Origin of the sequence: Sporosarcina sp. FSL K6-5500 (assembly GCF_038005665.1) — a bacterium.
GTDB lineage: Bacteria > Bacillota > Bacilli > Bacillales_A > Planococcaceae > Sporosarcina > Sporosarcina psychrophila.
In genome coordinates this window covers 1,038,084-1,095,754 of record NZ_JBBOTP010000001.1, presented here as the reverse complement: position 1 = coordinate 1,095,754, position 57,671 = coordinate 1,038,084, and the positions used below count along the sequence as shown (strand labels likewise).

Sequence of the window (57,671 nt, the reverse complement as noted above, 5' to 3'; positions counted from 1 at the left end):
GGAAGAAATGTACGGTCAGGACGACGCGCAAGCAGCTGCAGTTGTTGAAAAAGCACGTACACTTTCTAAAAATACACCGGTTCTTGGGATTACTGGAACAGGTGGGGCGGGGAAAAGTTCGCTCACTGACGAATTAATTCGTAGATTCCTCCACGAACTACCGGAAAAAAGAGTCGCAATCCTATCAATTGACCCAACGAAACAGAAAACAGGTGGGGCTCTACTTGGTGACCGTATTCGTATGAATGCCATCTTCAATAAGCGCGTATTCATGCGAAGTCTCGCAACACGTGGTTCCCGTACAGAGCTTTCTGGAGCGATTCGGGATGTGTTAGACATTGTAAAAACAGTCGGTTTCGACCTAATCGTTGTTGAAACAAGTGGAATCGGGCAAGGGGATGCTGAAATTACGGAAGTTTCCGATGCTTCGATGTATGTCATGACAAGCGAATTCGGTGCGCCGACACAACTTGAGAAGATTGACATGATTGATTTCGCAGACCTGATTGTCATCAATAAATTCGAACGTAAAGGCTCTGAAGATGCATTGCGCCAAGTGCAAAAACAGTATCAACGCAGTCATCTTCTGTGGGATAAAGATCTCGATACAATGCCAGTGTACGGCACAATCGCAAGCCAATTCAACGACAAAGGGACGAATTCACTCTTTGCAGCACTTGTTTCCGTATTGAACGACAAATGCGGCCTCGACTGGGAAACGTCTTACGGACAATTCGTCAAAACACAAAAACAAAACGTCATCATCCCGAACGACCGTCAGCAATATTTACGTGAAATCTCTGATACGGTCCGTGGGTACCATAAAAAATCTGAAGTGCAGGAAACGCTTGCACGCAAATTATTCCAGCTCGAAGGAGCCATTCAAACGGTCAACGAACAAGCGCCAGACGATGCGCTCGTGACTTCACTGCAATCACTTGCGGAAGGCATTAAAGAAGAATTGACGTCAGAGTCAAAACGTATCCTCGCAAACTGGGATAAATTGAAAGAAGCCTACGCGGGCGATGAATTCATCACAAAAGTTCGCGGTAAAGAACTGCGCACTGCTTTGACAACCACAAGTCTTTCAGGATTAAAAATCCCGAAAGTCGCGTTGCCGAAATTCAAAGATTACGGTGAAATTCTTCGCTGGGTTTATAAAGAAAACGTCCCGGGGTCCTATCCATATACAGCTGGCGTATTCCCATTCAAACGTGAAGGCGAAGATCCAAAACGTCAATTTGCCGGAGAAGGAACGCCGGAACGGACGAATCGTCGTTTCCACTATTTATCGAAAGATGACGATGCGAAACGACTGTCAACGGCGTTCGACTCTGTGACATTATACGGAGAAGACCCGGATGAACGTCCAGATATTTACGGAAAAGTTGGGGAGTCTGGCGTCAGTATCTGTACGTTAGAAGATATGAAGAAACTGTACGAAGGTTTCGATCTGTGTGCACCGGCAACGTCTGTTTCCATGACTATTAACGGTCCAGCACCGATTATTCTTGCCATGTTTATGAATACAGCAATCGATCAACAAGTGCGCATCAACGAGGAAAAACTTGGGCGGGCACTAACGGTTGAAGAATTCATTGAAGTCAAAGAAGGAACGCTTCAAGCAGTTCGTGGAACAGTGCAAGCAGATATTCTGAAAGAAGACCAAGGACAGAATACATGTATCTTCTCGACGGAATTCGCGCTGCGCATGATGGGGGATATCCAGCAGTACTTCATCGATGAAAAAGTACGTAATTATTACTCTGTATCGATTTCTGGCTACCATATCGCAGAAGCAGGCGCAAACCCGATTTCACAATTGGCATTCACACTGTCAAATGGCTTCACATATGTAGAGTATTACTTGAGCCGCGGCATGAATATCGATGATTTCGCTCCGAATTTATCGTTCTTCTTCTCGAATGGCCTTGATCCGGAATATACGGTTATCGGACGCGTTGCTCGCCGCATTTGGGCAGTCGCGATGCGTCAGAAATACGGCGCCAACGAACGTAGCCAAAAATTGAAGTACCATGTCCAAACATCAGGCCGCAGCTTGCACGCGCAGGAAATTGATTTTAACGATATCCGCACAACGCTGCAGGCGCTTATGGCATTGCAGGATAACTGTAACTCGCTCCATACGAATGCGTATGACGAAGCCATTACAACGCCAACGGAAGAATCAGTTCGTCGTGCGATGGCAATCCAAATGATTATTACAAATGAGCACGGCCTGTCGAAAAATGAAAATCCGCTTCAAGGCGCATTTATTGTCGATGAATTAACGGATCTCGTTGAAGAAATGGTCTTGCGCGAATTTGAAAGCTTAAATGACCGCGGCGGCGTGCTCGGTTCGATGGAAACACAATACCAACGCGGTAAAATCCAAGAAGAATCGATGCATTATGAAATGAAAAAGCATTCAGGTGAGTTGCCAATTATTGGCGTTAACACATACTTGAACCCGAATCCACCGTCATCTGATGACGTCGATAACATGGAAATCGCGCGTGCCACACAAGACGAGAAAGAAACACAAATCCTCAACTTACGTGCATTCAAAAGCTTGCATGCCGATCAAACCGAAGAAGCCTTGAAGAAGCTGAAAGAAGTAGCTGTTTCAGGCGGTAACATCTTCCAAGAACTAATGGAAACGGTGAGAGTGGCAAGTTTGGGGCAAATTACCAACGCGTTATATGAAGTAGGCGGGCAGTATAGACGGAATATGTAATTAAGGAACGCAGCCTAAAAGCGCGACGTCCTGTCGCAATTGCTGGATGACCCACATCCAGCGGACGCGAGCGTCTGGGCGCTGGAGCCGGACAATTAGGGATGGCAGTCTAAAAGTGCAACTGCATGACCTACTTCCTGTAGGCCACGAATCCGTGCAAACTTCGGTTTAGCACGGATTTTCCTTTTTTAGTGTGTAGTACCGACCGCTGTCATAATGCGTTTTACTCCATGCTGCCGGGGATTGCCCCATCTATGTAAATCGGGCGAGAGGCATCCCCAAGCGCCATAGCGGTATTGAATGAAATCACTATGTCCATTATTCCCCTGGAAAGTGTTTGGTATGTACTTTTCTTTTATATGGATATTGCTTGTAATTTTCACGTATAATAGAGAGAATGACTGGAAGGGGTGCGGGCGTGAAACTATATATACATATATTGATCATAGCCACCCTTGCCACCCTCTTTTTTCTGCTATATGATAAAGGATTAGGTGCTATCCCTTTTTTACTTTCTGGGGCTTATTTGGGGTTTATTTGTGTGACAGAACTTCGACACTCCAAAAAGAATAAAAGAATGTAGCATATTTTGGACTGTATTGTTTATAATGATAAGTATGTTTGTGTTTATAGAAAGGACGTGCGTTAATTGAACATCCGTGAAATGACGAAAGAACAACTGATAGAAGAATCGATGATTGATATCGCATATGCGGTTTTGGCGGAAAGAAAAGAACCGCTAACATTGCTTCAGCTGATGGACGCAATCCGTAAACTGAATGGCATAACTGAACGAGTTATGAGAACAAAATTACAACAATTCTATACAGACATGAACATTGACGGGAGATTCCTTGCTATCAACGACAACCGTTGGGGATTGCGCGAATGGTATCCGGTTGATCAAATCGAAGTAGAAACAGCTCCAGTCGTAAAAGTACGCAAGAAGAAAAAGAAAAAAGCGTTGCTTGAAGACGACGACATCATTGAAGACGAGGATGACGAGGATGAGTTGTTCGATGAAGAATTCGATGAACTAATCGATGACGATGAAGACGACGACGATGACGACGACGAGGAAGAAGAAGACGTAGTCGAGATCGAAGTAGATCTTATTGATCCAGACGACGAGCTTGAAATCATCCCTGATGATGCAGAGCTTGAGCTTGATGAAGAAGACGAAGAAGAGGAAGATGAAGACGAGGATGAAATCAAGGAATAATTACTTGACTTCACACGTCCGACACTATAACATTTTGACTGGGCTCCTTAAATGGACATGAATCAGTGTATATGCGCTCCTCCTGTAGATACTGTCTACAGACGGGGCGCTTTTTATTGTTTTAACATTATTCCGCAGAACTCCAAACCCCTGCTGAATAATGTTAAAGCCTCCGGCGGATGTCACAGATTTTGATGGGAATGAATTGAGTAGACTCACGGCCTGCATGATGCAGGTTGGTTAGCTGTTGTCGCAAGGAAACGACGCATTTACGCTAACTTCCATACTTGATCCGTACGCAAATACGTCAAGGCGAATTTGATTTAACTAGAACGAACCAGACGAATGGAGGAGTAAAACATGACAAAGTATATTTTCGTAACCGGTGGCGTTGTCTCATCACTAGGTAAAGGTATCAACGCAGCATCACTTGGACGACTATTAAAATCTCGAGGACTTCAGGTGACAATCCAAAAATTCGATCCATACATTAATCTTGACCCAAGAATGATGAGTCCTTTACAGCATGGTGAGGTCTTCGTTACAGAAGATGGGGCAGAAACGGATCTAGACCTAGGTCATTATGAACGTTTTATTGACATCAAATTGAACAAGTATTCGAATGTTACGATGGGGAAAGTATATTCATCTGTCCTACAAAAAGAACGTCGCGGTGAATACAATGGAGCAACTGTCCAAGTCATCCCTCATATTACAAATGAAATCAAAAGCCTGATCAAACGTGCTGGAAAAGAAACGAACGCAGACGTCGTCATTACAGAAATTGGTGGCAGTGTCGGCGATATCGAATCCCTCCCGTACCTAGAAGCACTTCGTCAGATGAAAACGGATCTTGGTAAAAGTGACGTTATGTATATTCACAACACCCTTATTCCTTACTTACATGCAGCTGGTGAAATGAAGACAAAACCTACACAGCATAGTGTTAAGGAACTTCGGAGTCTCGGAATTCAGCCAAATATGATTGTTGTACGAAGCGAATATCCAGTACCGCAAGAAATGAAAGATAAGATTGCGTTGTTCTGTAATATCAAACCAGAAGAAGTCATCGAAGCACTTGACGCGGAAACGCTATACGAAGTACCGCTTAGATTGCATGAACAGAATATGGATCAAATCGTCGTAGATTTCCTTGAGCTGGAGACGAAACAACCTGATATGACAGAAATAAAAGAACTGGTAACACTTGTGAAATCCCTTTCGAAAAAAGTTCGCATCGGACTTGTCGGGAAGTATGTTGAAATGCAGGATGCATATATTTCTGCGGTTGAAGCACTTCGCCACGCAGGTTACGGTTTCGACACAGAAATTGAAATAAAATGGATCAATTCGGAAGATGTAACAGCACAGAGTGCAGCTGAATTATTATCGGATGTCGACGGAATCCTCGTTCCAGCTGGTTTTGGAAAACGTGGTATCGATGGTAAAATTGAAGCAATTACTTATGCCCGTATAAATGGCATCCCGTTTTTCGGAATCGGCTTAGGCATGCAATTAGCTGCAGTCGAATACGCACGCAATGTTATGGGAATTGAAAACGCTCATTCAGTTGAATTTGATAAAGATACGGAAAATCAAATTATTGAGAGTCCTCCTGAAAGTAATGGTAATCCAGAAAGTTACTTCAGACTTGGCGCTTACCCATGTAAATTAAAAGAAGGAACGAAAGCGCGTGCTGCTTACGGCGAAGAGTTGATTTACGAACGTCACCGTAATCGCTATGAATTTAATAATGAATACCGCGAGCAATTCGAAGCTGCAGGTATGAGGATTTCTGGTATAAGCCCGAATGAACAACTCGTGGAAGTCATAGAATTAGAAGGTCACCCATTCTTTGTCGGTGTCTCGTTCCACCCAGAATTCGCATCACGCCCAACACGCCCACAACCGCTATTCCGCGAGTTCCTAGGAGCGATAATCGCTGGAAAAGAATAACGTTTCGGTTGCAACCTGTTGGACTTGCCATATATAGCGCGCGACCGATTATATATGCCGCTCAACCGAGCATAACCGCCGTCTACCCGATCATATATATCAGGTACCCGAGCATAACCGGCATCTACCCGATCATATGTATCGGTCAACCGAGCAAATCTGGCATCTACCCGATCATATATGTCAGGAACCAAGCATATCCACCGGCTAACCGATCATATATATCAGGACCCGAGCATAACGGTCACGCAACCAATCATATCCACCAATCACCAACTAAAAAAGCTGCACATAAACGGGGAATTCCCGCTTATGTGCAGCTTTTACTTGTTTTTAATCCTTGTCTAAAATCATTTCATCATAGGCAATCTTCACAGCTTCATAAACAAACAACGCACTGAGCGCATGCGGCTGAACAATCCGTTCGCCGTCGTCACCTGGTAATAAACCGCGCGTAAGCCCGGTCGATATATATGTATAGGATAATTCTGCAAGTTCATTGCTGCTGCCCGGTTTTTCAGCGGCGAGCGCGGCAAAAGGAATGAATCGTCCAGCAAGTTGCTGTGCAAGTTCCAATGCAGGCCTATCCGTCGCAGCCCGAGTTAATAGCCAAATCCGGTCGGCTGCTGTAATGTCCATCCCGAACTCATAACGAACGGCACCGCTAAGTGGTTCGATACTGTGAAAGGCGGTTGCAGTAACTGCCTCCATTTCACCGAATCCCGCAATAATAGCACGACCTTCCCCAATTGTTGCCTGTGCGAGAAGACGGGCTGTTTCTTCAATAGACTCTTCACCATTTCCGGCGATACGCTGAAGAAGTCCGCTGATTTGTGTCGTCAACATTTTCAAAATTACCACCTCCACCTAATTATAGGAAAAGGAGCATGGAAAGCAAAGGACAAAGTTTTGTCAAAAAAAGAAGGGTATCTGTGACATTTGTCAAATAAGTAGGTATAACAACATGGGATTGCAGAAAGAGGGAATGGAGATTGAAAAGTCTTTTAATTGTGGATGATCAAAAGGGGATACGACTTTTGTTGGATGAAGTATTCCGCCGGGAAGGGTTTAAAACAACCCTCGCAGCAAATGGATTAGAAGCGCTCCAAGCGGTGGAACAAGAAGTACCAGGCTGTGTCCTGCTTGATATGAAAATGCCAGGCATAGATGGATTAGAGGTTTTAAAAAGATTAAAAATTGGCTGGCCAGAGATACCAGTCATCATGATGACTGCGTACGGTGAAATTGAATTAACAGAAGATGCATTGAAAACTGGGGCTATGAAATATTTTACTAAGCCGTTTGATATTTATGAAGTCCGTGATGCGGTGAACGCAATGTTTGAAAACTGACAAAGCAGGCAGTGGTAAACACTGGCTGTTTTTGTTATGATATTGGTGGTATACAATAATCACACTATTCTTTTCAAGATCCTAAGGAGGAATTCGCATGGCACTTGTCTCCATGAAAGAAATGATGATCAAAGGGAAAAAAGAAGGGTACGCAATAGGTCAGTTTAATATAAACAACCTTGAATATACGCAAGCGATTTTACTAGCGGCACAAGAAGAACAATCTCCTGTTATCCTTGGGGTATCCGAAGGTGCAGCACGTTATATGGGCGGTTTCACAACGGTAGTCCACATGGTGAAAGGTCTTATGCACGATTATAAAATTACAGTTCCTGTTGCAATTCATTTGGATCACGGTTCAAGCTTCGAAAAATGTAAAGAAGCGATTGAAGCAGGTTTCACTTCCGTTATGATCGACGCTTCATCAAAACCACTTGCAGAAAATATTGAAATTACGAAAAGTGTAGTTGATTATGCGCATGAACGGGGAGTTTCTGTAGAAGCAGAACTTGGGGTCGTTGGAGGCCAGGAAGACGATATTATTGCTGAAGGCGTCATTTATGCGAACCCTGCAGAATGTAAAGAGCTTGTGGACAAAACAGGAATCGACTGTCTTGCACCTGCATTAGGATCAGTCCACGGACCATATAAAGGCGAGCCAAACCTTGGTTTCAAGGAAATGGAAGAAATTTCAAGTCAATCTGACCTACCGCTTGTCCTTCATGGCGGAACAGGTATTCCGATAAAAGATATCCAAAAATCTATTTCATTCGGAACGGCTAAAATTAACGTCAATACAGAAAACCAAATACAAGGAACAAAAGCTGTACGTGAAACACTTGCGGCAGACGCTGAAGCCTATGATCCACGTAAATTCTTGACGCCAATGCGCGATGCCATCAAAGTAACGGTTATCGGTAAAATGCGCGAATTCGGTAGTTCACAAAAAGCTTAATTATATTTAGTTAACAGAAAGAGGAGAAACATCAATGGTGATGTATTCTCCTTCTTTTAAGAGTTTTTCGGAGCTCTTCATAAAGTTTTTACTATAGAGTATTCATTCATTATAAGGGGGATTTTATTCATGAAGTTTTTCATCGATACAGCTAATTTTGAAGAAATCAAAGAAGCGCATACTTGGGGCATACTATCAGGAGTTACAACAAATCCTTCACTTGTTGCGAAAGAAGATGTACCTTTTCATGATAGGTTGCGAGAAATTGCAGCACTTGTCCCTGGTTCAGTCAGTGCAGAAGTCATCGCACTTGATGCTGAAGGCATGATCAAAGAAGGACGAGTATTGGCGGAAATTGCTCCAAATATTACGGTGAAATTGCCAATGACACCTGAAGGATTGAAAGCTTGTGCGGTCTTTTCACAGGAAGGCATCAAAACAAACGTAACACTTATCTTCAGTGCAAATCAGGCACTTCTTGCAGCACGTGCAGGAGCGACATATGTTTCCCCATTCCTCGGCAGACTCGATGACATTGGACAAGATGGCATGGCATTGGTCTCTACAATTGCAGATATCTTCTCAATCCACAATATCAAAACAGAAATTATTGCTGCATCCATCCGCAGCCCACAGCATATTACAGACGCAGCGCTTAGTGGTGCAGATATTGCAACGACACCTTTCAACGTGTTGACACAGCTATTCAAGCACCCACTTACGGATAAAGGAATCGAAGCATTTCTTGCGGACTGGGAAACTAGAAAGAACAAGTAAGGCATCAAAGGAGAGTCATATGGACGTTTATAAAATAACAGGCGGCAAACCATTACGAGGTTCAATTAAAGTGAGTGGCGCTAAAAACAGTGCAGTTGCACTTATCCCTGCTTCTATTCTGGCTGATTCCCTAGTAACAATCGAAGGACTGCCAGAAATTTCGGATGTCGTTACTCTTCAGGCGCTACTGGAAGATATCGGTGGGAAAGTTGAATTTAATAAAGGAACGATGACGATTGATCCAACAGAAATGATGTCGATGCCACTTCCGAACGGTAACGTGAAGAAGCTTCGTGCATCCTACTATATGATGGGCGCAATGCTTGGAAGATTCAAGCACGCGGTCATCGGCTTGCCAGGTGGTTGTCATCTGGGGCCACGACCAATAGATCAACATATCAAAGGTTTCGAAGCGCTCGGCGCAAAAGTGACCAACGAACATGGTGCGATTTATTTGCGCGCGGAAGAATTACGCGGTGCAAAAATCTATTTGGACGTCATCAGTGTTGGTGCAACAATTAATATCATGCTCGCAGCAGTTCTCGCAAAGGGTCGTACGACAATTGAGAATGCAGCGAAGGAACCTGAAATCATTGACGTCGCTACACTGTTGTCCAATATGGGTGCGAAAATTAAGGGCGCAGGAACGAATGTCATTCGTATAGATGGCGTGGAAAAACTTCACGGCACAAAACATACAATTATACCTGATCGAATTGAAGCAGGTACTTTTATGATTATGGCCGCAGCAGCGGGCGATGGCGTTACAATTGACAATGTCATACCGTTCCATGTTGAGGCGCTAACGGCGAAGCTTCGTGAAATGGGTGTGGATATTGTTGAAGGAGAAGAACAAATCTTCATTCCAAAGTCGAGAAATCTGCAAGCCGTCGATGTGAAAACACTTGTATATCCAGGTTTTCCAACGGATCTCCAACAGCCATTTTCGGTGTTACTATCGCAAGCAGCTGGACCTTCCGTCATTACGGATACGGTTTACTCGGCTAGATTTAAACATATCGACGAGCTCACTAGAATGAATGCTGATGCACGCGTTGAAGGGCGGTCGGCGATTCTAGCTGGACCGACGCCACTTCAGGCGGCAACAGTACGCGCATCCGACCTTCGCGCAGGGGCCGCGCTCGTTATTGCGGGACTCATTGCCGACGGAGTGACTGAAGTACAAGAAATTCAGCACATCGAGCGCGGGTATAGTTCCCTTATCGAAAAACTTCAGGGAATTGGAGCGGATATCCGCAAAGTGTCGATTTCGAAAGAAGCAATCGTGGGCGAATGAACGACCCAGCACTAGAAAAAAATATGCTATAATTAGTCAGAGTGGCAAAACTTACGGGATTTAACCGTATACCAGGAGGAACACAAATGGAACGCAGTTTATCGATGGAATTAGTTCGTGTTACAGAAGCAGCAGCAGTATCAGCTTCACGCTGGATGGGACGCGGCTTGAAAAATGAGGCGGATGACGCTGCAACAACAGCAATGCGTACAGTATTCGATACTATTCCGATGCAAGGGATTGTCGTAATTGGTGAAGGGGAAATGGACGAAGCACCGATGCTTTATATTGGTGAAAAGCTAGGGACTGGAATTGGTCCTGAAGTGGACGTCGCTGTTGACCCGCTTGAAGGAACAAATATTGTCGCAGCAGGCGGCTGGAACGCACTTGCAGTTCTAGCTATTGCGGATAAAGGCAATCTTTTGAATGCACCAGATATGTATATGAACAAAATCGCTGTTGGCCCTGAAGCGGTTGGTAAAATCGATATCGATGCATCCGTAACTGAAAACCTTATGGCTGTTGCTAAGGCTAAAAATAAAAACATTGGTGACATTGTTGCAACTGTTCTTAACAGGGAACGTCACGCTGCTATCATCGAAGAAATTCGGGCTTCAGGCGCACGCATTAAGCTTATCAATGATGGTGACGTTGCAGCAGCCATCAATACTGCTTTTGATGAAACCGGAGTAGACATTTTATTCGGACTTGGCGGAGCACCAGAAGGTGTTATTGCTGCAGTTGGATTGAAATGCCTTGGCGGCGAAATACAGGGTAGACTGGTTCCTTCAAATGATGCAGAACGTGAACGTTGTATCAAGATGGGAATCGACGTCGACAAAGTGCTTTACATGGACGACCTTGTCAAAGGGGACGACGCCATATTCGCTGCAACTGGCGTAACAGATGGAGAACTTCTTCGTGGCGTGCAATTTAAAGGCGGTTACTGTGAAACACATTCATTAGTCATGCGTTCGAAGTCCGGCACAATTCGTTTTGTTGAAGGCCGTCACAGCATGGAGAAAAAACCTCTGCTTGTCATGCAAGACTGATATAGCTCATCGCCCGGTCATAAACCGGGCATCTTCGCTTGTATAGGAAGTACCTGTATATATCCAGGAGGTCCTCGTCTGAAGTGGACCTTCAGGATATATTCATTATGATATACCTTCCTAGATTAACCTCAAAAATTCAACCCATTAACCTAAAGAGTGGTGCCAAAAGATGACAGTGCTAACAATATCAGCGTTGGAGAATATGATTTTAAAAGAGTTATATGCCCATGCAAAAGAATATAAAATTGCTTATTACAGCAAGTTGACGAAAAGGGAACTTATTTTTGCTATATTGAAATCGAGGGCGGAACAGGAAGGCTTCTTCTTCATGGAAGGTGTTCTTGAAATTATTCAATCCGAGGGCTACGGCTTCCTTCGTCCAATCAACTACTCACCAAGTTCGGAAGATATTTATATATCCGCTTCACAAATCCGACGTTTCGATCTTCGAAACGGTGATAAAGTAAGTGGGAAAGTTCGGCCGCCAAAAGAATCGGAACGCTATTACGGTCTTCTACAAGTGGAAGCTGTCAATGGAGAAGATCCAGAAGTAGCACGTGAACGCGTGCATTTCCCAGCACTAACACCTCTTTATCCAGACCGTCATATCAAACTTGAAACGGATCCATTAAAGCTATCGACACGTATTATGGATCTTATCTCGCCGGTTGGTTTCGGTCAGCGTGGACTCATTGCCGCTCCGCCAAAAGCAGGAAAAACACTGTTGTTGAAGGAAATTGCGAATTCAATTACAATGAATCATCCTGACGCGGAACTGATTGTCCTTCTGATTGATGAAAGACCAGAAGAAGTGACTGATATCGAACGCTCCGTTAAGGCTGATGTCGTCAGCTCAACATTCGATGAGTTACCAGAAAACCACGTCAAAGTGGCGGAACTTGTATTAGAACGGGCGATGCGACTTGTAGAGCATAAGCGGGATGTTATCATTCTTATGGATTCCATCACACGGCTTGCGCGCGCGTATAACCTTGTTATTCCATCAAGTGGACGCACACTGTCAGGTGGTATCGATCCAGCTGCATTCCATCGTCCAAAACGATTTTTCGGGGCAGCACGTAATCTTGAAGAAGGCGGTAGCTTGACCATTCTTGCGACGGCTTTGATCGACACAGGTTCACGCATGGATGAAGTCATCTATGAAGAATTCAAAGGGACAGGCAATATGGAATTGCATCTTGACCGCAATCTTGCGGAACGACGGATCTTCCCAGCGCTCGACATACGCCGCTCAGGTACACGGAAAGAAGAATTGCTTATTCCAGCTGACCAGCTTGAAAAGCTATGGGCGATTCGTAAAACATTTTCCGATTCGCATGACTTTACAGAACGTTTCATGAAGAAATTGCGTCTCACAAAAACAAATGAAGAGTTCTTCGATAAATTAAATGACGAAATGAAAGCCCACCGTAATGGTAAAGGGTTGCTATAATCAAAAGCCCATGGTGACTGCTTTGCCTAAGTAAACTAAGCGAAGGCGCCTTACAAGGGGGAGCCGAAGCCCTAAGATTGGCGGCGAAGCTGCTTGACTTAGGGCGGGAGGCATCCCCGAGCGCCGTAGCGAATTTAGTGGAATTCTTTAGTACAGCATATGTCGTAGCAAATAAAATAGTTGCATCTACAAAAAAAACTTGTTATAATATTTTAGGTAACTTAAATAATATCTGCGTGCATATACGGTTGACGAATACGGACCGTGTAAGGCATCAGTCTTATAATACAACTCTGTTCCAGATGGTTCAGGGCGAAAGGAGAGAGATTGATGAAAGCAGCAATTCACCCAGCTTATAAAGTAGCAACTGTTACTTGTTCATGTGGTAACACATTTGAAACAGGTTCTGTAAGAGAGGACATCCGAATTGAAGTTTGTTCGGAATGCCACCCATTCTACACTGGACGCCAGAAATTTGCTCAAGCGGACGGACGTGTCGACCGCTTCAACAAAAAATATGGTCTCAAAGAAGAAGGCCGCGAAGAAGAAGGCCAAGAGTAAGATTTTCACAATACCCGTCAGGTGCACATGCGCCGGGCGGGTATTTCTTTTTGGAGAAAAATGTGACTAACACATTTAGGTCTGAAATAAAAGACGTTAAATGCAACTGATTTTAGGGTATGATAGATAATCTAATGATATGAAAATAAATAATTATATAGAGGCAACTGGAAGGAGATTCACCATGTACGTAACAATGCAAGGCGGTTGGATTGAGGTCATTTGCGGTAGTATGTTTTCAGGGAAATCCGAGGAATTGATTCGACGAATAAGAAGATCGCAGTTCGCTAAACAAAAAATTGCGGTATTCAAACCGGAAATCGATGATCGTTTTAGCGAAGAAGCCGTCGTCAGCCATAATGGGACAACTGTTATCGCGAATCCGATTGCTAGCTCAAACCATATTGAGCAGTTTGTCACCGAAGATTATGACGTAATCGCAATCGATGAAGCTCAATTCTTCGACGAAGGTATCGTCGACGTCGTGATGGAATTGGCCAATCGTGGATTCCGAGTAATCGTTGCTGGACTTGACCAGGATTTCCGAGGCGAACCATTCGGGCCGATGCCACGTCTAATGGCTGTGGCTGAACACGTTACCAAATTACAGGCTGTCTGCACAGTGTGTGGCTCGCCCTCTAGCCGAACGCAGCGCCTCATTAACGGCACGCCTGCGGGCTATGATGATCCCATTATTCTAGTCGGCGCTTCAGAAGCGTACGAACCAAGATGTCGCAAGCACCACGAAGTACCAAAAGGCGTAACAGCTACAGCAACTGTAAAAGGATAACAGCAATCAAGCCCGTCCGGCAGAAGAGGGCGGGTTTTTTAGTGTGAAAGGGTTCGGGTGTTGGTGTTTCTTTGGAGTGTTGTCTAGTTTTTCTGTAACGTTACGAATTTCGAACGAAGCATTGCTTACTTTCACCGAAACGTTGCGAACCTATCGAAACGTTGTTAAGTTCCGTAAGAACGTTGCCAACTTCGTGCGAAACGTTTCTTACTTCCGCTACGACGTTGTCTACATTCACCAAAACGTTGCGAACTTCACGCACAACGTCAGCATCAGTGAAATAATTGTATTTACCAAGAGATTTCCCGTACAATAAACGTACAAAACAGTCCTGAAAATGAGGTGTCCACAATGTTTGAAAGGTTACAAGCAGTAGAAGACCGATATGATCATTTGAATGAAATGCTCAGTGATCCCGCGGTAGTAAGTGACATGACGAAACTCCGGGAGTACTCGATAGAACAATCCGGCTTACAGGAAAAAGTTGAAGTCTATCGTGACTATAAACATGCAAAAGCTGAACTTAAAAGCGCTAAAGAAATGTTGAACGAATCTCTCGACGATGAAATGAAAGAACTTGTCAAAATGGAAGTTTCCGAACTGGAAGACCAAATCGAATCATTCGAAGGGAAGTTAAAGTTATTGCTCGTGCCAAAAGATCCGAATGATAACAAGAACGTTATTATGGAAATCCGGGGCGCAGCAGGTGGCGATGAAGCAGCATTATTTGCCGGTAGCTTATTCCGCATGTACAGCCGTTTCGCGGAAATGAACCACTGGAAAGTCGAAGTGTTGGATTCGTCTCCGACAGAACTCGGTGGCTTTAAAGAAATTATTTTCTTGATTAATGGAACGGGTGCTTATTCAAAATTGAAATATGAAAACGGAGCGCACCGTGTACAGCGGGTTCCGGAAACTGAATCCGGTGGGCGTACACATACATCGACAGCAACTGTCGCATGCCTTCCTGAAGCAGAAGAAGTTGAAATTGTTATTCATGAAAAAGATATTCGGACGGATACATTTGCATCATCCGGTCCTGGAGGTCAGTCGGTCAACACAACGATGTCCGCCGTTCGATTGACGCATCTTCCAACTGGCATCACGGTGTCGATTCAAGATGAGAAATCGCAAATCAAAAATAAAGAAAAAGCGATGAAAGTATTACGGGCACGCGTTTCTGATAAATTCACACGTGAAATCCAAGATGAGTACGATGAAAAAAGGAAATCAGCAGTCGGTACAGGCGACCGTTCTGAGCGGATTCGCACATACAACTTCCCACAAAATCGGGTAACTGATCACCGTATCGGCCTGACGATCCAGAAACTTGATCAGATTATTGAAGGTAAACTCGATGAAGTTATCGACGCACTTATTATGGAAGAACAGGCATATCGTCTAGAAAGTTTGGATCGCAATGACTGAAAAAATCTATGAAGCTCTTCAGCGGGCTTCTTCTTTATTGGAACAACAAGGCATTGAACCACATTCTGCACAGCTCCTTATGGAATTTGTCACACAAAAGTCTAGGGCTTCTTTATTTGCAGATGTACAGGAACAACTTACAGGCGAACAACACAAGGACTTTTGGGATAAAACCGACGAACTGCTCGAAGGAAGACCCGTACAATATGTAATTGGTGAAGAAGGTTTCTACGGCTACACCTTCAAAGTGGATGAAAATGTTCTTATCCCGCGTCCAGAAACAGAAGAGCTCGTTTACGGCGCGCTTGAACGAAGCCAGAAACTCTTCGCCACTAAAAAAATTACCGTTGCAGATATCGGAACAGGTAGCGGTGCAATCGCAGTTTCATTCAAAAAAGAATGGTCCGAAGCTCTCGTTACTGCAACGGACATCAGTGAAGGTGCGCTTGCAATCGCGAAGCATAACGCAAAAGCAAATGACGCCGACGTGACTTTCCTGCAAGGCGATCTTACTGAACCGATTGCGAAGGACAAATGGGATGTCGTGTTATCCAACCCGCCCTATATCGCACATGATGAAGCGACTTTAATGTCAGGTACAGTACTCGATCACGAACCGCATAATGCATTATTTGCGGATGAAGATGGACTTTACTTTTATCGAAAACTTGCTGAAACATTGCCGCCACTTATGAACAAGCCCTCCCTCGTCGCAGTCGAAATCGGTTACCTTCAGGGACCAGATGTGCATAAGTTATTCACAGAGGCATTTCCGGAGGCTTTAGTTGAAATAGTAAAAGATATTAACGGCAAAGATCGAATGATATTTTGCGAGACTCGTGAATAAATCCCCCTTACTCTGGCAACAATGCAGAGTAGGAGGGGATAAAGATGTTAACAGACTACGAGATTATCAGAAAGAAAACTATAGTTCAAAAATTGGTGCCTTATATTGAATTTATTATCCTGCTTATCATTATTCAGGCCTTCATAGCGGTATTCTTAACGGCGACGGAAGAGGATGATGCTATCCGTTTCAGATTGCTTGCCCATTCAGATACGCCCGCAGATCAGCAGATTAAAATAGGGATTCAACGTGAAATTCAGCCGCTAATCGAAAACGCAGTTAATAAGTCATATTCGAAACGAGAGCTTGGGGATAACTTGGCGGCGCTCGAAAGCGAAATCCTTGAAATTGCTAACGCCATGTCAAACGGTGCTACTATTTCACTTGAACGAAAAGAAGCATTATTTCCACCGAAGCGGTCGGGTCTATTTATTAGCCCACAAGCAACATATGATGCCTATATTTTGACAATTGGTAGTGGACGTGGGGATAACTGGTGGTGTGCAATGTTCCCGAAAATCTGTTTCCCGGATAAGAAAGAGGAAGAAGAGGAAAAAGTCACTTTTTTCGTCTGGGAGTGGATAAAAGGGCTATTCGCATAAAGTTACCAACAAATTTTGTGGATAAAGTGATTAAAATGTGTATAAGTGGGGGATTAGCTCATGGAAACAAAAGTTTTTTCAGTGGATAACTTTATGGATAACGAAAGAAACTATAAACAGGCTGTGGATATTTTAAAAAGTGGGGGTGTCGTCGCGTTTCCTACGGAGACAGTATACGGTTTAGGCGCACTTGCAACTGATGAGTTAGCGGTACAAAAAATATTCGAAGCAAAAGGCAGACCTTCCGACAACCCACTCATCGTACATATTGGTAATAAAGGACAAGTCTTCAATTATGCGACGGATATTTCCGCAGATGCAGAAAAGCTGATGGATACGTTTTGGCCTGGTCCATTGACGCTTGTCTTTCACAAAATACCAGGCGTCATCGCCCCGAACGTAACACCCGGCGTTGAGACCGTGGGCGTACGAATGCCGGATCATCCGGTTGCATTAGGACTTCTACGCGCACTCGGTGAACCGCTTGCAGCACCGAGTGCTAATCAAAGCGGTAAACCGAGCCCAACTGAAGCGGCTCATGTACATAAAGATCTTGATGGGCTCATTCCACTCATTCTTGACGGGGGACAAACTGGTGTTGGCGTGGAGTCAACCGTATTGGATATGACGACCATTCCGCCCACTATTTTACGGCCAGGGGGGACAACGCAAGAAATGATTGAGAGCATCGTTGGTCCTGTAAATTCTGAAACAAAGTCGCCTGGTGAACAAGCACCACGTTCCCCAGGTATGAAGTATTTGCACTATGCACCGGAAGCTCCTCTTTATGTCATTAATTACGACGTGGATAAAATTTATGCAGCTATTGATAAGCTTCATGCTGAAGGCAAGAAGGTCGCGCTGATTGGGCCAGATGAATTGGGCGTTTCAGGCGCTGATTGGTACTTTGCAATTGGTGTGGCAGGTAATAATGAAGCAATGGCGACAAATTTATACGGAGCGCTCCGTAAGTGTGATTTGACGGAAGCGGATCTTATTCTAGCTGTTGAAACGGACTTGGCTGGAGTTGGCGCCGCTGTCATGAACAGATTAATGAAAGCGGCCGAAGGAAAACACTTTATGAACTGAAGCTAATACGAATGACCTCCTCAAATGCCGCATAAGATGAACCGATGCGGTATTCGGGGAGGTTTTATTTTGGCGGAATTATTTGCGGCTGGCATTACGACCTTAGATGTTTTAGTCATTTATTCATTCCTGCAAGTAAATAAAGGGAAACTTACGTTAGCGCTTTGGACGTCATTTCTTAATATGGCTTTCCCGTTCCTTGGATTCGTTACTGGGGAGTTATCCGCACATATATTTACAGTGTGGAGCAGTATATTATCAGGCGTAATGCTTGGGTTGATAGGTATACATATGTTGTTACAAAGTGATACACCGAGCTCTTCATCGAAACAAGTTTCTCCTTTTATCATTGCATTCGCCGTAAGTATCGACGCTTTTTCAGTGAGTGTTTCATTTGGTATGCTCCAAATGGATAAAGTTCTATTTATCGTGGCATCGGGAGCGTTTACTTTTATTTTTTCCTGTGCAGCGCTCTTATTAAAAGGACGTCTTGGCCTTAAAAATGGGAAAGCACTAAGACTAATTGCAGGATTCGCGTTAATAATAATAGGAGTATTGTCATGTTTTCGTTGAAATTTGATGTTTCTTTATTCGCAAAACTCGGCTATTCTAAAGAGAGAGGGTGAAAATAATGAATATATATTTGATTTGCACCGGAAACACGTGTAGAAGCCCGATGGCAGAGGCAATTCTTCGTTCCAGAGGGATTGAGAATGTGTCAGTTCGTTCAGCGGGTGTTCACGCACAAGATGGCTGGCCGATTTCTCTGAACGCGAAAACGCTTATCGAAGAAGCGGACATGCTTTACACGCCCGTTTCAAGAGCTGTTTCAAGTGAGGATTTGAAGTGGGCTGATGTTGTTTTAACAATGACAGAAGGGCACAAAGCAAATCTCATTTACTCTCACCCAGAAGTAAAATACAAAACATTTACACTAAAAGGATTTGTGAAACCGGATTCAACTGGCGATGTGTATGACCCGTACGGAGGCGATATCGATACATATCGGCATGTGTTCAATGAGTTGTCGGGAATTATCGATGTGCTTGAACAGAAATTGATGGAGGAATCGTGATGAGAGAAAAAAGGGGAAAAAAGTTTGGATTAAAGAGAAAGCTTATTCTATTTATAACAATACTTGCGATTGTCACTTACACAACGAGTGCCTTATTTATTAATGTCGTACAACCACAATTTTTTCCGAAATTTGAACCGTTCTGGTTTGCAGTGATGACATATGGAATGGGAATATTTTGGTCGGGCGTGTTAGCGGCACTCTTCAGTACGATTTTAACGAAACCATTACAAAATCTTGAGAAAGCGGCTAACAAAGTCGCAGATGGTGAAATCGGAACGGATATTGTACTGCCGAACTCGTCTGATGAAATCCGCTCAGTGGCGGAAGCGTTTCAGCATATGGTCCTTAATTTGCGTACGATAGTAGGGCAAATTGAGACGAATTATGAAAAGACGGCCACTACAGTTGATAGCTTATCTGCTGAAACCGGAGCCGCTGCGAGACAGGCGGATGCAGTAGCATCTACGATCAAGGAAATAGCCTCGGGTGCAGAGGAATCGGCGATCGCCATCCAAGAAACAGCGGAAGCGATTGAAGATGTTCGGTTATTGGCTGTTGAAGTGAGCAACAGGGCTGAAGATTCATCTGAACGCTCAAAAGAGATGCTTGAGGAACTTGTACGAACGACAGAGGTATTCCGTATGCTTGTCGATGGCATCCGAAATATGTCTTCACAAAGTGAACTATCACTTGGCACAATTAGGCAACTGGATCATAATGCACAAAAAATCGGTGAAATCGTCCAGCTTGTCGGTAACATTGCGGCACAGACAAATTTATTGGCGCTGAACGCATCCATCGAGGCGGCGCGTGCAGGTGAACATGGTAAAGGATTTGCGGTAGTTGCAGAAGAAGTGCGTGTACTCGCCGATGAAAGCGCCAAAGCAGTACAGGGGATTTCTAATCTTGTAGTAACTATTCAAACCGATGTTACAAAAGTTGTGAAGGAAATGGAAGAACAAGTGAAGACGGCGGCGACCGAAGCAGACCGTGCCAATGAAACGAGTGAAAATGTCGAAGCAATGGCGTCTAAAGTGAACGGCATGGCAGATTCCGTCGTAGAAATCACGAAATTTGTCGAACTTCAGCTGACAAATATAGAGACAACCGCACGCCAATCACAGGAAGTCGCAGCAATTGCGGAACAAACATCCGCTGGTGCGCTTGAAGTCGGAGCGGCAACAGAGGAACAAGTTCAATCCATTGAACAGGCAGATGCGATGGCGAGTGAACTGAAGAGCCAATCCGAAGATCTATATAATGTCATTAGCCAGTTCGACATAACGAAAAGCGGGAGCAGCCGTTAAGACGCGACAGGCATAAGGCGGAAAGGATGGCAGTCTAAGGTCGCGACGTCCAGTCGCATTATGGGGGATGAAGTTCAATCCCTCCCCACTGAATCCTGTAGGTTAAGGAGCTAGACAATAAGAAAATTCGATTTACAGCCCAATTTTCATTAGGGCTGTGTTTTTTTTGCCGAAAAATGATAGAATGAGTTGTGAGTATATTATGAAAAGAGGGATCCTGTGAAAATCGCGATTTCTTCAGACCATGGCGGAAACAATCTTCGTCAGGAAATTATCAAGTTATTAGCAGAGTTAGGATTGGAATTTGTAGATCTTGGTCCGGATTCGAATGAGGCAGTTGACTTTCCGGACTATGCGACACCCGTCGCAAATGGAGTAGCATCGGGAGATTTCGACCGAGGTATTCTTATTTGCGGAACAGGGATTGGCATGTCTATTGCAGCAAATAAAGTAAAAGGTATCCGCTGTGCGCTTGTTCATGACGTCTTCAGTGCGAAAGCCACAAGGCAGCATAACGACTCAAACATCCTTGCGATGGGAGAACGTGTCATCGGACCAGGTCATGCAAGGGAAGTAGTTGCAGCTTGGTTAAACACGCAATTCGAAGGCGGACGCCATGAACGCCGCATCGGCAAGCTCATGGAACTGGAAAACTAATATGAAAAGCGGAAGCGGCCTGTTTTAATGCGACAGGCATAAGACGTGCCTGCGAAGCGGCGTACTTTGCCGCACAGCGGGAACGACTTATGACCCGAGCATTTGGCCGCTGAAGCTAGACACTAAGAAAAGCGGAAGGCGCCGTTTAGACGCGACAGGCATAAGACGGACCGACGAAGTGGCGCTTTTTGCCACGTAGCCGGGCTGGCTTATGACCCTAGCGTCTGCAGCTAGACACTAACTAAATTTAAAGGAAGGCAGTCTAAGTTCGCGACATCGTGTCGCAACGACTGCATGGCCCACTTCGTGTGGGCCCAAGCGCCTGATTAGCCCCGAAAAGCGCTGGAAGTCTTGACGACAAAGGCGTCCTTTGCCTTTTCGGCAAGACTGAAGCGACCCGAGGGGCTAGGCGCTGGAACTAGACACCATAAGAAGGCAGGTGGTATAAAGTGGACGCTTTGAATTTATGGAAGCTTCAACTCGAGCAGCTTTTAGCGGAAATGGCTGAACAGACAGACCTTATACCGGGCACAATTTTCGTCATCGGCTGCTCGACCTCTGAAATTGCCGGTAAACGAATCGGCACTGGAGGGGCGCTTGAAATTGGAAAAGCGCTATACGACCCCTTAAAAGACTTTGCCAAAAAACATAAACTATTTCTTGCATTCCAAGGATGTGAACATATTAACAGGGCGCTGACAATTGAACGTCACGCGGCTGAAAAGTTCATGCTAGAGCCAGTCTCAGTCATTCCAATGATAGATGCGGGTGGTTCAATGTCGGCCTACGCCTATCAGCATATGAATGACCCTGTAGTTGTAGAGGAAATTCGCGCAAGTGCAGGCATCGATATTGGACAAACATTAATCGGTATGCATTTGAAACGGGTTGCTGTCCCTTTACGCACATCAATTGGGCAAATCGGCAATGCAGTTGTCACGGTCGCAACAACCAGACCGAAGTTAATAGGTGGAATTAGAGCAACATATTTAGAATAGCGGAAGCGGCCCGCATAGACGCGACAGGCGCAAGACGGAAAAGGAACGCAGCCTAATATCGCCACTTCCTGTGGCAACAAAGAGGGATGCAGTTCAATCCCTCTCCGCTGCATGACCCACTTCATGTGGGCCTCCGAGCGTCTGGCCGCTGTAGACTGGACAAAAAAATAGATGATGAAGGGGAATGAGAATATGGAATTGAACAAATTGGGCAACGTACAACGTGAAGATGAGGCAGTATACGAAGCGATTATGGCGGAGAAAAAGCGTCAACAGTCAAATATTGAACTAATTGCATCTGAAAACTTCGTAACAGAAGCGGTTATGGAAGCACAAGGTTCTTATTTAACGAACAAATACGCTGAGGGCTACCCTGGCAAACGCTATTATGGCGGTTGCGAACATGTCGACGTCGTTGAAAATATTGCACGTGACCGAGTGAAAGAAATCTTCGGCGCGGAATATGCAAACGTTCAGCCGCACTCTGGTGCACAAGCAAATATGGCTGTTTATTTTGCAGTACTTGAGCCTGGAGATACAGTTCTTGGTATGAATCTTTCGCACGGCGGTCACTTGACACACGGAAGCCCAGTTAACTTCTCAGGTAAATTGTATAACTTTGTTGATTACGGAGTGAGCAAGGAAGATGAGCTAATTGACTACGAAGATGTCCGTCAAAAAGCGCTTGAGCATAAGCCGAAAATGATCGTAGCGGGTGCGAGTGCCTATCCACGTGAAATTGATTTTGCTAAGTTCCGTGAAATTGCGGATGAAGTGGGCGCGTACCTATTCGTCGACATGGCGCATATCGCAGGGCTTGTAGCAGTCGGCGAACATCAAAATCCAGTTCCGCATGCACACTTCGTCACTTCGACAACGCATAAAACATTACGCGGACCTCGTGGTGGACTTATTCTTTCTACAGAGGAATTTGGTCGTAAACTTGACAAGTCAATCTTCCCAGGAGTTCAAGGTGGACCATTGATGCACGTTATTGCTGCAAAAGCGGTGGCATTTGGCGAAGCACAGAAACCGGAATTCAAAACGTATATCCAACAAGTGAAGAGCAATGCGAAAGCATTGGCTGAAGCGCTAATAGCTGAAGGTGTAGACATCGTATCAGGCGGAACAGATAACCATTTGGTTTTGCTTAACCTGCGTTCACTTGAAATCACGGGTAAAATTGCAGAGCACGCACTAGATGAAGTCGGCATCACTACGAACAAAAACACGATTCCATATGACACTGAAAGCCCGTTTGTTACTTCGGGAGTACGACTTGGAACACCAGCTGTTACAACACGTGGTTTCAAGGAAGAAGAAATGCGAGAAATCGCATCGATCATGGCGAAGGTTCTGAAAAATCATGAAGACGAAGCTGTGAAAAAAGAAGCTCAGCAACGTGTTACCGCATTGACGGACAAATTTCCGCTATATGCATAATATCTAAAGAAATAAGCCGCTATCAATATGGATGGCGGCTTATTTTTTCTTTCACTTGAAGGGGGGTTGAATGATGGGTAATCCTAGAAAAACACAGACTGAAAAAGCTGAAAAAGCAATATTGTTTAATTGGCTTCAACGTTTTGGAAGTCGTTTTCGAACAGGTTTCATTTTGACGGATCCATCTGTTTCAGACGATCCAGTTGTTTTTATCAATGAAGCATTTACAGAAATTACGGGCTACCCGTCCGAAGAAGTAATTGGGCAAAATTTGCGATTCATGCAAGGCGAAGAAACCGACATGGAGCTTATTGAGGAAATTAATAAGAAACTTCGCAAGGGAATGCCTGCGAATGCCGAGATTCTTCATTATAAAAAAGACGGTACTCCATTTTGGAATGAGCTTGTCATCCAGCCGCTCGTCGACGAAAAAGGGGAAGTTTTATTTACCTCTTCTTTCATTTTAGATGTGACTGAACGGAAAAAAGACGAATCCCTACTTCGATTACAAGAGGAGATTTTTTTAGGGATAAATACGGGAGCAGAACTCTCTGATTTATTACAAAAGATAGGAACCGTTGTCGAATCTTTCTTTCCAAAAGGGTCTGTATGTTCGATTCTTTTCAAAGAGCAAAATGATGGGTGGTACATCGGAGCAGCGGATTCAGTACCTGATCAATTGCTTGGAGAAATATTGGATAATGAGGCACTTGAAACCAGTTATATATCAGAAGATGTGATAGTAATGGAAAATAATCAAGAGAAAGTTCTACAAGGAGAAAAACCGGTAATTGATTTCCATTCGAACTGGTCGGTTCCGACATTTGACAGTGAAGATGAAATGGACGGACTCGTAACGGTGTTCGTGAAGAAAAACGGAAATCCAACAGAAACACAAATTCAGTTTCTCAAAAAGATGGTCCCGATTGTCCAAATGACGAGAAAGCATTATACACAGCAGGCAGAGTATCGCAGGCTTGCTTTTACTGACCCGCAAACAGGATTGCCGAACCGTCATGCGTTTTTGAACCAACTTAAACATAATCTCTTAGATGGTCAAGGCCATTTTGTTGCGGTCATAGAACCAGGTGAATACGCAAAAATAGTTGACCTAAATGGAAGAAATGCAGCCGATGAATTGTTTATCCAGCTGGGCAAACGAATCGAAAAAGCAGGGAAAAGAAACTCGAACTTTATCGGGCGTTTTTCAAGTGCATCACTCGTTATAACGGGTGAAAGCGGTGAAGGGAACTACCTTTTCGAATTAGGTACGATTGTTACGGAACCGTTCATTGTGGCGGGACAGGAACTGTTTATCACACTGAAAATCGGAATTTCATTTTCCGAAGGTGACAAAAAAAGTGAAGAGGAACTGCTGCGCCGGGCGGATATAGCTATGTCAGACGCGAAAAAGAAGCCTGGCAATGCGATGTCATTTTACAGGGATCTTCAAAACGAAGAAACAATCAAAGAAATGAAGATTGTCAATGAATTATCGAAAGCACTCATTGCACAGGAAATCGATGTCTACCTTCAGCCCAAAGTCGATTTGAAAGATGGAGCAATCATTGGCTTCGAAGCGCTTGCTCGCTGGTTTTCACCGGTGCTAGGCCCAGTTCCGCCGAATCTTTTCATCCCAGCCGCTGAAAATATGGGTAAAATCATTGAACTGGAAATAATTATATTATCAAAAGTAATGGAATGGCTGCGGAAACGTCAAAAGACAGGTGAAAAGATGTATCAGGTGGCCGTCAATATTTCTGTCCACCATTTCTTTGACCGGACTTTCGTCGAGAAGTTAATAAGGCTAGCTGATAACCATGACCTTTCACCCGAGCATATTATGTTGGAAATGACGGAGAGTATCGGACTCGTTGACATACAAAAGGCGAAATCGATTTTTCATGCACTAAATGCGGCAGGCTTTGAAATATCCGTCGATGATTTTGGTGTCGGCTATTCTTCGCTCAGCTATTTGCCTCAATTACCTCTTTGCGAATTGAAGATTGATCGAAGTTTCATTAGTGAGCTTGATGAACCGGGCACGCTCGCAGTCGTCAGAACAATCATTCAACTGGCTGAAAACCTTAATTTGACAACAGTTGCAGAAGGAATCGAAGAGGAAAGACATATTGAAATTTTACGTAATCTAGGCTGTAAAGTGGGGCAGGGTTTCTACTATTATAAGCCAATGCCTTTGCAAGAAATTGAACAATTGCTTGCCGAATAGTTAGACATTAAGTAGTCGGATGTCTAGCGTACCTGAACTGGAATATATCTGTTATAATGAACAGGACATTCTAATAAAGGGGCGAATATTAATGCCGAAAATACATGTTTTTGACCATCCACTTATCCAACATAAACTTACGTACATACGTGATATCGAGACAGGAACGAAAGAATTCCGTGAGCTTGTCGATGAAGTAGCGACACTTATGGCTTACGAAATCACGCGCGAACTTCCACTTAAGGAAGTGGAAGTTCAAACGCCGGTCTGTAAAGCTAAATCGAGCGTACTTGCAGGCAAGAAACTTGGAATCGTTCCAATCTTACGTGCAGGTATTGGTATGGTAGATGGAATTCTAAAATTAATTCCAGCAGCAAAAGTAGGACATATCGGCCTGTACCGTGACCCTGAAACGTTGCAACCCATCGAATATTACGTAAAACTACCTTCCGATGTATCGGAACGTGACTTTATTCTCGTCGATCCGATGCTTGCAACGGGCGGATCTGCAATTGCAGCGGTCGAATCGTTGAAGAGCCGCGGTGCGAAAAACATTAAGTTCATGTGTCTAATTGCTGCTCCAGAAGGTGTGAAAGCATTGACAGATGCACATCCTGATGTGGATATTTATATCGCTGCGATGGATGAGAAATTGGATGAAAAAGGCTATATCGTACCAGGACTTGGTGATGCTGGCGACCGTCTATTCGGAACAAAATGATTTGGAAGGCGTGAAGATATTGACAAAGAAATGGAAAGTGATGACGATTTTCGGTACAAGGCCGGAAGCTATTAAAATGGCTCCACTTGTGTTGGAATTGCAAAAGCATTCGGACGACATCGAATCGATTGTGACGGTTACAGCGCAACATCGTGAAATGCTGGACCAAGTGCTTCACACATTCGGTATCACACCAGATTTTGATCTTAATATCATGAAAGATCGGCAAACACTTGTTGATGTTGCAACACGCGGACTCGAAGGGCTTGACCGTATCATGAAAGAAGCGCAACCCGATATCGTACTGGTCCACGGAGATACGTCGACAACTTTCATCGGTGGACTTGCAGCGTTTTACAACCGAGTTTCGGTTGGACATGTTGAAGCAGGGCTTCGTACGTGGGATAAATATTCACCGTACCCGGAAGAAATGAATAGGCAGCTAACAGGTGTCATTGCTGATCTTCATTTTTCACCGACAGAACAATCGGCTAACAATTTGATAGCCGAAGGAAAATCGAAAGATCGCATCTATATCACCGGAAATACTGCGATTGATGCGCTTCAAACGACAGTGCGTGAAGAGTACTCACACCCTGTTCTCGATAAAATCGGAACGGACAGGCTTATATTACTAACTGCACATCGTCGTGAAAACCTTGGCGAACCAATGCGCAACATGTTCCGTGCTATAAACCGGTTACTTGTGAAACATGATGATATCCAAGTTATCTATCCTGTTCACATGAATCCGGCAGTGCGCGAAGTAGCTGATGAACTTCTTGGAGGCAACAACCGTATTCATCTGATCGAACCGCTTGAAGTTGTTGACTTCCACAATTTTGCAGCACGATCACACATTATCTTGACGGACTCAGGTGGTATCCAAGAAGAAGCGCCTTCACTTGGCAAACCGGTTATCGTCTTGCGCGATACAACCGAACGCCCGGAAGGTATCAAAGCGGGGACATTAAAACTGGCCGGTACGGATGAAGAAACAATCTTCACATTGACGGATGAACTTTTAACCAATGAAGCAGAATACAGCAGAATGGCAAAAGCGTCCAATCCATATGGTGACGGACACGCTTCTGAACGAATCGTTGAAGCGTTGAAAGAGTACTTATCTTCTATAGAATAACAAGTAGCACGACGACCGGATAAATCCGGTCGTATTTTTTTGGAATAGGGTCATGGAATTTCAAAAAAATAGGGAAAGTCCTAATGGAAAACCCAAAACCATTAATATTCATCGAACAACCTTCCAATTTTGTCGAATGTTTGACAATGTGAAGTCTTTGTGAAAAATTTCACTGTAATCAATTGACATCAAAATATGCCTATTGTATGCTTACAAAGGGTAAGAATGATAGGGTTTTCATATATGAAACGGCGACATAATGTGAATGTTAAGGCTGTGTTAGCATCCTATCGTTTTTTGACGGATGTGCAGAGGCTTAAATAGCATCATGCATTTGATTAAACGCAGCATCTGCCGAATTGCCTTCCATTCGACAATACTCGCACAACTTACAGGTTCCATCCTTTTCAGAGTCTTGCCAAGAATAGTGTAAGCGGCCTGCTTAGACTGGACAAATAACTGGCTGGACAGCGAAACGGGACCACCCCGCTTTTTCTTGTGATTTGCTTGCTACTAAGCCTTATCTCAATCGAAGTTGCAAGGCTCCATACAATTTGGAAATACGAATCAGGAGAATCACCTACATGCAAACATTGCAAGAAATTCATAGAAAGCAAAAGAAGGCTCTCTTTTTTTTGCTCGCATTGTTCGTTCTAGGGTGGGCATTAACTGATTTGAAGCCGATTTTCGCAGGATTAATTCTCGGATCTCTGTTCGGATTGTATAATTTTTGGATTCTTGTCCGTAGAATGGAGAGATTCGACAAGATTTTTACGGAGGGTAAGAAAAGAGCATCACTTGGAACGCTGATGCGTTTCGCATCCGGTGTGGCTGCGGCGGCAGTCGCGATTTCGCTGCCGGAACATTTTAACCTGGTTAGTTCGGTTATCGGGCTTATGATTCCTTACATCCTGCTATTGGCTGATGGGATTATATTCCGTACAAAAAACCATTAAAGCTTTTTCGAAGAAAAGAGCTTACATCGATTTTTGCTTTTTCGAAGAAATGAGCTAACATCGAACTTTTCTGTTTCTCAGAAAATGCTTAAACCGATTGTGAAAGGGAGGTGAACGAAACGTGACCCACGAAAATCCGACGAGAGTGTGGCTCGGATTGACATTTAACTTGTCAAACGTCCTTATGCTTTTCATCACGTGCCTGATTGTATTCCTTATCGCATTCATTGCAACACGTAAAATGCAACTGAAACCTACGGGTATGCAGAACTTTATGGAATGGATCATGGATTTCGTAAAAGGTATTATTAAGAACAATATGGACTGGAAAACAGGCGGGCGCTTCCATGTACTTGGAATAACGCTATTAATGTTTGTTTTCGTAGCCAACGTAATCGGACTTCCATTCTCTATTCAAGTGAATCACGTGCTGTGGTGGAAATCACCAACGGCAGATCCAACAGTCACATTGACACTTGCTGCAATGGTCGTTGTTTTATCGCATTACTACGGTATCAAATTATTGGGCCTCAAAGAATATGGGAAAGGTTATTTAAAACCAATGCCATTTATGGCCCCATTGAAAGTAATTGAGGAGTTTGCAAACACGCTGACACTTGGTCTGCGTCTTTACGGTAACATCTATGCAGGTGAGGTCCTACTTGGTCTTCTTGCAACACTTGGAGCAGGAAGTGTCTACGGCTTTGTCGGCGCCCTGGTTCCAGCACTCGCTTGGCAAGGGTTCTCGATCTTTATCGGAGCAATCCAGGCATTCATCTTTGTTATGTTATCGATGGTCTATATGGCGCATAAAGTCAAAACAGACCATTAAACATATACTGCCCGTTTAACGGGTGAACAAACAAAAAAACTCGAAAATATTAGGAGGAAATTATACTATGGGTTTATTAGCAGCTGCAATCGCAATCGGTCTTGGTGCACTTGGTGCAGGTATCGGTAACGGTCTTATCGTTTCAAAAACAGTTGAAGGGATCGCTCGTCAACCAGAAGCACGTGGCGTTCTTCAATCAACAATGTTCATCGGTGTTGCACTAGTTGAGGCGATTCCTATTATCGCAGTAGTAGTAGCGTTCATCGTTATGAACAAATAATAATTACCAACAGTAACAAAATGGCGAAGAGCGCACTACAAAGTCCTTCGCCATTCCTTTATGGAGAAAAATGTGTAACACAACTTACGAAATAATGAACAACTAACTATATTCGATGAATTATAAGCTCTTGAAGGGAGTGAAACAATCGTGTTTTTGGATACCTTCGTCCTATTGGCAGCAGATGTAGCCGATCCAGGATTCTTAGCAAAACTGAACGACAGAATAAACCTTGGTGATATAATTGTCACACTTTCGTTTTTCACGATTCTCATGCTTCTTCTGAAGAAGTTTGCTTGGGGCCCACTTATGGGTGTCATGGATCAACGTGCTGAGTTGATTGCAAATGAAATCGAATCGGCTGAAAAGAGCCGTGCAGAATCACAAAAGATTCTTGAAGAACAGCGTAACCTTTTGAATGAAGCGCGTAATAACGCTCAGGCGATTGTTGAAAATGCCCGTAAGCAAGGCGAAACTCAACGTACAGAAATCATCACAGCTGCTCGTTCAGAAGTGGGTCGTATGAAAGAAGAAGCAACTCTTGAAATTGCATCTGAAAAAGACAAAGCGATCGCGGCAGTTCGCGGAGAATTTGTATCTCTTTCTATCCTTGCAGCATCTAAAGTGCTCGGTAAAGAAATTTCCGAGGAAGATAATCGTGCATTGATTGAAGAAACGATTGCGAAGGCAGGCGAAGGGCGATGAGCCAATCGGTTGTAGCAAAACGCTATGCACAAGCATTGTTTGAACTAGCACAAACAAACGGACAAACTGGCGCAATTCAAGAAGATCTTCTTGAATTGAAAAAAGTTTTCCAAACAAATCCAGAGCTCGGTCAATTACTTCAATCACCGAGATTAAAATCAGCAAAAAAGAAAGAGCTTATGGCAGATTCATTCAAAGGCGCGAATCAGCTCATTTTGAATACTTTGTTCCTAATGCTCGATAAAAAACGCATAGACGAGGTTGTAAACCTTGTTAACGAGTTTATCTCTTATGCGAATGATGCAGCAGGCATCGCTGACGCGAAAGTGTATTCTACACGTCTGCTTACAGTTGATGAAAGCCAAGCTATCTCTACTGCATTCGCCAAAAAGATTGGTAAAACAGCATTGCGAATTGAAAACATCATCGATCCGAGCTTACTTGGAGGCATCCGTCTTCAAATTGGTAACATTATCTACGACAGCAGCGTAAGCGCGAAGCTTGAGCGACTGGAACGGGATCTTATCGGTTCATAAATCTGAAATTTGAGGGGTGACATGCATGAGCATCAAAGCTGAGGAAATCAGTGTTCTCATAAAACAGCAGATTGAAAATTATCAATCTGAGATGAAAGTGAGCGAAGTCGGTACGGTTATCGCAATTGGTGACGGTATCGCACGTGCTCATGGCCTCGACAACGTCATGGCTGGGGAACTTTTAGAGTTCTCAACTGGCGTCATGGGTCTGGCTCAAAACTTGGAAGCGAACAACGTTGGTATCGTTATCCTAGGGCCTTACACAGACATCAAAGAAGGCGATGAAGTACGTCGAACAGGCCGTATTATGGAAGTTCCAGTTGGAAAAGAATTAATCGGACGCGTTGTAAATCCACTTGGGCAACCAGTTGATGGATTAGGTCCGATCAATACGACAAAAACACGTCCAATCGAAAGCCCAGCACAAGGGGTTATGGCGCGTAAATCCGTTCATGAACCACTGCAAACGGGTATTAAAGCGATTGATGCACTTGTACCAATCGGCCGCGGACAGCGTGAATTGATCATCGGTGACCGTCAAACAGGTAAAACGACAGTTGCAATCGATACAATTCTGAACCAAGCTGACCAAGATATGATTTGTATTTATGTAGCAATTGGACAAAAGGAATCAACAGTTCGTGGTGTTGTTGAAACACTTCGTAAAAACGGCGCACTTGATTACACAATCGTTGTTACGGCGTCTGCTTCACAACCATCACCATTACTATACCTTGCACCATACACAGGAATAACAATGGCTGAAGAATTCATGTTCGATGGTAAGCACGTTCTAATCGTTTATGATGATCTATCTAAACAAGCAGCGGCATACCGTGAACTTTCTTTACTACTTCGTCGTCCTCCAGGCCGTGAAGCTTATCCTGGTGATGTTTTCTATCTTCACTCTCGTTTACTTGAACGCGCAGCGAAGTTGAATGACACACTTGGTGCAGGTTCTATCACGGCATTACCATTCGTTGAAACACAAGCTGGAGATATCTCTGCTTATATTCCAACGAACGTAATTTCTATCACTGATGGACAAATTTTCCTTCAATCTGACCTATTCTTCTCGGGTGTACGTCCAGCGATTAACGCCGGTCTTTCAGTTTCCCGTGTTGGTGGATCAGCGCAAATCAAAGCAATGAAAAAAGTTGCGGGTACACTACGTCTTGACCTTGCGGCATACCGTGAGCTTGAAGCGTTCTCACAATTCGGATCAAACCTTGATTCTGCAACTCAAGCGAAACTGGATCGCGGAGCGCGTACAGTTGAAATCTTGAAGCAAGACTTGAATAAACCGTTTAAAGTTGAGCAACAAGTTATGGTTCTTTACGCATTGACACGTGGATTCCTTGACGATATCGCTGTCAAAGATATTCTTCGTTTCGAAAGCGAACTTTTAAGCTGGCTTGAAACTAACCACACTGACGTTTTAGATCATATTCGTACGACGAAAGACCTTCCAGCTGATGAATTGATGGCAACAGCACTCAACGCATTCAAGAAGATTTTCGCACGTTCTGAATAATTCTAGTTGGAATCAAATTTGACGTTCTTCGTCAAAGTGACCAAAAAAAACAAAAGGTGGTGAGAATTGCCAATGGCATCTTTACGCGACATAGAAAACCGTATTAAATCGACGAAAAAGACAAGTCAGATTACGAAAGCAATGCAAATGGTCTCTGCTTCTAAATTAAGCCGTGCCGAGCTGAATGCGAAAGCGTTCATCCCATACATGGAAAAAATTCAAGAAGTTGTAGGTTCAATCGCAGCTGGAACAAGTGACTTGAGTCACCCGATGATGATATCTAGACCTGTTAAAAAGACAGGTTATATCGTGATTACATCTGACCGTGGACTTGTAGGGGGTTACAATGCTAACATCCTACGTATCGCAAAACGTGCGATTGAAACACGCCACACTTCGAAAGAAGAAGTGAGCATCATTTCAATCGGACAAAAAGGCCACGACTATTTCGAAAGACTAGGTTTCAACATAGCTGAAAGTAAGATCGGTCTATCTGACCATCCTTCTTTCGACGAAATAAAAGATATCGCGAAGCGTGCTGTTGGCATGTTCACAGAAGGCGAGTATGACGAAGTGTACTTGTATTACAACCACTTCGTTTCCGCCATCGCAAGTGAAGTGACGGAAAAGAAATTGCTTCCGCTCACTGACATCACATCGACTGCCGCTACTACTTCATATGAGTTTGAGCCTTCTGGCGAAGCAATTCTTGAAGTGCTTCTGCCGCAATACGCGGAAAGCCTTATTTATGGAGCTGTAATTGACGGAAAAGCGAGTGAACATGCTTCCAGTATGACAGCGATGAAAACTGCTACTGATAATGCAGCTGATTTGATAGATTCTTTAACACTTTCATTCAACCGTGCACGACAAGCTGCGATCACGCAACAAATTACGGAGATCGTTGGCGGCGTCGCAGCTCTTGAATAAGAGTGGGCACTGTACGGCAAAGAGTAAGACAGGAGGGAAAAAGTATGAATAAAGGACATGTTCTTCAAGTAATGGGTCCGGTTGTTGACGTTAAGTTTGAAGACGGACAACTTCCATCTATTTATAACGCATTGAAGGTCCAAATTGAACGTCCAAACGCTGAGCCTGAAACGTTGACACTTGAAGTCGCGCTACACCTCGGGGATGATTCTGTACGTACTATTGCGATGTCTTCAACAGATGGTCTACAACGTGGTACTGTAGTTGATGATATGGGTTCTTCGATTACTGTCCCAGTTGGTGACATTACACTAGGACGCGTATTTAACGTACTTGGAGAGATTATTGACCTTGGTGAGGAAATCCCGGCTTCAGAACGCCGCGACCCGATTCACCGTTTAGCTCCAGTATTCGAAGAACTTTCAACTGAAGTTGAAATTCTTGAAACAGGTATTAAAGTTGTTGACATGCTTGCTCCATACATTAAAGGCGGTAAAATCGGCCTCTTCGGTGGTGCTGGTGTAGGTAAAACAGTTCTTATACAAGAATTGATCAATAACATCGCTCAAGAACACGGTGGTATTTCCGTATTCGCAGGCGTTGGAGAACGTACTCGTGAAGGTAATGACTTGTTCTACGAAATGACAGATTCCGGCGTTATTAAGAAAACGGCAATGGTATTCGGTCAAATGAATGAGCCACCTGGTGCACGTATGCGTGTTGCATTAACTGGTCTTACAATGGCAGAACATTTCCGTGACGTACAAGGCGCGAACGTGCTTCTGTTCATCGATAATATTTTCCGCTTCACACAAGCGGGTTCTGAAGTTTCAGCACTACTTGGCCGTATGCCATCAGCAGTTGGTTACCAACCGACACTGGCAACGGAAATGGGTATGCTTCAAGAACGTATTACATCGACAAACTTAGGTTCTGTTACGTCTATCCAAGCAATTTATGTACCAGCGGATGACTATACTGACCCGGCTCCTGCTACGACGTTTGCTCACCTTGACGCAACGACGAACCTTGAGCGTAAACTTTCTGAAATGGGTATTTACCCTGCGGTTGACCCACTTGCTTCGACTTCACGTGCATTAAGCCCGGAAATCGTTGGCGAAGAGCATTACAACATTGCACGTCAAGTTCAACAAACGCTTCAGCGTTACCGTGAACTTCAAGATATCATCGCAATACTAGGTATGGATGAACTTGGAGAAGAAGATAAGCAGTTAGTTGGACGCGCACGTCGTGTTCAAAACTTCCTGTCACAAAACTTCCACGTTGCTGAGCAGTTTACAGGACAAAAAGGATCTTACGTACAGGTTTCCGAAACAATTAAAGGCTTCAGCGAAATTCTTGCAGGTAAGTACGATCACCTTCCAGAAGACGCATTCCGACTTGTTGGAACGATTGAAGACGTAATTGCTAAAGCTAAAGGTATGGGTGTTGAAGTTTAATTCAATTCAGCAGGATTCTAACCCCTTCTGAATTGAATTATAGCCTCAGGCGGATGTCACAGATTTTTATTGGGCTTACTCGATAAAAAACTGGGTGTAAATACACCGAGGCGTACTTGATTAGAAGGGACCAGGAGGGAAAAAAATGAAGACAATTAAAGTCAATATCGTCACTCCCGACGGCCCTGTTGTTGAAACTGAAGCGAACATGATCATCGCAGTTACCGAAACAGGTGAAATCGGGATCCTTCCCGGCCACATCGCGATGGTCGCACCGCTTCAAATCGGTGGGCTTCGCCTGCAGAAGGATGATTCGACGGAACAAATTGCCGTTCATGGCGGTTTCATCGAAGTCCGTCCGGATGTTGTCACTGTTTTAGCACAAAGTGCAGAACTGGCTTCTTCTATTGATATCGACCGTGCTAAAAAAGCGGCGAAACTAGCAGAAGAGACACTTCAGGCAAAAAAAGAAGGCAGAGAACACGAATTAGCGGCACTGGATTTAGAACGTGCCCTCAATCGTATCAATGTCTACGAAACAAGAAAAAAATGAGTTGTTGATGTGGGCGGACAGGGGAAAAAATTCTTCTGTTCGCCTTTTCAATGTAGTCATACCAAATCTTCAATTCTAGCTTAATGAACAAGGGAGGGCTTCAAATGGGCGACATAATTGCATTTCAACCACTTTTGGCCATCGTATCGCATACTTTTTTTATAGCCATCTCATTTTATGCACTACAGGCAATCATGCCAGAAAAAATTATTAAAAAGAACCGTGTCTTCCAAGCACAATTATTGTTCATTTTACTCAGTATTTTAATGGGTTGGGCAGTATCGAATTTCTTTTTAGAGCTATCCTATTGGTCAGGAAGACTTCCATTTATGTTTGGCTAAAGTTTCAATTTCGATTCAATATATGTACTTTTTATACGATGAGTTGATAAGATACATGTAGTCGCCGCGTATACGAAAAAGCCGTAGATGTCTCCGTAAGAATACTACTATGACTTGATAAAGAAATTCGTATTCGGGGCGATGACATGAAATTCATCACTTTGTGTTAATGTAAGGTTTGTTATTACTTAATACGGGGAACTTAAGTGACAAGCGGAGAGCTATTATGACACAAAACGGCAAAAGTGCACATAGTATAAACTACTTGGCGCTTAGACCGAAAAATAGACCAGACGTTACTTGTTTAATAAGCAAGGGCACTGTAGAATAGTATATGTTTTGATGATGAATTTTTTGCGAAAATAATATATAACTACAACATGTTTGGCTACAACTTAGGAGTCGGAGGGACTTGTTTTGGATAAAATAATTATCAACGGTGGACGTGTACTTAAAGGAAACGTTCGAGTCGAGGGCGCTAAAAACGCAGTATTACCGATACTTGCGGCTGCACTTCTTGCATCAGAGGGTGTAAACGTAATACGTGACGTCCCAAATCTATCAGACGTTGGGACAATAAATCAAGTACTGAAAAGTTTAAATGCGAATGTGGATTATACACCTGAATTAAATGAAGTCATTATTGATTCTTCGGGTACGCTTTCAAGTGAAGCACAGTTCGAATATGTACGGAAAATGCGTGCATCTATTCTTGTCATGGGCCCACTACTTGCGCGTAATGGCTTTGCACGCGTTGCAATGCCTGGTGGTTGTGCAATTGGATCTCGACCAATTGACCAACATTTAAAAGGCTTTGAAGCGATGGGAGCAGAAATTACATTTGGCCACGGGCACGTTGAAGCGAAAGCGGAAAACGGTTTGAAAGGCGCTAAAATTTATCTCGATTTCCCAAGTGTCGGTGCAACTGAAAATATCATGACTGCAGCGGCATTGGCTAAAGGAACGACAATCATTGAAAACGCGGCGAAGGAACCTGAAATTGTAGACCTTGCCAACTTTATTAATGAAATGGGCGGTAAAGTTGTTGGAGCTGGTACGGATAATATCCGAATCGAAGGCGTCAATAAATTACATGGCACAATTCATCATATTATACCTGATCGTATCGAAACAGGTACATTCATGGTAGCAGCTGCAATTACAGGTGGCGATGTCATCATTGAAAATGCCGTACCTGAGCATAATGCTGCACTTATTTCGAAAATGGGCGAAATGGGCGTCGTAATTACGGAATTAGATGAAGGAGTTCGCGTTACTGCACAACTGCCTTTGAAATCCGTAGATTTGAAAACAATGCCACATCCAGGTTTCCCAACAGATATGCAGTCCCAAATGATGGCGCTTATGCTAACGTCGACGGGTACTGGTATCATAACTGAAACAGTTTTTGAAAATCGTTTCATGCACGTTGAAGAATTCCGCCGCATGAATGCTTCTATTAAAATCGAAGGCAGATCGGTTATTATTACAGGACCATCTGAACTTCAAGGCGCTGAAGTGGCGGCTACGGATCTTCGTGCAGCTGCAGCCCTTATTCTTGGAGGACTTGTAGCAGAAGGCGTTACTCGTGTTACTGAACTGGAGCATCTTGACCGCGGATATGTGAATTTCCATGGTAAACTTGCTGCACTTGGAGCGGATATCGTCCGTGTTTCACCGGAAATGCAAACGGAAAAATCAGCTCAACTCGTTTAATCTAATTCAATACGTATTTGGAAAAGGCTGTAGAGCATTGACTGCGGCCTTTTTCGCATTTCATTTTATGTAATTATACGGGCAGGATGTTCTGCACGTATACTGCCTACGTTTGTAATGGTACTCTGCACTTTCGCTCACATCTAGACTACGCTCGAGGCATAAGTCAACCCAGCTAGAAAGGATTGAACTGCATCCTTCCCGGACAAAGAACGTCGCTTGGGTCTGCAGGATGCAGGCATTGCGACACGACGTCGCGAACTTAGACTGCCTTCCTTTACCCATCTTATGCTTGTCGCATCTAGACGGAGTCCTGCACTTTCGCTAGTATGCCCAAAAAAGCAGGAATAAAACCCAATATGATTCATATAATTAATCATGGACAAACTACTAACAGCGTTATTCATTATACTTCTATTTTTCATCCCTCTATTATTGAGGCAGACGCCCGAAAAAGTCACTGAGCCCGGAGAACAGAAAGTGGAACTTTGCCCTGTAGACATCATGATTGCCGGTGCGGACAAGCCAATCTCGCTTGAGGAATATGTAGTGGGGGTCGTCGCAGCTGAAATGCCTGCAACGTTCCAGGAAGAGGCGCTAAAAGCTCAAGCGATTGCGGCCCGTACATATGCACTCCAGACAACAGATAACGGCAAAAAGGCAATTGCTCCTGACGTTTCCGCACAAGTTTATTCGTCAGAGGAGAAACGGAAAGAGCGATGGGGAAAAGAATTTAAGCGCAATGAAAAGAAAGTGCGTGCAGCGGTGGAAGCGACTGCGGGAGATACCATTGTTTATCAAGACAAAATGATATCGGCAATGTTTTTTTCCACATCTAATGGGAAGACTGAGACAGCACAAAACTTTAGCGGCAATGATATTCCCTATCTACAAAGTGTGGAAAGTCCCGGGGAGGGGGACGTTGAGGCAAAGGTAGAACGAACAGCCGAAATACCGCTTGCTAAATGGAATAAAACAATCGGGGGCAAGTGGAATGCCGATAGTTTCAGGTCGTTACAACTTGTACGCAATCCAACGGGCCGTGTCCAAAAAGTCGTAACTTCTGAATTCCAAGCGAGTGGTAGGGAAGTGCGTGAATTATTGGGACTAGCATCAACGGACTTTGATATCGCATTTGATGTGACAAATAAAATAGTGCATGTAACAACGACAGGATATGGCCACGGCGTTGGGATGAGTCAATATGGAGCAGAAGCATATGCTCAGAAAGGATGGGCAGCCGAGAAAATTCTTTTACACTATTACACAGGCACGCAAATAAAAAAATTCACATTACTTGATTCCCAATGTTTAAAAACTCCTTCACTTGCAAATAATAGCGAGTGAGGTGATGACAATGCGAGAAGAAAAACCGAAAGCCCCTTCTCAGAAGAACAAAAGTGCAAAGACAAAAAGCTGGTTTTGGCCTGTAGTCTATTCGGGTATCGCAATCGTCTTCGTCGGCATGATCTGGGGTTATAATGCATTCATGAAAGATGATGCCCCAGGATTTGCGGACGTTGCAGGGAAGGACCCTAAAGACGGATTGACGGTCGAGACGAACGCTGTAAAGGAAATGCCTAAATATCCATTTCCTGAAGCGCTCATTGATGATGTGGCCATTCTGCAAGATTATTATGATGTAGATGCAGAGGAAGCCATGCGTGAAAGTGCTATGCTCGTATTCGATCAGCAATATGTGATGAACACTGGCGTAACCATTTCAGTACAAGGCAAGCCATTCGAAGTCGTCGCTTCACTAAGCGGCACCGTGGAGGATGTCGTGCTAGACCCATTTAAAGGTGATGAAATCATACTTTCTCATGCAGATGGGTTGAAAACAATCTATCGATCCGTCTCAGGTATTCTCGTTAAAAAAGGTGAAGAGGTGGATCAGGGCCAAGCGCTCGGCACCGCTGCAGAAAACGATTGGAATAGTACAGTCGGTATTCACATTAATTTCGAAGTCCAAAAAGATGGAGTAGTCGTCAATCCGCGCTCATATCTTGCATTTTAAAACAGCACGTTCCCAGCCATTCCCGAATCAATCCGGAGTGGCTTTTTTTTTGATGAAATCAGACATAACTAGCGCTGAAGCGGTCATATCCCACGCCGCCCGATCATAACCGTCGCCGAATCGATCATATCCCGCGCTTGCCGATCATAACCGTCGGCGAATCGATTATATCCCGCGCCACCCGATCATAACCGTCGGCGAATCGATCATATCTCACGCTTGCCGATCATAACCGTCGGCGAATCGATGATATCCCGCGCTTGCCGATCATAACCGTCGGCGAATCGATGATATCCCGCGCTTGCCGATCATAACCGTCGGCGAATCGATCATATCCCACGCTACCCGATCATAACCGCCGTGGAATCGATCATATCCCGCGCTACCCGATCATAACCGTCGGCGAATCGATTATATCCCGCGCCACCCGATCATAACCGTCGGCGAATCGATCATATCTCACGCTGTCCGATCATAACCACCGCCGAATCGATCATATCTCACGCTGTCCGATCATAACCGTGGCCGAATCGATCATATCCCACGCGACCCGATCATATCCGCCGCCGCATCGATCATATCCCACGCCGCCCGATCATAACCGTCGCCGAATCGATCATATCCCACGCTACCCGATCATAACCGCCGTGGAATCGATCATATCCCACGCGACCCGATCATATCTCACGCTTGCCGATCATAACCGTCGGCGAATCGATCATATCCCACGCTACCCGATCATAACCACCGCCGAATCGATCATATCTCACACTTGCCGATCATAACCGTCGGCGAATCGATCATATCCCGCGCTTGCCGATCATAACCGTGGCCGAATCGATCATATCCCACGCGACCCGATCATAACCGCCGTGGAATCGATCATATCTCACGCTACCCGATCATATCCCACGCCACCCGATAATATCCGCACGCCAACTAATCTACTACCCCTCAACGACCGCCCGCATATCAAGCCCATTAATTGCATAAGATAAAGGAAGAATCGGACCTGACACGAAAGGAAGAGGGCGTGCACGAGCAAATACGGAGGCGATGCGTGCGCCTCGGAAAAATGTTGCTGGAAACTGGACTTACCGTACGGGCGTTAGCAAAAGCGACAGGCTATTCGAAAAGCACGGTCCACAAAGATTTGACGGAACGTTTGCCTAACGTCGATGTGGCACTGTCTGAAGAAGTCGCAAAAATACTTGCCTATCATAAGTCTGTCAGACATTTACGGGGCGGCGAGGCGACGAGAGTTAAATGGATGAACGAAACGAAAAAAGTAGGAAGCAGTTAGGATGAAAGGCGGATCGCAGACTCATTGCGATCCGCCTTTCCTATTGTCTAGGCTCCTGCCGCTAAACTCTCTCGTGATATGTCTTTCGCGTCTGAACGGCGCCTTCCACTTTTCGATTGTCTAGACTTCAGCGCCTAGCTCCTCGGGTCACTTCAGACTTTAAGATAAAGGCAAAGACCGCTTTTTTCTTAAAGCCTTTCAGTGCCTGTCGGAGCTGATCAGGCGCTTCCACTTTTCCTTTAATCTTTCAATCAAATAGTACTAAAGTATATTCATTGCCAGTTAACTATGGTAAAATTGTTAGTTAGAAGCGTATACATACACGGGAATATCCGATGATGCAGGTGGAAGGGGAAACAGAAACAATGTTTGCAAAAGATATTGGAATTGACCTCGGTACGGCCAACGTCTTAATACACGTTAAAGGAAAAGGGATTGTTCTAAACGAACCCTCAGTCGTGGCAATTGATAAAAACACGAATAAAGTACTGGCAGTCGGAGAAGAAGCAAGACAAATGGTTGGTAGGACGCCTGCCAATATTATTGCGATTAGACCTATGAAAGACGGGGTTATCGCTGATTTTGATGTAACTGAAGCTATGCTTAGCCACTTCATTAATAAATTGGACGTTAAAGGATTTTTATCAAAACCTAGAATTCTTATCTGTTGTCCTACAAACATTACGAGTGTTGAACAGAAAGCCATTCGGCAAGCCGCTGAAAAATCGGGCGGTAAGAAAATTTATCTTGAAGAAGAACCAAAAGTTGCAGCAATTGGAGCTGGAATGGATATTTTCCAACCGAGCGGCAACATGGTTGTCGATATTGGTGGAGGTACAACGGATGTCGCTGTTTTATCAATGGGAGATATCGTTACATCACGCTCGATCACTGTAGCTGGAGATACTTTTGACAACGATATTACACAATATATTAAACACCATTATAAGTTGCTTATCGGAGAACGAACTGCAGAAAATATCAAATTCAATGTTGGTACGGTTTTCCCAGGCAGTCGAAAAGAACAGATAGACATAAGAGGACGTGACATGGTTTCGGGACTTCCCCGCACTGTGACAATCCATTCAGATGAAATCGCTGTAGCACTAAAAGAATCAATCTATATGATTGTCCATGCAGCGAAAAATGTCTTGGAAAAAACACCACCTGAATTGTCTGCTGACATTATCGATCGTGGCGTATTTCTTACTGGGGGCGGTGCGTTATTGCACGGCATCGACCAATTACTCGCTGATGAATTGAAAGTACCTGTATTCATTTCAGATAATCCGCTCGATTGCGTTGCAATTGGGACAGGCATTTTATTGGAGAATATGGATAAAATCTCTAACCGTTAGAAATTGTTAACAACTCTAATTTTGAAGTAAGAGGAGGTGGACATATGTTCCGTGGATTTTACACAGTTGGATCAGGGATGATTGCACAGCAACGCAGAACAGAAATGCTGGCGAATAATATGGCGAATGCCAACACGCCAGGCTTCAAGGCGGAGCAATCGGTGATTCGCTCGTTTCCTGAAATGTATATGTCGAGTATTAACACGGCAAAAATCCCAACAGAAAATGGCTTTCAAATGAAGGGCTTATCTCCGGTAGGTTCAGTTTCAACGGGTGTTTACATGCAGGAGACGTTGCCATTATTCACGCAGGGACAATTGCGCGAAACTGAGCTGACGACCGATATCGCTCTGATTGACGGTCGCTTACCGATTGATGCAGAAACAGGAACTCAGGGTGCCATCTTCTTCAGACTTGAAAATGAAGGTGGAAGTGAGCAATATACAAAGAACGGTAGTTTCACACTTGATCCAAGCGGGTTTTTGACAAGTGCAGGTGGCGCCTATGTTCTTGATAATAACGGGCAACGGATTGCCTTGCAAAACGATGATTTTCGTGTAACGGATGAAGGCATAATTATGGACGGCGACACGGCTGTCGCAACACTTGGTATTTCATTTGCACAGCGCCCAGACATGCTTCTGAAACAAGGAAATGGCATGTTCGTAACAGAAGGCGGCGAAAACCTTGCAGCCGCAAACGGCACGGCAGGCGTCACCTATTCGATGCAGCAAGGTTATCTCGAAGGTTCCAATGTTGATGCAGCACGAACGATGACGGACATGCTTACTGCATACCGTGCATTCGAGGCCAATCAAAAAATTCTTCAAGCCTATGACCGCAGCATGGAAAAGGCAGTAACGGAAGTGGGACGTGTCAACTAATGACACGCGATTTGAAAGGGAGCGGGATGCATGATACGCACAATGACGACAGCAACAAATACGTTGAGTCAATTGCAAAGTCAAATGGATATAATCGGAAATAACCTTGCGAACATTTCAACGAATGGTTATAAAGCAAGCGATGCTAAATTCCAAGAGATGTTATACCAACAATTCAACAATGACAAAGCAGATACTGCGCCGCGTCAATCACCTACCGGCATCCGCTACGGATCAGGTGCTGTACTTGGTCAATCACAGATGAACTGGAAAGCGGGTTCATTGCAAATGACGGGCCGCGAACTCGACTTTGCACTGACTACACCAAAACAGTATTTCAATGTCCTAATGCCTGACGGAGGCGGGGAACAAACTGTCTATACACGTCAAGGGAATTTTTACGTTTCTCCAGTTGCTAATGGACAAGTGATGCTTGTAAATGGTGACGGATATCCGGTTGCAAACAGTGCGGGATTGCCAATTACGTTTTCCGATAATGTTACAAATTATACAGTTAACCCAGGTGGAAATTTGCAACTGACAAATGCAGACGAGACGACGCAAACAATCGAGCTGGCCGTGACAGTGATGGAACGTCCAAATTTAATGCAGCGTTTATCAGGAACGAATTTCGCGTTGCCTGAAAATTTGGCGGATCTTGGTGTCACACAACAGCAAGTTCTAACTGAATTACAAGGTGCAGCGCGAAACGTAATTGGATTGGAAGGTCAGGCACTCGAAGCATCGAACGTTAACTCTCAGAAAGAGATGACGGATCTCATTAGTGTGCAACGTAATTATCAATTTAATGCGCGGGCAGTGACGCTTGCAGATCAAATGCTCGGTCTGATTAACGGCATCCGATAAGTTCTTGATAAAAATAGTATCGTTCGGCTCTGAAGTGTATGAGACAGACGAAAAGGGTAGTCTACCTGCATCCGGTAGCTATCTGATGACCGGACAATTAGGGAGTACTGAATATGACAGATGAAAAAAGAAACAACTTGAATTCGAATGATTCAAGGAAAAAGGAGAGTGCACCGCCTTTAATTCGGTCTACTCGTAAAGAACGCGGAAGACAAAATAAGCCGGTGGAGGAAACTCCACCGAAAAAGCAATTTTGGGTCCAAATTCGCATCCTTCCAATTTGGCTTCGTGTGATACTTGTTCTCTTGCTTCTAGCCGGTGCAGCCTATCTTGGTGCCTTGGTAGGATACAGCAGTATCGGTGATGGGGATTCGAGTGATGTCTTTAAGAAAGAAACTTGGATTCACATTATGGATATCATTAATGGGAAAGAGTCGTAAAAGACTCTTTCGTTTTGAATAGAAAAGTACTGAAATGTCAGGAGGATGACTATGCTAACAGCAGAACAGATACAAGCGATTTTGCCGCATCGTTACCCGTTTCTTATGGTAGACCGGATTCTTGAGGTCGAAGAAGGAAAACGAGCAGTAGGCATAAAAAATGTGACAATCAATGAAGATTTCTTCAATGGACATTTCCCAGGTTATCCGGTTATGCCAGGCGTTCTTATTGTGGAAGCGCTCGCACAAGTTGGTGCCGTCGCTTTATTGCAAAAAGAAGAAAATAAAGGACGTCTTGCCTTTTTTGCCGGGATTGACAATTGTCGCTTCAAACGGCAAGTAACGCCAGGTGATACGTTAAAACTCGAAGTGGAAATCACACGACTTCGCGGTACGATTGGTAAAGGTAAAGCAATCGCAACGGTTAACGGAGAAATCGCATGCGAAACAGAAATTACGTTTGCATTAGGTCCTATAGTTTCAAAAAATGGGAACTAAATTTGCGAACACCTTGAAATTTGGTTACAATGGTCATTACGGTGCGGTTACAATGCACTTCTAAAGTGGGAGGTAACAAATCAGTATGTTTAAAGATCTTTCTCCAAATTTAAAAAGTAGCATTACTAGGTCCATCACACAGACATTCGAACAATACATGAGCGATATCGAGTGGTCCGGTGAAAAATTCAGTATCGATGATTATATCGCCAGCTGGCGTGAATATATTACCGTAAAAGCACTCTGGTATTCAAAAATTCCAGAAGAAATGAAAATTGATCCGGAATTCCATGAAGACCTCGCGCAGCGTATCAATGAAATCATCGCCCGCATCCTCAGTGAGCCGCCATCTGAAGAACAGATTGTGGAGATCCAAAGCATGCAGGAAGAGCTTGATACTCATTACGAGTATCACTGTAAAGCCGAAGCGGTATACATTGACACATTGCTAAAAAAATATTTAGAAGCTTAAAAAAGAAACATGGATAGTTCCCTCATTTCGGGCAAAGCTACGAAGTATCATACAGGTTTGTGTGATAGACGGCTTGTGGAGAGGAGGGAATCTTTTCATGTTCAAAAAAGCGATACCACTTGTTCTTATGTCGGGACTAGTCCTTACAGCTTGTGCAAACAACGATGCAGTTCCGAATAACAATGAAACTCCAATGGAAAAAGTGGAGGATCGAACGAAGGACATAACACCCGAAGTGAACGATGAGCAAACAGGACCGAATATGGATGGTCTCGAGAACGAGAACGGCACCGGTGTGGATAACGGAGTCATTAATAACAACAATGGAGTACGAAACGATGTCATCGAAAATGATAACAACGCGACTCCGAATGAAGGCGTTATTAATGATGGAGAAACGAACACGAATACACCAACTGGTACAACTAGCGACAAAAATCTAGATCGGAACAAAACGAATGGAAACAATCGTTAACCGCAAGCCGTGCGGGAACCGCCTCGTAACACTAGAGGCGGTTTTTTTATGCAAAAGCGCAGGGCGCCGCCCAGACGCGACAGGCATAAGGCAGGTAAAAGGAAGGCAGTCTAAGTTCGCGACGTCGTGTCGCAACGACTGCATGACCTGCATCCCACAGGCCCAAGCGGCGTCTTTTGCCGCACAGTCGGGCTGCCTTATGACCCGAGCGTTTGGCGCCCGGAGTCTAGCCGTATACAAAAGTGGAAGCGTCTGTTCAGCCCCGACAGGCACTGAAAGACTTGATGAAAAAGGCGTTCTTTGCCTTTATCTTCAAGTCCGAATATAAAGGAAGGCAGTCTAAAATCGCGACGTCCTGTCGCAACGACTGCATGACCCACTTCGTGTGGTTCCAGGGGCTAGGCGCTGAAGTCTAGCCGTATACAAAAGCGCAGTGTGTCTTACAGTTTTTCTCAACAAAAAAACTGCCCGTATTCCAGGCAGCACGAAGTCATTCATTCTCTTTTTCTTGATCCTTTTTTAAACGTGGTCGAGAGCGCATATCGGATTCGAACCGCTGTAGCAATTCGGCGCCGCCCATTCCCTCACCAATCAATTCTTCCAGCAACTGTTCTGCATACTGTGCACGTGCTCGTTTCAAGCGGCCTTTCATTAACACAGAGACATTATCCCCAATCAACTTAACCCCTTTGACAGCAACGCGAAAAGCAGCTGGTTCATTTTCAGGATAAGAAATAACGACTTTCACTTCAAGTAATTCTTCATCAGCCATCCACTTTTCAAAAATGGGTTGATGTTCCTTATCAATGAACATCTCCAATATCCACATACGGTGACTGTTCTCCTGATTGATTATAATTCCGTCTATGAGAGGGAAATCCAGCATACGCTCTTCGTGTAATATTCCGACAGACAACATTTTGAATGTTTTCATCGGTATCCACCTCAATCTTTTTCCTTTTATTATACCATAGGCACAAATTTCATCGACAAACTTAAAACATGGCAAACTTAAATTATTGACGAATCGGATAAATTCAAGTCTGGCATAAGGTTATGCCGTTTATGTAGATAAATGTAACTTCGTAGTTAAGCAAATAGGGTTTTTATAGCGAATAATAGACTGAAAATTGGGATATCGTGTATTGCACAAATTAGACTAAACCAAGTAAGATGAAATTAATAAACGAGAGAGGAGGAAATCGATTGAATCAAGTTGCACTGGTTGGACGTATTACAAAAGATCCAATTCTGAGAAGAGTATCAGAAGGAAGGGTACAATCAAGTTTTGTACTTGCTGTGAACCGCAATTTTAAAAACCAAAAAGGAGAAGTGGAGACAGATTTCGTACTTTGTACGCTGTGGGGAAAGGCGGCGGAGAATACTGCTAAACATTGCGGTAAAGGATCTCTAATCGGGGTAGGCGGGCGCATTCAGTCTAGGTCCTACGAACGCGAAGACAAGAGTAGAGTCTATGTAACAGAGGTGATTGCTGAGGATATCCGGTTCATTTTAACGAAAAAACGCACCAATGACAACTTGTATAGTGAACAGGTAGGTAGAATGACACTTCCGACGGAGGAGAAAAGTGATGCTGAGCATTTCAATCTCCCCAGCCGTGAAACAGAAGGATTACCGATTTTTTGACCAGGCACAATGATACATAAAAAGCCGGGGAATGGTCGTGAAAAGGAGGGGATAGACTAGCCGGACGACAAACCGGGGCGGTACCGACAACTGAAAATGGATAGGTAGTAAGCAAAGCTCTTGTTAGTGGAACGCAGCCCAAGAGGAAGGTAGTCTAAAGTCGCCGCGTATTGCGACAACGACTGCATGATCAGCATCCTGCTGGTCTTGACAACTAAGGGGGATGGGGTTCAATCCGCCTAGGCTGAATGACCTGTATTCTGTAGGCGCTAATAGGCTATATGTGAGGAAAAGAAATAACCGTACATGTCAACAGAAGGGGTTCTGCCCATGTTCGGTCAGAGTGAGAGTAAAGTATCGCGAACAGATGCTCAGTGGCGTCTGTTCGCGGTAAATAAGGGAATGTAACGCTAATATCCGATGGGGTCGGATATCTTACGTCGAAAAACGCTAATGGGGATCCCGAGGACGGAGGCTGTTTCCGTCAATGGGATCCACACAAGCGGATTATGAAGAGAAAGGAGTGTGGAACATGACTACAATTAAAAAGGACATGAAACGGATGGAAATGCAAATTGAACAATTAATCAGCATTGTAGCCAATCAGAACAATCGCCTGAATCGAATTGAAGACCTAGAAAGGAAGAAAAAATTCGGAACTGTACATATTATTCCACTTGCGGAACGTGTGTAAGAGGATTCGACAACGGTAAGTAAAAAGACCCCAGTGCCACTGGTGGCTCAGGAGTCTTCTTACATAGCATAATTTTAGTTGTCAAACGATAATAGATCGTCCAGTTCCGTTTCGGACAAATCAGACAGCCATTGACTTGATTGGATGAGATCCGCGGACAATGCAGCTTTCTCGACAAGCATCTTGTCGATTTTTTCTTCAATAGTTCCAATCGTCACAAACTTATGGACATGGACAAATTTTGTCTGGCCTATGCGATAAGCACGGTCGGTAGCTTGATTTTCGACGGCTGGATTCCACCATCTATCTGCATGCAATACGTGGTTTGCACCAGTCAAGTTCAGTCCAGTTCCACCAGCTTTTAACGATAAGATGAAAATAGGGAATTCGCCTTCTTGGAAAGCCTCGACAAGCCGGTCACGCTGACCTTTCGGCATACTGCCTGTCAAGAATGGTACATCGATTCCATGAAGTTCAGACAAGCATTGACGAATAAGTTGCCCCATGCCAATGTATTGCGTGAAGATAAGGCATTGTTCCTTATTAGCAGCGATTTCAGCTGCCATTGACACAATTAAGTCTAGCTTATTGGATCTAGATAGTAATTGTGTTGCTGGAGCGTGCGGTTCTTTCAAGAATAAGGCCGGATGGTTACAGAGCTGTTTTAATCGGCTAAGCATTTTTAAAATAAGGCCTTTCTTTTCAAAACCGGTAAGTGTCTGCAACTTGAATTTCGTTTCTTCAAGGAAACTTTCATATAAGGCAGCCTGTTCAGTCGTTAAAGGACAATATTCATTTTGCTCAAGTTTTTGTGGAAGATTCAGCTGTAAATCGGGATCACTCTTCGTTCTGCGTAGAAGGAACGGACGGATTTTTGCTCGTAGCTTCCGCTTATCCGCTTCAGAATCATCACGTTCAATCGGGATGATGAAGTTATCCGTGAACTTGCGGAAACTGCCGAAGTATCCTTTGTGAATAAAGTCAAAAATCGCCCACAGCTCTGATAAACGGTTCTCAATCGGTGTACCGGTTAGTGCGATATGATGCTTGCCGCGAAGTTTTCGGATGACACGGGACTGTTTTGTCTGCATGTTCTTTATGTTTTGTGCTTCATCCAGTGTAATGCTGGCAAATTCCGTTTCTGCTAGCATCTCGCCATCCTGTGAAGCAGTACCGTATGTTGTAAGAACGACGTCGGGCTTCAGTTGAGCCATTAGTTCTTTAAAGCTTTCGTCTTTTGCACGTAATGGGCCATAGTGTGTATGGACAGAAAGCTTTGGTGCAAACCGTTCAATCTCTTTCTGCCAGTTGCCGAGAACACTCGTCGGACAAACGATGAGTGACGGTGAATCTGTATCAGGTCTTGCATGGATATTCAGTAAATAGGTGATAAGCTGAACTGTCTTACCCAGTCCCATATCGTCGGCAAGACATGCACCAAAACTATTATCACGCATAAAGGTAAGCCAGTTATAGCCGTCTTCTTGGTATGGTCGAAGTTCAGCAAGTAAATCCTTTGAAATACCGGCTACTGGAAGCCCCTTTTTATCGGCTAGCATTTCCATATAGCCTCGAAGCGACTGGTGCATAGTGAAAGCAAAAAGTGGGTCATCGATATCTTCGTCCTCTTCAAGAGGAACAATCTCTTCCGGTACGTCTTGGAACAGCAGGTCTTTAACAGTCCACTCCCCAGCATCCGCACGATCCATTAAATCACGAATTTTTCTGAGCCAAAGGGGATCGATATGGAACCATTCATCACCAGAGCGGATGTATTCACGGTTTTCATCGACGAGCTTACGGAATGAATCCTGATCAATTGGATTACCAGCAAGAGAGAAATTCCAATCGAAAGATAGCACTTCGTCCAAGCCTGTAGCCGATTTATACGATTGTATGCCCGCGTTCGTTCGAATACGCAATTTTGATTCTGTCACCGATTTCAACCATGCAGGCAGGATGACAGGATAGCCGAACGATTGAAGTAGCGGAAGGTCTTCTTTAATGAATGTCCGTACTTCCGGATCAGACATCGGTGTGGACAAAAAGCTTCCGCTTGAAGCAAGCTCTACAGAGCCAAGGAATGATGTCATTTCGGATTGCTTTTTCACAACTTCATCTGCGAATGGTTTCCATTTAGCAGGAAGCGCATCAGCCGCAGGTGCATTCACTTTCCGGGCGGCAGGTGTCCAGTGCGCACCGCGTTCGCCGATAATAACCGTTTCAAGAAGCCATTCCGTATCTGTCTCGGCTTCTGGTTCAGTTAAGCGGAAGGCAACACTGATTGGGATTGTGGAAACGGATTCGCCCGGCCAGCCGTACATCCGTAAATGGGGTAGCAGGGAAGCTAGTAGATCGGGATTGATAGCAGATGCAGCAAGTTTGCTGCTGACTGCTTGGCTGATAACGGCCGCAGCCCCTTCTGATATGCCCGCTTTGCTACCGTCAAAACGAATAGTGTTACCGTCTACTTCTGCATAATTCCATAGATTAGGGTCGGTCCAGGCGCTAGTTGCCTCACGAATTGAAGAAAGCTGAGTATCGTCTGCATTCGTCAGTCCAACGAATGTAACATAGGGGTGCATAACAGAAAAAACTTGAAGCAGTTGGTCTGCTTGTAAATAAGCAACTTCATCATCCATATTTGCAAGAAGCCCGTAAAGTGCACGCTCATTGTTGAAGAATAGGAAGGAAACAAGATCATCTGGGGCGACTGGCAACCCTCTGCCATCTTCAGCGGCAATGGAATATAGTTCGTCTTCCATCAAACGGATGCTCAGACGAAAAAGGCGGTTCAATGTGAATGTTCCTGTCATAAGTTCAAATTCCCTTTCTCCATTTCTTCCATCAATGCGCGTAGTCTGCGGTTTTTTTCACGCACTGTATCGATATATTGATTCCAAAAGTCAGCTTTTCCGCTTTTCTTCGAACCAGTTTTCATTTGTTTAAACAATTTGACGGCGCGCCGATAACTGTGACGGTTCTTTTCTTTGATGAAACCCATAGCAAATGTATGGAGTAGGGGCAAGACGGCTGATGGATCCGAAGCCAGTGCGACCTTTAAGCCACCCGCTTCTGCGCCGTCATATGAAACCCCATATCTATGCATGAGAGCCGCCCATTCGCCGAACCGTTCACGTTCAACCAAAAAGTCAGCGTAAACATCGATGCCGGGTTCACCATATTGAGCAAACATGCTTTCACGTAATTCTTCCGAGAAATCTGCCGCTTCGAATAAACCATCGATGTCCCGCACGAAAGCAGGACGAGATGAAAGTGAAACAGAATCACTTACGTAATCGCCGATGAAGGGCAACAAAGCGTGCATAATTATAGATAGGGCCTTGGTTTCATCATTATTTTCCGCTAGTTTTGCAAGCGGTAGCCATGTAGCAACATTAGTAGCTGTTACATGTGTAACGAGTTTCGCTAACTCATCATGTTCTCCTTGAATCAAGTGGAAAAAGGCGATGAAAATTCGAGCTTCCTCTGATTCTTCATTCGTGAGAATCGTTAGTTCAGTGTCTCGGGCAGCTCGAAAAGGAAATAGTTGCTGCCAAAAAAGACGATAGACTTGGAATCGCTCATGGAAGAGCCCGGAATTTCCTAGGGCGAATGTTCGAACGAGACTTTTCACCCGTTCATGAAAAGCATCTGCTTCAAACAGTTTCGGTTTTGCACCGATTGCATTGACGCTATCATTCAGCTTTCCGAGCTGTTCCGTCAACCAGTTTTGCACATACCACTTCCCGTAGAAAAAGGAAGTTGGTTCACCGCCGAGATGGCCTTTTACATACGTCCATCCAGCATCCAGTACATGTAATCGATAATAAAGTTCAAAAAGAGGTTTCCATTCATATTCAAACGGAATAAGCGGAGTAGCTTTTTGATCAATTATAGAAGATTCGTGGATGAATACACCCGGATTTTCCGCAACTTCAATTGCACGAAGCGGCTGAGTTAAGCGTGTCAGGACGTCGATCCATGCATCTGGGGTACGTTCTGAAATGGACAGTGCCATCTGTTGTGATTCAGTTCTGCGCCATTCGTGTAGCCATTCGCTCAAAGAATTGTGTTGTGAATAAAGATGAAATACGACTGCAATTCGGTGCGAACACCAGCCAGCGTATCCGCATGTACAATTCGCATCTACTTTGTTGAAAGAAAGGCGCACGTTTTCTGAGTCTACGCCAAGGAGAGTAGCTATTACTGCGCCTTCAGATGGCGCATACCTATAGGAATTGGTGGCACCATTTCTGACAAGAGCCACAGCACGTCTGATTTCGAGTGCATTGCGTTCTATATCTGGCCGTAGGGCATGTTTAATTGTATTCATAAATTCATTTATTTCATTTTCGTGCAAGTAGGATACACGTTCGACAGTCATATTCATCGGACCACTCCCTAAGAAAAGCATTCCTTCTATTATACCGCTTTTCTCCAGTGAGCGGAAATGAAGTTATTCCATATCTTGTTCTTTTGTTTGTTTATCTATAAAAGTAAAGAGCATATTCGTTAAAAAGCCGAAGAAGGAGTGAGGAATTGGAGAAGATTGTTCTATACGTACCTGATTTGGAGTCTCAGTTTCATCATAATAAAGAGTTTCAAGAAAGTATTACTCCATTATCATGCACGATTTCGCCCATCATTAATCATATCATCTACGAATCTGTGGAACGTAAATTATATTTTCGCTCGGTGGCATTTGGAACGATGGAATTTCAGTTTGTGCTGCTCGACTTTAGGCGTAACAATATTGTGTTCGTGAGAAAGAGGGATTCTCCCGGAGATGTAAACTGTGGCGTATATGAATGGTTATCATCATTGAAATTTCAATTCGAGCCAAGAAAGATGTCATTTGTAATGGAAAGGCCAAACGATAATTATGTGTTGCGGCAACATATATAGATGAATAGCATACTATAATAATAAACTGTTCACAAACTAGCCACAGTTGTGATAAACTAATAACAATCAGAATATTCTATATTGGAGGGGAGAAAGATGCTATCAGTTCAACGAATGACACCATTTTACACGAGTCAAGAAGATTTTCAACTCAGACTAGTGTTTGCTTATCAATACTTTTCCATTCTTAAAGGGGGGGACGTATTTCAATTCATCCCGTCAGAGGGAAAAGAAATTGTCATTAATACCAAGAGTTTGCAAGTCGAAAACCTCGGCGAAGTATTCGTTTTCCAACGGGGGAACCGATTTATTCGATTACCGCTCTACCAATTGCTCCTTATTTCAGATCTTCATATCCATTTGACCACTATTCTTGAAGGAACGATGGGGCTGGAAATGGAAGTAGAGACGCTAGAAGTCGTAACATTAGAAGCGGTGGGTATCATTGAACAACTGGAAGCCGATAACAGGTTGCGCATGATTGATTATGCACTCGAAACAGACAACATACAAATGTTCAATGAACTGACGGAAGGACTGCAGCAAAATTGAAAAGTGAAACTTAACAAACACCTGTCGTTAGCGGTTAACGGTAGGTGTTTTTTTATTGCCCTGGCACCTTATATAGTTCAACCTGTAATGAAGTAAAGAGCCACAATGAAAATGGTGGAACCTGTCAAACCAAAAAGAATGTCTTGCCATGTGAATGCAGAAATTCCCTCTTTATTCATAGCTATCCGCCCCTTTGTCGATTTCCCGGGAAATAAGCCGGTATTTATTCCCCAATAAATCATTCAGTTTTAGTAGAAAGTATAATTTTTTGACTTAGAATAGTGTCTAGCTCTAGCTCTAGCTCTAGCTCTAGCCCCTCGAGTCGCTTCAGTCCTGAAGTTAAAGGCAAATTGCGCCTTTATCTTCAGACCCTCAGCGCTTGTCGGGTCTACCAGGCGCCTTCCGCTTTTCTTATTGTCTAGACTCCAGGCGCCAGCCGCTCGGGTCATAAGCAATCCAGCTATGTAGCAAAGAGCGCTACGTCGCTGGATCGACTTATGCCCGTCACGTCTACCAGGCGCTTCTGCTTTTCTTAGAAGAATGGACAAAAAGTGCGCTTCTTAAACATGTTTTATATGTTTCTGCAACCCATTAAAGAAGGATAATAGTAAAAAAACATTGCTTACTAGCATCCAAACATTGCAAATCTCTCAATTTTTGCTAAAGTAATCATAGTAGATCAATTACGTCTCGGCGTAAATTCGCTTGGATTTTGGATTGCGCTTGAGCACGTCCAGTATCCGTGCTTAGGAGTTCGGGTCATAAGTCAAAGCTACTCTGTGGCAAAATCCGTCACGATGCATCTTCATCTTATGCCTGTCGACCCTAAGCTTTTGAGAGATTATCTCGTTTCAAAATTTGTACTATCCGCCGTGGGCTTAGGTCGACGGGGAGGAATTGTAGTTTAATCTTCTTTGTTAAGGTGACTTCATCAAATTCAGCAATAGTGAGCAGAAAGGGATTACCGTAATGTTTTTTGACTTTAAGTTTTGGCATTTCTTGACGAATCCACATCAGCTGGCAAACCAACTTGAAAATTCTTCAATGCGCGGCTTCAAAAAACGTGTGTTATTCATAGCTTTTTTCGGTGTTCTTTTATTCGCCGTTCGTGATATATGGGGAATGAATACAGAGTCAATCACAGCACTCCTTTCCACAATGACCACAACAGACTATACAATTGCACGATATGTATCAGTACTTGGTGCACTCATGTGGGCCCTTATGTATATGGCGTTTCATTTCTTTGGTTTTGCATACATATTAAGTCGATTGACGGCAATTCCGTTTAAAAAGTTATTACCTTTACAACTACTTGTGACGGGTATTCTATTACTCGAGAAAGCAGTTTTGCTTCTTGTCTTTACGATGAAGGGAGCAACAACAAGTGTTTCATTCCTATCATTTGGTCCACTTGCGCTAACATTTCTCGATTCCTGGTATATCATTCTATTCCTCAATCAATTGACAGTGACAACTGCACTTATCATTGCACTTCAATCACGGTTTATCGGTGCGTATACGGGTCATACCGAACGCAAAGGGTTTATCTGGATACTTATAGGAATCCACGTAGCAATGGCCCTTATAGTTGCGGCTATTGGATTTATTCCACTAGAAAGCTTGTTCCATTCCTTTGTAGAAGGGGGTGTTGGTAGTGAATAAAGTGACGAATATTGCTATTGCTGTCGCAATCAGTGCATTTCTAGCAGTGAATTTTTATCTGCTATTTTCCGATAAAAGCGTCATCACCAAATCAGTATATGTCGAACGCTATGAACGTATGACAAGCAGTGATCACAGAGAAGAGCTCGCTAAAGAAGGCTTTGTTGCTCCCGAAGAAACCTATATAGTATACGTCGGTAATGACGATACGGTAGATTCGTGGCTAGTTAAAGAAGGCGATCCCGTTACAGTGGGGGAAGAAATTGCTATTCTACAAACAGAACGTGCAGAAGGACAGCGCGCTGTATGGGAAGCCGAACGCGAGGCTCTTCAACAACAGACATCATCTGTTCGAAGCATGATATCAGGTCTTGAGTCTGAGCGGGAGGAAGCTCAATCGGATAGTTCTTCGAATGTGAATCGTAAAGATAACGTGTCGGAAAATACAACCGACAAAAAAGTGGAAGTAGGACTGAATGTTGATGTCCAGGTAGATGTGAAGCAGGACGGATCATTTGCACAGGCAATCGCAGCGGCTGAACAGGATCTTGCAGAAATTGAACGCCAGCAAACAGTTGTTGAGGCGCAATTATCACAAAATCCAGGGAGACCTGCTCTAATTAGCCCTGTTGACGGTATAGTTTCTAAAGTAACGCGTACCGGTTCCACGCTGTCAGTTGATATTTTCAGCTCACAAAAAGTGATTGTCACATATGCAAAAAATGACGAGTGGCAAAAAATTCGAAATGGTGATCAGGTCTTAATCCAAGGGGATAGCATCGAAAATGCAGTAGAAGGAACGGTTCTTTCTGTTTCCGAGGCACCTGCAATCGACAACGAATGGCTCCAAGCCTACAAAGAACTCGACGAAACCAAAGTGAAGAATCCACTTGCTTATTATGAAGTACGAATTTTGACGGATGCTACTGATCAATCGGTGCCATTTGGAACAAATGTCAATGCAATCGTTATTGTCAATGAAGCGCTGGATGTCACTTCGGTGAAAGAAAAGTGGCTTCATGACTTGTACAAAGAAACGGCGTATGCATGGATAATTGATAATGAAGGTCGTGCTAAACAAGTGGCCATTGCGACACCGTTCACATGGGAAACTCGGGCGGTCGTGTCGCAAGGTCTCAATCTTGGAGATGTAGTTGTTTATGAACCTGAACTTGCTACGTATGGATATGCACCTACGGTATTCATGTCATTGCCTACAGAGTTGCCTTCAAAAAAACAATGGAGAGCATTCGGGTGGAAAAATTACGTGAAATATATACTTATAAGATGACATCAGAACCCCGAATCTTCGGGGTTTTTTGATGCTCTACTATTCTTTCGTTACGAAACTGTAATAGGAATGTAGCAATTGAAAGGTTTTAGAAGAACTAGGAAGGGTATTTTCAATACTAGCTAGCCAAATAGCTTATTGAAAAATACTAGGAGGCGTTATGAGATGGTAACACGACATGTAGTTGGCTATTATGATACAGAAACTGAAGCAATCGCGGCAATTGAAGATTTAAAAAGACAAGGATATGTGTCAGATGACATATCTGTTATGAGTAAACATACAGCAAATGCGGATGTTATTGCAGAAGAAACAGGAACATATGCAGCAGATGGTGCAGCCACAGGGGCAGCAACTGGCGGAATTCTAGGAGGACTTGGCGGCGTGCTCGCGGGAATCGGTGCACTCGCAATACCAGGAATTGGCCCAATCATCGCAGCTGGCCCAATTGTAGCAGGCATTACTGGCGCAGCTGCCGGAGCGGGAGTTGGCGGACTAGCCGGAGCACTTATCGGCATGGGTATCCCTGAAGAAGAAGCGAACCGCTACAACGATTACTTCAATGAAGGAAAAATCCTTGTCCTTCTTGATGGTGACTATTCAAGACCGAATGATCGATTTCCCCCAATCGTCTAATGTCATATAAATGCAGACAGCCACCCAATTTTAGTTGGGTGGCTGTCTATTTGTGGTTCGGAGGCTGACAGGGGGAAGTTGTACATATGATTGGTTGGCAAGGAGATATGATTGGTCATGCAGCGATTATGATTGGTCGTGTAGATATATAATTGTTCTTGCAAAAGATATGATCGGTTTACAAGTTATATAGTCGGTTGGTCGTGATATATGATCGTTTTCCCACTTTGTAGTGCGTTAAATTTATTGATTTTCATTGAAAATTTTATGATCTGTCGCACGTCGTTTCAGAAAAGCAGAAATTAGAGTGCTAGGACCATTGAATGGTTTCCACTATTATCCATAAATCGTATGGACTACTATTCTTTGATTCTTACGAAGTCCCTTTGAACGATTTTTTCAATAACGCATGATTTTCCCCGAAA

General features: G+C 43.9%; 56 protein-coding genes (1 of these 56 only partly in view). 52 read left to right on the top strand and 4 right to left on the bottom strand.

Annotation, left to right across the window (positions count from 1 at the left end; translation table 11 throughout):
• The 3 genes from icmF to MKX62_RS04720 form a co-directional block, all read left to right on the top strand.
• Window positions 1-2,737: the 3' portion of a fused isobutyryl-CoA mutase/GTPase IcmF gene (gene icmF / locus MKX62_RS04730; RefSeq protein ID WP_340740897.1), read on the top strand. The gene continues 521 nt to the left of window position 1, outside the view; only the last 2,737 of its 3,258 coding nucleotides appear in the window; its start codon lies off the left edge, out of view; its stop codon occupies window positions 2,735-2,737.
• A gap of 649 nt (window positions 2,738-3,386) precedes the next feature.
• On the top strand, window positions 3,387-3,959 hold the full coding sequence (gene rpoE / locus MKX62_RS04725) for a DNA-directed RNA polymerase subunit delta (RefSeq protein ID WP_082786741.1): 573 nt from the start codon (window positions 3,387-3,389) through the stop codon (window positions 3,957-3,959).
• Between the two features lie 360 nt (window positions 3,960-4,319).
• Window positions 4,320-5,915 carry a CTP synthase gene (locus tag MKX62_RS04720; protein ID WP_340740896.1) on the top strand — a complete coding sequence of 532 codons (1,596 nt, stop codon included), beginning with the start codon at window positions 4,320-4,322 and terminating at the stop codon, window positions 5,913-5,915.
• Between the two features lie 333 nt (window positions 5,916-6,248).
• On the opposite strand, the gene MKX62_RS04715 is transcribed toward MKX62_RS04720, so the two are convergent.
• Entirely contained in the window at window positions 6,249-6,761 is a 513-nt protein-coding gene (locus MKX62_RS04715; protein WP_335339526.1) for a DUF2529 family protein, read from the bottom strand.
• Between the two features lie 146 nt (window positions 6,762-6,907).
• Between MKX62_RS04715 and MKX62_RS04710 the strand changes: the two genes are divergently transcribed.
• From MKX62_RS04710 to MKX62_RS04505, 42 genes are all read left to right on the top strand, one after another.
• Window positions 6,908-7,267: a response regulator gene (locus MKX62_RS04710; RefSeq protein ID WP_187045928.1), complete on the top strand. Its 360-nt coding sequence runs from the start codon at window positions 6,908-6,910 to the stop codon at window positions 7,265-7,267.
• A 97-nt stretch (window positions 7,268-7,364) separates the two neighbouring features.
• The gene (locus MKX62_RS04705; RefSeq protein WP_067213174.1) at window positions 7,365-8,222 is read left to right on the top strand and encodes a class II fructose-bisphosphate aldolase; all 858 of its coding nucleotides are present in this window, start codon (window positions 7,365-7,367) and stop codon (window positions 8,220-8,222) included.
• 129 nt (window positions 8,223-8,351) lie between these two features.
• Window positions 8,352-8,999 carry a fructose-6-phosphate aldolase gene (gene fsa, locus MKX62_RS04700; protein ID WP_067213173.1) on the top strand — a complete coding sequence of 216 codons (648 nt, stop codon included), beginning with the start codon at window positions 8,352-8,354 and terminating at the stop codon, window positions 8,997-8,999.
• 19 nt (window positions 9,000-9,018) lie between these two features.
• Window positions 9,019-10,296 carry a UDP-N-acetylglucosamine 1-carboxyvinyltransferase gene (locus tag MKX62_RS04695; protein WP_067213170.1) on the top strand — a complete coding sequence of 426 codons (1,278 nt, stop codon included), beginning with the start codon at window positions 9,019-9,021 and terminating at the stop codon, window positions 10,294-10,296.
• 86 nt (window positions 10,297-10,382) lie between these two features.
• Entirely contained in the window at window positions 10,383-11,348 is a 966-nt protein-coding gene (gene glpX, locus MKX62_RS04690; protein WP_067213167.1) for a class II fructose-bisphosphatase, read from the top strand.
• A gap of 172 nt (window positions 11,349-11,520) precedes the next feature.
• Window positions 11,521-12,804 carry a transcription termination factor Rho gene (gene rho / locus MKX62_RS04685; RefSeq protein ID WP_067213165.1) on the top strand — a complete coding sequence of 428 codons (1,284 nt, stop codon included), beginning with the start codon at window positions 11,521-11,523 and terminating at the stop codon, window positions 12,802-12,804.
• A gap of 330 nt (window positions 12,805-13,134) precedes the next feature.
• Entirely contained in the window at window positions 13,135-13,365 is a 231-nt protein-coding gene (rpmE, locus tag MKX62_RS04680; RefSeq protein ID WP_187045926.1) for a 50S ribosomal protein L31, read from the top strand.
• Window positions 13,366-13,549: 184 nt separating this feature from the next.
• Window positions 13,550-14,155, top strand: a complete 606-nt coding sequence (locus MKX62_RS04675; RefSeq protein WP_187045925.1) for a thymidine kinase — start codon at window positions 13,550-13,552, stop codon at window positions 14,153-14,155.
• A gap of 351 nt (window positions 14,156-14,506) precedes the next feature.
• A complete protein-coding gene (gene prfA / locus MKX62_RS04670) occupies window positions 14,507-15,583 on the top strand; it encodes a peptide chain release factor 1 (RefSeq protein ID WP_067213157.1) in 1,077 nt (358 codons plus the stop codon).
• The gene (prmC, locus tag MKX62_RS04665) at window positions 15,576-16,430 is read left to right on the top strand and encodes a peptide chain release factor N(5)-glutamine methyltransferase (protein ID WP_340740895.1); all 855 of its coding nucleotides are present in this window, start codon (window positions 15,576-15,578) and stop codon (window positions 16,428-16,430) included. The genes prfA and prmC overlap by 8 nt, the downstream gene beginning before the upstream one ends.
• Window positions 16,431-16,474: 44 nt before the next feature.
• The gene (locus MKX62_RS04660) at window positions 16,475-17,032 is read left to right on the top strand and encodes a stage II sporulation protein R (protein WP_187045922.1); all 558 of its coding nucleotides are present in this window, start codon (window positions 16,475-16,477) and stop codon (window positions 17,030-17,032) included.
• A gap of 60 nt (window positions 17,033-17,092) precedes the next feature.
• On the top strand, window positions 17,093-18,121 hold the full coding sequence (locus MKX62_RS04655; protein WP_340740894.1) for an L-threonylcarbamoyladenylate synthase: 1,029 nt from the start codon (window positions 17,093-17,095) through the stop codon (window positions 18,119-18,121).
• 69 nt (window positions 18,122-18,190) lie between these two features.
• Entirely contained in the window at window positions 18,191-18,694 is a 504-nt protein-coding gene (locus MKX62_RS04650; RefSeq protein WP_338654949.1) for a manganese efflux pump MntP, read from the top strand.
• Window positions 18,695-18,752: 58 nt separating this feature from the next.
• The gene (locus MKX62_RS04645) at window positions 18,753-19,196 is read left to right on the top strand and encodes a low molecular weight protein arginine phosphatase (protein ID WP_187045919.1); all 444 of its coding nucleotides are present in this window, start codon (window positions 18,753-18,755) and stop codon (window positions 19,194-19,196) included.
• A complete protein-coding gene (locus MKX62_RS04640; RefSeq protein WP_187045918.1) occupies window positions 19,196-20,506 on the top strand; it encodes a methyl-accepting chemotaxis protein in 1,311 nt (436 codons plus the stop codon). The genes MKX62_RS04645 and MKX62_RS04640 overlap by 1 nt, the downstream gene beginning before the upstream one ends.
• A gap of 219 nt (window positions 20,507-20,725) precedes the next feature.
• Window positions 20,726-21,163 (top strand): ribose 5-phosphate isomerase B, encoded by a 438-nt coding sequence (rpiB, locus tag MKX62_RS04635; protein WP_067213140.1) that lies wholly within the window; start codon window positions 20,726-20,728, stop codon window positions 21,161-21,163.
• Between the two features lie 449 nt (window positions 21,164-21,612).
• Window positions 21,613-22,161 carry a TIGR01440 family protein gene (locus MKX62_RS04630; protein ID WP_067213137.1) on the top strand — a complete coding sequence of 183 codons (549 nt, stop codon included), beginning with the start codon at window positions 21,613-21,615 and terminating at the stop codon, window positions 22,159-22,161.
• Between the two features lie 192 nt (window positions 22,162-22,353).
• Entirely contained in the window at window positions 22,354-23,604 is a 1,251-nt protein-coding gene (glyA, locus tag MKX62_RS04625; RefSeq protein ID WP_304627092.1) for a serine hydroxymethyltransferase, read from the top strand.
• Between the two features lie 73 nt (window positions 23,605-23,677).
• On the top strand, window positions 23,678-25,834 hold the full coding sequence (locus MKX62_RS04620; RefSeq protein ID WP_340740893.1) for a putative bifunctional diguanylate cyclase/phosphodiesterase: 2,157 nt from the start codon (window positions 23,678-23,680) through the stop codon (window positions 25,832-25,834).
• Window positions 25,835-25,925: 91 nt separating this feature from the next.
• Window positions 25,926-26,555: a uracil phosphoribosyltransferase gene (gene upp / locus MKX62_RS04615; RefSeq protein WP_067213129.1), complete on the top strand. Its 630-nt coding sequence runs from the start codon at window positions 25,926-25,928 to the stop codon at window positions 26,553-26,555.
• 19 nt (window positions 26,556-26,574) lie between these two features.
• A complete protein-coding gene (wecB, locus tag MKX62_RS04610; RefSeq protein ID WP_067214075.1) occupies window positions 26,575-27,696 on the top strand; it encodes a non-hydrolyzing UDP-N-acetylglucosamine 2-epimerase in 1,122 nt (373 codons plus the stop codon).
• Window positions 27,697-28,280: 584 nt separating this feature from the next.
• Window positions 28,281-28,652 carry an ATP synthase subunit I gene (locus MKX62_RS04605; RefSeq protein ID WP_067213126.1) on the top strand — a complete coding sequence of 124 codons (372 nt, stop codon included), beginning with the start codon at window positions 28,281-28,283 and terminating at the stop codon, window positions 28,650-28,652.
• A 121-nt stretch (window positions 28,653-28,773) separates the two neighbouring features.
• Window positions 28,774-29,484, top strand: coding sequence for a F0F1 ATP synthase subunit A (gene atpB, locus MKX62_RS04600; protein ID WP_067213124.1), 711 nt, complete (start codon window positions 28,774-28,776; stop codon window positions 29,482-29,484).
• A 67-nt stretch (window positions 29,485-29,551) separates the two neighbouring features.
• Window positions 29,552-29,764 (top strand): F0F1 ATP synthase subunit C, encoded by a 213-nt coding sequence (atpE, locus tag MKX62_RS04595; protein WP_067213121.1) that lies wholly within the window; start codon window positions 29,552-29,554, stop codon window positions 29,762-29,764.
• A 150-nt stretch (window positions 29,765-29,914) separates the two neighbouring features.
• Complete coding sequence (atpF, locus tag MKX62_RS04590) at window positions 29,915-30,469, top strand: F0F1 ATP synthase subunit B (protein ID WP_082786737.1); 555 nt, start codon at window positions 29,915-29,917, stop codon at window positions 30,467-30,469.
• Window positions 30,466-31,005, top strand: coding sequence for a F0F1 ATP synthase subunit delta (locus MKX62_RS04585; RefSeq protein WP_067213118.1), 540 nt, complete (start codon window positions 30,466-30,468; stop codon window positions 31,003-31,005). The genes atpF and MKX62_RS04585 overlap by 4 nt, the downstream gene beginning before the upstream one ends.
• Window positions 31,006-31,030: 25 nt before the next feature.
• Window positions 31,031-32,539 carry a F0F1 ATP synthase subunit alpha gene (gene atpA / locus MKX62_RS04580; RefSeq protein WP_067213115.1) on the top strand — a complete coding sequence of 503 codons (1,509 nt, stop codon included), beginning with the start codon at window positions 31,031-31,033 and terminating at the stop codon, window positions 32,537-32,539.
• A 72-nt stretch (window positions 32,540-32,611) separates the two neighbouring features.
• Window positions 32,612-33,469 (top strand): ATP synthase F1 subunit gamma, encoded by an 858-nt coding sequence (gene atpG / locus MKX62_RS04575; protein WP_067213113.1) that lies wholly within the window; start codon window positions 32,612-32,614, stop codon window positions 33,467-33,469.
• Between the two features lie 44 nt (window positions 33,470-33,513).
• On the top strand, window positions 33,514-34,929 hold the full coding sequence (gene atpD / locus MKX62_RS04570; RefSeq protein WP_067213110.1) for a F0F1 ATP synthase subunit beta: 1,416 nt from the start codon (window positions 33,514-33,516) through the stop codon (window positions 34,927-34,929).
• 145 nt (window positions 34,930-35,074) lie between these two features.
• Window positions 35,075-35,482 carry a F0F1 ATP synthase subunit epsilon gene (locus MKX62_RS04565; protein ID WP_067213107.1) on the top strand — a complete coding sequence of 136 codons (408 nt, stop codon included), beginning with the start codon at window positions 35,075-35,077 and terminating at the stop codon, window positions 35,480-35,482.
• A 104-nt stretch (window positions 35,483-35,586) separates the two neighbouring features.
• Window positions 35,587-35,823, top strand: a complete 237-nt coding sequence (locus MKX62_RS04560; RefSeq protein WP_067213105.1) for a DUF1146 family protein — start codon at window positions 35,587-35,589, stop codon at window positions 35,821-35,823.
• 417 nt (window positions 35,824-36,240) lie between these two features.
• Window positions 36,241-37,539, top strand: a complete 1,299-nt coding sequence (gene murA / locus MKX62_RS04555) for a UDP-N-acetylglucosamine 1-carboxyvinyltransferase (RefSeq protein WP_067213102.1) — start codon at window positions 36,241-36,243, stop codon at window positions 37,537-37,539.
• Between the two features lie 378 nt (window positions 37,540-37,917).
• Window positions 37,918-38,886 (top strand): stage II sporulation protein D, encoded by a 969-nt coding sequence (gene spoIID / locus MKX62_RS04550; RefSeq protein ID WP_067213100.1) that lies wholly within the window; start codon window positions 37,918-37,920, stop codon window positions 38,884-38,886.
• A gap of 10 nt (window positions 38,887-38,896) precedes the next feature.
• Window positions 38,897-39,556 carry a M23 family metallopeptidase gene (locus tag MKX62_RS04545; RefSeq protein ID WP_067213098.1) on the top strand — a complete coding sequence of 220 codons (660 nt, stop codon included), beginning with the start codon at window positions 38,897-38,899 and terminating at the stop codon, window positions 39,554-39,556.
• A gap of 1,033 nt (window positions 39,557-40,589) precedes the next feature.
• The gene (locus tag MKX62_RS04540; RefSeq protein ID WP_067213089.1) at window positions 40,590-40,859 is read left to right on the top strand and encodes a sporulation transcriptional regulator SpoIIID; all 270 of its coding nucleotides are present in this window, start codon (window positions 40,590-40,592) and stop codon (window positions 40,857-40,859) included.
• Window positions 40,860-41,224: 365 nt separating this feature from the next.
• The gene (locus MKX62_RS04535) at window positions 41,225-42,217 is read left to right on the top strand and encodes a rod shape-determining protein (RefSeq protein WP_340742546.1); all 993 of its coding nucleotides are present in this window, start codon (window positions 41,225-41,227) and stop codon (window positions 42,215-42,217) included.
• Between the two features lie 44 nt (window positions 42,218-42,261).
• Window positions 42,262-43,101 carry a flagellar hook-basal body protein gene (locus tag MKX62_RS04530; protein ID WP_067213085.1) on the top strand — a complete coding sequence of 280 codons (840 nt, stop codon included), beginning with the start codon at window positions 42,262-42,264 and terminating at the stop codon, window positions 43,099-43,101.
• A 30-nt stretch (window positions 43,102-43,131) separates the two neighbouring features.
• The gene (locus tag MKX62_RS04525) at window positions 43,132-43,968 is read left to right on the top strand and encodes a flagellar hook-basal body protein (protein WP_340740892.1); all 837 of its coding nucleotides are present in this window, start codon (window positions 43,132-43,134) and stop codon (window positions 43,966-43,968) included.
• A 113-nt stretch (window positions 43,969-44,081) separates the two neighbouring features.
• Window positions 44,082-44,408, top strand: coding sequence for a DNA-directed RNA polymerase subunit beta (locus MKX62_RS04520; RefSeq protein ID WP_082786736.1), 327 nt, complete (start codon window positions 44,082-44,084; stop codon window positions 44,406-44,408).
• Window positions 44,409-44,459: 51 nt separating this feature from the next.
• Window positions 44,460-44,906 (top strand): 3-hydroxyacyl-ACP dehydratase FabZ, encoded by a 447-nt coding sequence (fabZ, locus tag MKX62_RS04515; RefSeq protein ID WP_067213080.1) that lies wholly within the window; start codon window positions 44,460-44,462, stop codon window positions 44,904-44,906.
• A gap of 85 nt (window positions 44,907-44,991) precedes the next feature.
• Window positions 44,992-45,378: a hypothetical protein gene (locus MKX62_RS04510; protein WP_067213076.1), complete on the top strand. Its 387-nt coding sequence runs from the start codon at window positions 44,992-44,994 to the stop codon at window positions 45,376-45,378.
• A gap of 97 nt (window positions 45,379-45,475) precedes the next feature.
• Window positions 45,476-45,853 carry a hypothetical protein gene (locus MKX62_RS04505; protein WP_067213073.1) on the top strand — a complete coding sequence of 126 codons (378 nt, stop codon included), beginning with the start codon at window positions 45,476-45,478 and terminating at the stop codon, window positions 45,851-45,853.
• 490 nt (window positions 45,854-46,343) lie between these two features.
• On the opposite strand, the gene MKX62_RS04500 is transcribed toward MKX62_RS04505, so the two are convergent.
• Entirely contained in the window at window positions 46,344-46,787 is a 444-nt protein-coding gene (locus MKX62_RS04500) for a YwpF family protein (protein ID WP_067213070.1), read from the bottom strand.
• A 272-nt stretch (window positions 46,788-47,059) separates the two neighbouring features.
• Here MKX62_RS04500 and MKX62_RS04495 point away from each other — a divergent pair, with 272 nt between their 5' ends.
• Window positions 47,060-47,500, top strand: a complete 441-nt coding sequence (locus MKX62_RS04495) for a single-stranded DNA-binding protein (protein ID WP_197485343.1) — start codon at window positions 47,060-47,062, stop codon at window positions 47,498-47,500.
• A 532-nt stretch (window positions 47,501-48,032) separates the two neighbouring features.
• Window positions 48,033-48,194, top strand: a complete 162-nt coding sequence (locus tag MKX62_RS04490; RefSeq protein ID WP_156476111.1) for a hypothetical protein — start codon at window positions 48,033-48,035, stop codon at window positions 48,192-48,194.
• A gap of 74 nt (window positions 48,195-48,268) precedes the next feature.
• Here the strand turns inward: MKX62_RS04490 and MKX62_RS04485 are convergent, their stop codons facing one another.
• Together MKX62_RS04485 and MKX62_RS04480 are read right to left on the bottom strand one after the other, a co-directional pair.
• Complete coding sequence (locus MKX62_RS04485) at window positions 48,269-51,010, bottom strand: DEAD/DEAH box helicase (protein ID WP_340740891.1); 2,742 nt, start codon at window positions 51,008-51,010, stop codon at window positions 48,269-48,271.
• Window positions 51,007-52,587: an SWIM zinc finger family protein gene (locus MKX62_RS04480; RefSeq protein WP_187045911.1), complete on the bottom strand. Its 1,581-nt coding sequence runs from the start codon at window positions 52,585-52,587 to the stop codon at window positions 51,007-51,009. The genes MKX62_RS04485 and MKX62_RS04480 overlap by 4 nt, the downstream gene beginning before the upstream one ends.
• 149 nt (window positions 52,588-52,736) lie before the next feature.
• On the opposite strand from MKX62_RS04480, the gene MKX62_RS04475 reads away from it, so the two are divergent.
• The 5 genes from MKX62_RS04475 (at window position 52,737) to MKX62_RS04455 (ending at window position 57,246) form a co-directional block, all read left to right on the top strand.
• The gene (locus MKX62_RS04475) at window positions 52,737-53,102 is read left to right on the top strand and encodes a hypothetical protein (RefSeq protein ID WP_067213056.1); all 366 of its coding nucleotides are present in this window, start codon (window positions 52,737-52,739) and stop codon (window positions 53,100-53,102) included.
• Between the two features lie 96 nt (window positions 53,103-53,198).
• Window positions 53,199-53,654: a transcriptional regulator gene (locus MKX62_RS04470; protein ID WP_067213053.1), complete on the top strand. Its 456-nt coding sequence runs from the start codon at window positions 53,199-53,201 to the stop codon at window positions 53,652-53,654.
• Window positions 53,655-54,623: 969 nt separating this feature from the next.
• Window positions 54,624-55,319, top strand: coding sequence for a hypothetical protein (locus tag MKX62_RS04465; protein WP_338654979.1), 696 nt, complete (start codon window positions 54,624-54,626; stop codon window positions 55,317-55,319).
• A complete protein-coding gene (locus MKX62_RS04460) occupies window positions 55,312-56,610 on the top strand; it encodes an efflux RND transporter periplasmic adaptor subunit (RefSeq protein WP_340740890.1) in 1,299 nt (432 codons plus the stop codon). The genes MKX62_RS04465 and MKX62_RS04460 overlap by 8 nt, the downstream gene beginning before the upstream one ends.
• Window positions 56,611-56,775: 165 nt before the next feature.
• On the top strand, window positions 56,776-57,246 hold the full coding sequence (locus tag MKX62_RS04455) for a general stress protein (RefSeq protein ID WP_067213042.1): 471 nt from the start codon (window positions 56,776-56,778) through the stop codon (window positions 57,244-57,246).
• Window positions 57,247-57,671: the final 425 nt, after the last annotated feature.

Bases quoted from the DNA above. Each gene is read 5' to 3' on its own strand.
- MKX62_RS04720 (WP_340740896.1), top strand. From the start codon at position 4,320: ATGACAAAGTATATTTTCGTAACCGGTGGCGTTGTCTCATCACTAGGT.
- MKX62_RS04715 (WP_335339526.1), bottom strand. From the start codon at position 6,761: ATGTTGACGACACAAATCAGCGGACTTCTTCAGCGTATCGCCGGAAAT.
- MKX62_RS04705 (WP_067213174.1), top strand. From the start codon at position 7,365: ATGGCACTTGTCTCCATGAAAGAAATGATGATCAAAGGGAAAAAAGAA.
- fsa (WP_067213173.1), top strand. From the start codon at position 8,352: ATGAAGTTTTTCATCGATACAGCTAATTTTGAAGAAATCAAAGAAGCG.
- MKX62_RS04695 (WP_067213170.1), top strand. From the start codon at position 9,019: ATGGACGTTTATAAAATAACAGGCGGCAAACCATTACGAGGTTCAATT.
- glpX (WP_067213167.1), top strand. From the start codon at position 10,383: ATGGAACGCAGTTTATCGATGGAATTAGTTCGTGTTACAGAAGCAGCA.
- rho (WP_067213165.1), top strand. From the start codon at position 11,521: ATGACAGTGCTAACAATATCAGCGTTGGAGAATATGATTTTAAAAGAG.
- rpmE (WP_187045926.1), top strand. From the start codon at position 13,135: ATGAAAGCAGCAATTCACCCAGCTTATAAAGTAGCAACTGTTACTTGT.
- MKX62_RS04675 (WP_187045925.1), top strand. From the start codon at position 13,550: ATGTACGTAACAATGCAAGGCGGTTGGATTGAGGTCATTTGCGGTAGT.
- prfA (WP_067213157.1), top strand. From the start codon at position 14,507: ATGTTTGAAAGGTTACAAGCAGTAGAAGACCGATATGATCATTTGAAT.
- prmC (WP_340740895.1), top strand. From the start codon at position 15,576: ATGACTGAAAAAATCTATGAAGCTCTTCAGCGGGCTTCTTCTTTATTG.
- MKX62_RS04660 (WP_187045922.1), top strand. From the start codon at position 16,475: ATGTTAACAGACTACGAGATTATCAGAAAGAAAACTATAGTTCAAAAA.
- MKX62_RS04655 (WP_340740894.1), top strand. From the start codon at position 17,093: ATGGAAACAAAAGTTTTTTCAGTGGATAACTTTATGGATAACGAAAGA.
- MKX62_RS04645 (WP_187045919.1), top strand. From the start codon at position 18,753: ATGAATATATATTTGATTTGCACCGGAAACACGTGTAGAAGCCCGATG.
- MKX62_RS04640 (WP_187045918.1), top strand. From the start codon at position 19,196: ATGAGAGAAAAAAGGGGAAAAAAGTTTGGATTAAAGAGAAAGCTTATT.
- glyA (WP_304627092.1), top strand. From the start codon at position 22,354: ATGGAATTGAACAAATTGGGCAACGTACAACGTGAAGATGAGGCAGTA.
- MKX62_RS04620 (WP_340740893.1), top strand. From the start codon at position 23,678: ATGGGTAATCCTAGAAAAACACAGACTGAAAAAGCTGAAAAAGCAATA.
- upp (WP_067213129.1), top strand. From the start codon at position 25,926: ATGCCGAAAATACATGTTTTTGACCATCCACTTATCCAACATAAACTT.
- MKX62_RS04605 (WP_067213126.1), top strand. From the start codon at position 28,281: ATGCAAACATTGCAAGAAATTCATAGAAAGCAAAAGAAGGCTCTCTTT.
- atpE (WP_067213121.1), top strand. From the start codon at position 29,552: ATGGGTTTATTAGCAGCTGCAATCGCAATCGGTCTTGGTGCACTTGGT.
- MKX62_RS04585 (WP_067213118.1), top strand. From the start codon at position 30,466: ATGAGCCAATCGGTTGTAGCAAAACGCTATGCACAAGCATTGTTTGAA.
- atpA (WP_067213115.1), top strand. From the start codon at position 31,031: ATGAGCATCAAAGCTGAGGAAATCAGTGTTCTCATAAAACAGCAGATT.
- atpG (WP_067213113.1), top strand. From the start codon at position 32,612: ATGGCATCTTTACGCGACATAGAAAACCGTATTAAATCGACGAAAAAG.
- atpD (WP_067213110.1), top strand. From the start codon at position 33,514: ATGAATAAAGGACATGTTCTTCAAGTAATGGGTCCGGTTGTTGACGTT.
- MKX62_RS04565 (WP_067213107.1), top strand. From the start codon at position 35,075: ATGAAGACAATTAAAGTCAATATCGTCACTCCCGACGGCCCTGTTGTT.
- MKX62_RS04560 (WP_067213105.1), top strand. From the start codon at position 35,587: ATGGGCGACATAATTGCATTTCAACCACTTTTGGCCATCGTATCGCAT.
- spoIID (WP_067213100.1), top strand. From the start codon at position 37,918: ATGGACAAACTACTAACAGCGTTATTCATTATACTTCTATTTTTCATC.
- MKX62_RS04545 (WP_067213098.1), top strand. From the start codon at position 38,897: ATGCGAGAAGAAAAACCGAAAGCCCCTTCTCAGAAGAACAAAAGTGCA.
- MKX62_RS04535 (WP_340742546.1), top strand. From the start codon at position 41,225: ATGTTTGCAAAAGATATTGGAATTGACCTCGGTACGGCCAACGTCTTA.
- MKX62_RS04530 (WP_067213085.1), top strand. From the start codon at position 42,262: ATGTTCCGTGGATTTTACACAGTTGGATCAGGGATGATTGCACAGCAA.
- MKX62_RS04525 (WP_340740892.1), top strand. From the start codon at position 43,132: ATGATACGCACAATGACGACAGCAACAAATACGTTGAGTCAATTGCAA.
- MKX62_RS04520 (WP_082786736.1), top strand. From the start codon at position 44,082: ATGACAGATGAAAAAAGAAACAACTTGAATTCGAATGATTCAAGGAAA.
- fabZ (WP_067213080.1), top strand. From the start codon at position 44,460: ATGCTAACAGCAGAACAGATACAAGCGATTTTGCCGCATCGTTACCCG.
- MKX62_RS04510 (WP_067213076.1), top strand. From the start codon at position 44,992: ATGTTTAAAGATCTTTCTCCAAATTTAAAAAGTAGCATTACTAGGTCC.
- MKX62_RS04505 (WP_067213073.1), top strand. From the start codon at position 45,476: ATGTTCAAAAAAGCGATACCACTTGTTCTTATGTCGGGACTAGTCCTT.
- MKX62_RS04500 (WP_067213070.1), bottom strand. From the start codon at position 46,787: ATGAAAACATTCAAAATGTTGTCTGTCGGAATATTACACGAAGAGCGT.
- MKX62_RS04490 (WP_156476111.1), top strand. From the start codon at position 48,033: ATGACTACAATTAAAAAGGACATGAAACGGATGGAAATGCAAATTGAA.
- MKX62_RS04485 (WP_340740891.1), bottom strand. From the start codon at position 51,010: ATGACAGGAACATTCACATTGAACCGCCTTTTTCGTCTGAGCATCCGT.
- MKX62_RS04480 (WP_187045911.1), bottom strand. From the start codon at position 52,587: ATGAATATGACTGTCGAACGTGTATCCTACTTGCACGAAAATGAAATA.
- MKX62_RS04470 (WP_067213053.1), top strand. From the start codon at position 53,199: ATGCTATCAGTTCAACGAATGACACCATTTTACACGAGTCAAGAAGAT.
- MKX62_RS04465 (WP_338654979.1), top strand. From the start codon at position 54,624: ATGTTTTTTGACTTTAAGTTTTGGCATTTCTTGACGAATCCACATCAG.
- MKX62_RS04455 (WP_067213042.1), top strand. From the start codon at position 56,776: ATGGTAACACGACATGTAGTTGGCTATTATGATACAGAAACTGAAGCA.